50 protein-coding genes and 1 pseudogene (2 of these 51 cut by a window edge) are annotated in these 56,821 nt (G+C 74.7%); 21 read left to right on the forward strand and 30 right to left on the reverse strand.

Translation table 11 applies throughout. The features are described from left to right. The 7 genes from STBA_RS10085 to STBA_RS10115 form a co-directional block, all read right to left on the reverse strand. Nucleotides 1-182 carry the start of a serine hydrolase domain-containing protein gene (locus STBA_RS10085; protein WP_253194617.1) on the reverse strand. 820 nt of this gene lie to the left of the window's left edge, so only the first 182 of its 1,002 coding nucleotides appear in the window; it begins with the start codon at nt 180-182; the stop codon falls past the left edge of the window. Nucleotides 183-187: 5 nt separating this feature from the next. Continuing rightward, the gene (locus STBA_RS10090; protein ID WP_077058922.1) at nt 188-1,126 is read right to left on the reverse strand and encodes a hypothetical protein; all 939 of its coding nucleotides are present in this window, start codon (nt 1,124-1,126) and stop codon (nt 188-190) included. Continuing rightward, a complete protein-coding gene (locus STBA_RS10095) occupies nt 1,123-1,833 on the reverse strand; it encodes a hypothetical protein (RefSeq protein WP_077058923.1) in 711 nt (236 codons plus the stop codon). The genes STBA_RS10090 and STBA_RS10095 overlap by 4 nt, the downstream gene beginning before the upstream one ends. 99 nt (nt 1,834-1,932) lie before the next feature. Then, on the reverse strand, nt 1,933-2,124 hold the full coding sequence (locus STBA_RS10100; RefSeq protein ID WP_077058924.1) for a hypothetical protein: 192 nt from the start codon (nt 2,122-2,124) through the stop codon (nt 1,933-1,935). 194 nt (nt 2,125-2,318) lie between these two features. Then, complete coding sequence (locus tag STBA_RS10105; protein ID WP_077063225.1) at nt 2,319-3,035, reverse strand: SIMPL domain-containing protein; 717 nt, start codon at nt 3,033-3,035, stop codon at nt 2,319-2,321. 151 nt (nt 3,036-3,186) lie between these two features. Further along, on the reverse strand, nt 3,187-4,809 hold the full coding sequence (locus STBA_RS10110; protein ID WP_253194619.1) for an FAD-dependent monooxygenase: 1,623 nt from the start codon (nt 4,807-4,809) through the stop codon (nt 3,187-3,189). 312 nt (nt 4,810-5,121) lie between these two features. Then, a complete protein-coding gene (locus tag STBA_RS10115) occupies nt 5,122-6,267 on the reverse strand; it encodes a S1 family peptidase (protein WP_077058925.1) in 1,146 nt (381 codons plus the stop codon). 211 nt (nt 6,268-6,478) lie between these two features. Between STBA_RS10115 and STBA_RS37705 the strand changes: the two genes are divergently transcribed. The 5 genes from STBA_RS37705 to STBA_RS10140 are packed head-to-tail and all read left to right on the forward strand — an operon-like array spanning nt 6,479 to nt 14,313. Continuing rightward, nucleotides 6,479-8,227: a hypothetical protein gene (locus STBA_RS37705; protein ID WP_077058926.1), complete on the forward strand. Its 1,749-nt coding sequence runs from the start codon at nt 6,479-6,481 to the stop codon at nt 8,225-8,227. After that, nucleotides 8,224-10,545, forward strand: a complete 2,322-nt coding sequence (locus tag STBA_RS36350; protein ID WP_077058927.1) for a serine/threonine-protein kinase — start codon at nt 8,224-8,226, stop codon at nt 10,543-10,545. The genes STBA_RS37705 and STBA_RS36350 overlap by 4 nt, the downstream gene beginning before the upstream one ends. Beyond that, on the forward strand, nt 10,542-12,023 hold the full coding sequence (locus STBA_RS10130) for a VWA domain-containing protein (RefSeq protein ID WP_079251834.1): 1,482 nt from the start codon (nt 10,542-10,544) through the stop codon (nt 12,021-12,023). Before STBA_RS36350 ends, STBA_RS10130 begins: the two co-directional genes overlap by 4 nt. Beyond that, nucleotides 12,020-13,012 carry a hypothetical protein gene (locus STBA_RS10135; protein WP_143659466.1) on the forward strand — a complete coding sequence of 331 codons (993 nt, stop codon included), beginning with the start codon at nt 12,020-12,022 and terminating at the stop codon, nt 13,010-13,012. Before STBA_RS10130 ends, STBA_RS10135 begins: the two co-directional genes overlap by 4 nt. Further along, on the forward strand, nt 13,009-14,313 hold the full coding sequence (locus tag STBA_RS10140; protein ID WP_253194622.1) for an extracellular solute-binding protein: 1,305 nt from the start codon (nt 13,009-13,011) through the stop codon (nt 14,311-14,313). Before STBA_RS10135 ends, STBA_RS10140 begins: the two co-directional genes overlap by 4 nt. A gap of 7 nt (nt 14,314-14,320) precedes the next feature. Here STBA_RS10140 and STBA_RS10145 read toward each other — a convergent pair whose 3' ends face one another. Together STBA_RS10145 and STBA_RS10150 are read right to left on the reverse strand one after the other, a co-directional pair. Continuing rightward, entirely contained in the window at nt 14,321-15,742 is a 1,422-nt protein-coding gene (locus tag STBA_RS10145) for a pectate lyase (RefSeq protein ID WP_253194624.1), read from the reverse strand. A 106-nt stretch (nt 15,743-15,848) separates the two neighbouring features. After that, nucleotides 15,849-17,015 (reverse strand): CapA family protein, encoded by a 1,167-nt coding sequence (locus STBA_RS10150; protein ID WP_077058931.1) that lies wholly within the window; start codon nt 17,013-17,015, stop codon nt 15,849-15,851. A gap of 259 nt (nt 17,016-17,274) precedes the next feature. On the opposite strand from STBA_RS10150, the gene STBA_RS10155 reads away from it, so the two are divergent. After that, nucleotides 17,275-18,423, forward strand: coding sequence for a glutathione-independent formaldehyde dehydrogenase (locus STBA_RS10155; RefSeq protein WP_077058932.1), 1,149 nt, complete (start codon nt 17,275-17,277; stop codon nt 18,421-18,423). Between the two features lie 49 nt (nt 18,424-18,472). Here STBA_RS10155 and STBA_RS10160 read toward each other — a convergent pair whose 3' ends face one another. Continuing rightward, nucleotides 18,473-19,444, reverse strand: a complete 972-nt coding sequence (locus STBA_RS10160; RefSeq protein WP_077058933.1) for a hypothetical protein — start codon at nt 19,442-19,444, stop codon at nt 18,473-18,475. Nucleotides 19,445-19,511: 67 nt separating this feature from the next. Between STBA_RS10160 and STBA_RS10165 the strand changes: the two genes are divergently transcribed. Continuing rightward, entirely contained in the window at nt 19,512-20,288 is a 777-nt protein-coding gene (locus tag STBA_RS10165) for a class I SAM-dependent methyltransferase (protein ID WP_077058934.1), read from the forward strand. 13 nt (nt 20,289-20,301) lie between these two features. Here the strand turns inward: STBA_RS10165 and STBA_RS10170 are convergent, their stop codons facing one another. Then, nucleotides 20,302-20,904, reverse strand: a complete 603-nt coding sequence (locus tag STBA_RS10170) for a TetR/AcrR family transcriptional regulator (protein ID WP_077058935.1) — start codon at nt 20,902-20,904, stop codon at nt 20,302-20,304. Between the two features lie 91 nt (nt 20,905-20,995). Here STBA_RS10170 and STBA_RS10175 point away from each other — a divergent pair, with 91 nt between their 5' ends. The 3 genes from STBA_RS10175 to STBA_RS10185 all read left to right on the forward strand — a co-directional run bounded on the left by STBA_RS10175 (nt 20,996) and on the right by STBA_RS10185 (nt 23,216). Beyond that, complete coding sequence (locus STBA_RS10175) at nt 20,996-21,421, forward strand: nuclear transport factor 2 family protein (RefSeq protein ID WP_077058936.1); 426 nt, start codon at nt 20,996-20,998, stop codon at nt 21,419-21,421. Then, nucleotides 21,418-22,266, forward strand: a complete 849-nt coding sequence (locus STBA_RS10180) for an NAD(P)H-binding protein (RefSeq protein WP_077058937.1) — start codon at nt 21,418-21,420, stop codon at nt 22,264-22,266. The genes STBA_RS10175 and STBA_RS10180 overlap by 4 nt, the downstream gene beginning before the upstream one ends. Before the next feature lie 248 nt (nt 22,267-22,514). Next, entirely contained in the window at nt 22,515-23,216 is a 702-nt protein-coding gene (locus STBA_RS10185; protein ID WP_077058938.1) for an alpha/beta hydrolase, read from the forward strand. Nucleotides 23,217-23,241: 25 nt separating this feature from the next. Here the strand turns inward: STBA_RS10185 and STBA_RS10190 are convergent, their stop codons facing one another. The 8 genes from STBA_RS10190 to STBA_RS10225 form a co-directional block, all read right to left on the reverse strand. Continuing rightward, nucleotides 23,242-24,351: a helix-turn-helix domain-containing protein gene (locus STBA_RS10190; protein WP_253194626.1), complete on the reverse strand. Its 1,110-nt coding sequence runs from the start codon at nt 24,349-24,351 to the stop codon at nt 23,242-23,244. A gap of 80 nt (nt 24,352-24,431) precedes the next feature. Beyond that, nucleotides 24,432-25,217 (reverse strand): DUF427 domain-containing protein, encoded by a 786-nt coding sequence (locus STBA_RS10195; protein ID WP_077058939.1) that lies wholly within the window; start codon nt 25,215-25,217, stop codon nt 24,432-24,434. Between the two features lie 121 nt (nt 25,218-25,338). After that, complete coding sequence (locus STBA_RS10200; protein ID WP_077058940.1) at nt 25,339-25,866, reverse strand: hypothetical protein; 528 nt, start codon at nt 25,864-25,866, stop codon at nt 25,339-25,341. Between the two features lie 43 nt (nt 25,867-25,909). Next, nucleotides 25,910-27,157 carry a wax ester/triacylglycerol synthase domain-containing protein gene (locus STBA_RS10205; RefSeq protein WP_077058941.1) on the reverse strand — a complete coding sequence of 416 codons (1,248 nt, stop codon included), beginning with the start codon at nt 27,155-27,157 and terminating at the stop codon, nt 25,910-25,912. Then, nucleotides 27,154-28,371, reverse strand: a complete 1,218-nt coding sequence (locus STBA_RS10210; RefSeq protein ID WP_077058942.1) for a beta-ketoacyl-[acyl-carrier-protein] synthase family protein — start codon at nt 28,369-28,371, stop codon at nt 27,154-27,156. Before STBA_RS10210 ends, STBA_RS10205 begins: the two co-directional genes overlap by 4 nt. Then, nucleotides 28,368-28,601, reverse strand: a complete 234-nt coding sequence (locus STBA_RS10215; protein ID WP_077058943.1) for an acyl carrier protein — start codon at nt 28,599-28,601, stop codon at nt 28,368-28,370. The genes STBA_RS10210 and STBA_RS10215 overlap by 4 nt, the downstream gene beginning before the upstream one ends. Continuing rightward, a complete protein-coding gene (locus STBA_RS10220; protein ID WP_077058944.1) occupies nt 28,583-30,214 on the reverse strand; it encodes a prenyltransferase/squalene oxidase repeat-containing protein in 1,632 nt (543 codons plus the stop codon). The genes STBA_RS10215 and STBA_RS10220 overlap by 19 nt, the downstream gene beginning before the upstream one ends. Before the next feature lie 193 nt (nt 30,215-30,407). After that, complete coding sequence (locus STBA_RS10225; RefSeq protein WP_077063229.1) at nt 30,408-30,998, reverse strand: DedA family protein; 591 nt, start codon at nt 30,996-30,998, stop codon at nt 30,408-30,410. Nucleotides 30,999-31,190: 192 nt separating this feature from the next. Here STBA_RS10225 and STBA_RS10230 point away from each other — a divergent pair, with 192 nt between their 5' ends. Together STBA_RS10230 and STBA_RS10235 are read left to right on the forward strand one after the other, a co-directional pair. After that, nucleotides 31,191-32,279 (forward strand): histidine kinase, encoded by a 1,089-nt coding sequence (locus STBA_RS10230; RefSeq protein ID WP_253194628.1) that lies wholly within the window; start codon nt 31,191-31,193, stop codon nt 32,277-32,279. Further along, complete coding sequence (locus STBA_RS10235) at nt 32,270-32,914, forward strand: response regulator transcription factor (RefSeq protein ID WP_077058946.1); 645 nt, start codon at nt 32,270-32,272, stop codon at nt 32,912-32,914. The genes STBA_RS10230 and STBA_RS10235 overlap by 10 nt, the downstream gene beginning before the upstream one ends. Here STBA_RS10235 and STBA_RS10240 read toward each other — a convergent pair. From STBA_RS10240 to STBA_RS10285, 10 genes and pseudogenes are all read right to left on the reverse strand, one after another. Continuing rightward, a complete protein-coding gene (locus STBA_RS10240; protein WP_077058947.1) occupies nt 32,899-34,284 on the reverse strand; it encodes a nucleotide pyrophosphatase/phosphodiesterase family protein in 1,386 nt (461 codons plus the stop codon). The two genes, STBA_RS10235 and STBA_RS10240, sit on opposite strands and share 16 nt — an antisense overlap. Further along, a complete protein-coding gene (gene eboE, locus STBA_RS10245) occupies nt 34,281-35,462 on the reverse strand; it encodes a metabolite traffic protein EboE (RefSeq protein WP_077058948.1) in 1,182 nt (393 codons plus the stop codon). The genes STBA_RS10240 and eboE overlap by 4 nt, the downstream gene beginning before the upstream one ends. Nucleotides 35,463-35,468: 6 nt before the next feature. Next, nucleotides 35,469-36,326, reverse strand: a complete 858-nt coding sequence (locus tag STBA_RS10250) for a TatD family hydrolase (protein WP_077058949.1) — start codon at nt 36,324-36,326, stop codon at nt 35,469-35,471. Then, on the reverse strand, nt 36,326-36,883 hold the full coding sequence (locus tag STBA_RS10255; RefSeq protein ID WP_077058950.1) for an EboA domain-containing protein: 558 nt from the start codon (nt 36,881-36,883) through the stop codon (nt 36,326-36,328). Before STBA_RS10255 ends, STBA_RS10250 begins: the two co-directional genes overlap by 1 nt. Then, the gene (locus tag STBA_RS10260; RefSeq protein WP_077058951.1) at nt 36,884-37,735 is read right to left on the reverse strand and encodes a sugar phosphate isomerase/epimerase family protein; all 852 of its coding nucleotides are present in this window, start codon (nt 37,733-37,735) and stop codon (nt 36,884-36,886) included. Beyond that, nucleotides 37,732-38,595 (reverse strand): SCO3242 family prenyltransferase, encoded by an 864-nt coding sequence (locus tag STBA_RS10265; protein ID WP_077058952.1) that lies wholly within the window; start codon nt 38,593-38,595, stop codon nt 37,732-37,734. Before STBA_RS10265 ends, STBA_RS10260 begins: the two co-directional genes overlap by 4 nt. Continuing rightward, on the reverse strand, nt 38,592-39,653 hold the full coding sequence (locus STBA_RS10270; protein ID WP_077058953.1) for an inositol-3-phosphate synthase: 1,062 nt from the start codon (nt 39,651-39,653) through the stop codon (nt 38,592-38,594). The genes STBA_RS10265 and STBA_RS10270 overlap by 4 nt, the downstream gene beginning before the upstream one ends. A gap of 227 nt (nt 39,654-39,880) precedes the next feature. Further along, nucleotides 39,881-41,227: pseudogene (locus tag STBA_RS10275) on the reverse strand (ThuA domain-containing protein); the annotation flags it as partial. Continuing rightward, nucleotides 41,227-43,674: a PQQ-dependent sugar dehydrogenase gene (locus STBA_RS10280; protein ID WP_077058955.1), complete on the reverse strand. Its 2,448-nt coding sequence runs from the start codon at nt 43,672-43,674 to the stop codon at nt 41,227-41,229. The pseudogene STBA_RS10275 and the gene STBA_RS10280, both read right to left, overlap by 1 nt. A gap of 271 nt (nt 43,675-43,945) precedes the next feature. Continuing rightward, a complete protein-coding gene (locus STBA_RS10285) occupies nt 43,946-44,584 on the reverse strand; it encodes a TetR/AcrR family transcriptional regulator (RefSeq protein ID WP_290443780.1) in 639 nt (212 codons plus the stop codon). A gap of 145 nt (nt 44,585-44,729) precedes the next feature. On the opposite strand from STBA_RS10285, the gene STBA_RS10290 reads away from it, so the two are divergent. The 8 genes from STBA_RS10290 (at nt 44,730) to STBA_RS10325 (ending at nt 54,546) form a co-directional block, all read left to right on the forward strand. Further along, complete coding sequence (locus STBA_RS10290) at nt 44,730-47,258, forward strand: glycoside hydrolase family 3 C-terminal domain-containing protein (protein WP_077058957.1); 2,529 nt, start codon at nt 44,730-44,732, stop codon at nt 47,256-47,258. 81 nt (nt 47,259-47,339) lie between these two features. Further along, complete coding sequence (locus STBA_RS10295) at nt 47,340-47,744, forward strand: ChaB family protein (protein ID WP_077063230.1); 405 nt, start codon at nt 47,340-47,342, stop codon at nt 47,742-47,744. A 10-nt stretch (nt 47,745-47,754) separates the two neighbouring features. Beyond that, complete coding sequence (locus tag STBA_RS10300) at nt 47,755-48,093, forward strand: DUF6766 family protein (protein ID WP_077058958.1); 339 nt, start codon at nt 47,755-47,757, stop codon at nt 48,091-48,093. A 61-nt stretch (nt 48,094-48,154) separates the two neighbouring features. Continuing rightward, complete coding sequence (locus STBA_RS10305; RefSeq protein ID WP_077058959.1) at nt 48,155-50,563, forward strand: phosphoketolase; 2,409 nt, start codon at nt 48,155-48,157, stop codon at nt 50,561-50,563. A gap of 59 nt (nt 50,564-50,622) precedes the next feature. Next, entirely contained in the window at nt 50,623-50,982 is a 360-nt protein-coding gene (locus STBA_RS10310; protein WP_077058960.1) for a hypothetical protein, read from the forward strand. Nucleotides 50,983-51,051: 69 nt separating this feature from the next. Further along, on the forward strand, nt 51,052-52,323 hold the full coding sequence (locus STBA_RS10315; protein ID WP_077058961.1) for a glycosyltransferase family 4 protein: 1,272 nt from the start codon (nt 51,052-51,054) through the stop codon (nt 52,321-52,323). Further along, a complete protein-coding gene (locus STBA_RS10320) occupies nt 52,320-53,183 on the forward strand; it encodes a hypothetical protein (RefSeq protein ID WP_077058962.1) in 864 nt (287 codons plus the stop codon). Before STBA_RS10315 ends, STBA_RS10320 begins: the two co-directional genes overlap by 4 nt. 91 nt (nt 53,184-53,274) lie before the next feature. Further along, nucleotides 53,275-54,546, forward strand: coding sequence for a phosphoribosyltransferase family protein (locus STBA_RS10325; RefSeq protein ID WP_077058963.1), 1,272 nt, complete (start codon nt 53,275-53,277; stop codon nt 54,544-54,546). Nucleotides 54,547-54,582: 36 nt separating this feature from the next. Here the strand turns inward: STBA_RS10325 and polX are convergent, their stop codons facing one another. After that, nucleotides 54,583-56,331, reverse strand: coding sequence for a DNA polymerase/3'-5' exonuclease PolX (polX, locus tag STBA_RS10330; protein WP_077058964.1), 1,749 nt, complete (start codon nt 56,329-56,331; stop codon nt 54,583-54,585). Nucleotides 56,332-56,471: 140 nt separating this feature from the next. Here polX and STBA_RS10335 point away from each other — a divergent pair, with 140 nt between their 5' ends. After that, on the forward strand, nt 56,472-56,821 hold the 5' end (the start) of the coding sequence (locus STBA_RS10335) for a site-2 protease family protein (RefSeq protein ID WP_077063231.1). 805 nt of this gene lie beyond the right edge of the window; the window shows 350 of its 1,155 coding nt (coding positions 1-350); the start codon lies at nt 56,472-56,474; its stop codon lies beyond the right edge, outside the window.

The raw sequence follows: 56,821 nt of genomic DNA on the forward strand, positions 1-56,821 counted from the left end.
GTCTTGGTGACGGAACCGATCTCGAACCGCGTGCGGTCGGTCACCGGCGTGGCACCGGCGCGGTCGGCGGTGCCACGGCACAGGGCCGCGGCACCGCCCGGCGTCTCCGCGGCCACGACGAGGCCGGTGCGGGGCCCCACGGTGTCCGCGACGGCGGCCAGCCGCCGCCCCAGTCCGTCCACCGGCGTCACACGAGGGCGGGGGCGCCGCGGTGGCGCGAGAGGGCCAGGGTGCCCGCGACGGCGGCGACCACCGTGGTGTGGTGATGCTCGCGGAACGCCTGCTCCGGGTCGTCCGATACGGGCTCACCGTTCCGCGGCACGAGACCGTCGGGGCGCTGCGCCCCGGCCAGCACCTCCCACACCTCGGGGGCGGAACGCGGCTCGGCGAGGCAGGAGTCGACGATCAGCAGCTCGGCCAGCAGGTCCCACTCCTGGATCTCCTGCCACACGTCCATCCAGACCGGCAGCCACCGCGCCAGGTAGTCCTGGATCTCCGGGGAGAGCCCCTGGGGCCTGCCGCCCCAGTCGGTGACGTGGAAGACCGTGTGGGTCACGCAGTAGGCGGTCATCCAGTCGATCGCCCAGGGCTCGGGGGTGTGCCCGAGCCACGTGGCGTCCGTGAGGACTTGCCAGTCCGGCTCCCGGTCCAGGCCCGCCACGCGCGCCGCGTTGGCCACGGCGAGGCGGCGGTTGGGCAGTTGCTCGGCGCCGTCGCGCGAGACCAGGCGTCCCAGGTGGTTGAACAGGGCGTGCAGCCGCTCGTGCCGGTAGCCGGCGCGCGCGAAGTGCGTGTACAGCTCCAGCGGGTCGGTCATCATCATGTACCGCAGCTGCCGCTCGTACAGCAGGTCGCCCTCGCGCAACTGCGCCCAGGCGAAGTCCAGGATCTCCTCGGCGGCCCGCCGGTCGGCCGGGGAGGCGATGCCCTCGCGCAGCACGAGGGAGGCGGCGAGCGCCGACTCGCCCAGTGGCTTGTACACGCTGTCCGGGTCGGTCAGCTCGCCTGAGGTGTCGGGCGGCAGCGAGCCCAGCTCGCGGTGCCGGTGGAGCCAGCCGACGGCACCGGTGGCCAGCGTGTGCGCGGTCCTGCGCACGGCCGCGGGCGAAGGGGACGGCGCGGTCATGCGGTCCGCCTTTCTGATCCGGCCGCCAGCCGGCGGGCGATCGCGGTGTCGAGCGCGGTGCGCGCGGTGCCGCTGCCGCACAGCTCGATGTGGTCGAGCACGGCGCCGAGGTCGAGGGTGCACGGCGCGCCCCGGCCGTCGGCGTACGCGGCCCAGCGCGCGAGGCGGGCCGCCGTCGGGTGGTCGCGGCGCAGCAGCGCGCGGGTGGTGCCCATGGCGAGGGCCTGGGCGGCGCGGGCGTCCGGCTCGGGCAGCGGGCCCGTCACGCCGGGCAGCGCCAGCGGGGACAGCCGGGCCATCCACCCGGCCCAGATCCGCCAGCGGTGGCGGGGGGTGCGGCTGACGGGCTGGGCGCCGGGGGCCACCGGGTCGCCGCCGTGCCGGGTGAGGAGCGCGGCGGTGGCGCGGTCGCGCCACACCGTCTCGGGCGGGTCGTCGGGGCCGGGCGGGAAGACGCGGAACGCCTCGGTCACCGCCTCGCAGTCGGCCGGGCCGAAGGCCGCCCCGGCCAGCAGGGCCGGGGCGAAGACATCGGGGCCGAGGACCCGCACGGCGGCCAGCGCCGCCTTCGGGTCCCCGGCTTCCTCGACGTGGCGCGCGGGCCCCGCCGGACCCCGGGTGCCCGTGAGGGCACCCAGGACGCGCCCGGCCAGACTCTCCACCGCGGCGGCATAGACCGCATGCGGCGACGGGTCCGGATACGACATCGGTGACTCACCTTCTGTCAGCTTCTGTCGGCTTGCGTCTGCTTCTCTCAGCAGTGACGAGCGCTGGTGTGCGGCGGGGCAACGCCCCCGGACCGAGGGTTACTTGCGCGGCTCCGAGGGCTGCTTCGGGGACAGCAGGATCAGGAGCAGGAGAACGCCGACCGCCTCGGGTGAGTAGACGGGAGCGCCGCTGACGGGGGCCTCGGGCTCGGAGATCAGCGAGGTCATGGCGGAACGCTCCGCCGACCCGGCGAGGACTGGGGAGATGCGGGTGCTGGCCTGAACGGACATCGTGCCTCCATATGGGCATCTCTGGCGCGCACTTGACGCGCCGCGTCGAATCAGACGCTGCCCGGGGCCCTGCCGATTCATCACCGATCAGATGAAGTGCCACACGTACGGATGAATTGGGTCAACAGGGCAATGAACGCATTCACCCGTGAGGGGATTTGCAGGCGACGCGCCGATGTGCTCGGCGATGCGGCTCAGAGGACGGGCGGGGTGATGGTGAACCGCGCGTTGATGTGCGCGTGTACCGTCTGGCGGCGCGGTTCGAGGTCGAGCGATGGCACCCCCGATTCCGCCGCGCCGCCCGGCGCCGCGCCGCGGGCCGCCGCGCCCGCGTAGATGGCGTGCGGCTCGGAGTCGACGCCGATGTCGGCGAGTTCGACCAGTGCGGCCAGGTCGGACCCGAGGGCGGCGGCGTACTCCCGGGCGCGGGTGACGGCCTCCCGCACGGCCTGCCTGCGGGCCTCGCGGTGGACGGGCGAGGAGGGGCGCAGCGCCCACCACGGCCCGTCGACGCGGGTCAGTTCGAGATCGGCCAGGCGCGTGGTCAGCTCGCCCAGCACGGTGAAGTCGCCCACGGTCGCCTGGATGTGGACGTGCCCGTGGTAGGTGCGGACGTGCTCGCCGCGCCCGCGGCGAGTCAGTTCCGGGGTGATCGAGAAGCTGCCCGTCGCGGTGTCCTCTATCGCCCCGCCATACGACGAGAGCAGCCCGAGCGCGGCGCCGTTGCGCCGGGTCAGGTCGGTCAGCGCGGCGGCGCGGTCGGCGCCGCGGGCGGTCACGACCACGCCGATGCGGGCGATCTCCGGGTCGACTTCGAGCCGGGCCGAGCCGCGCACGGACACGCGCGGCGCGTCGGGCGTCGCCACCAGGGGGGCGGGAGCGGGCGGGGGAACGGAGGCGGAGTGCGTCATGGGGACACCCTCGCATTCCACGGCCGGCAGCCGCGTGTTGCCGCCCGCCCGGCGAACGCGCACGCGTTCCGGCGTCGCCGCCGGACCCGGCGGATCGGAACGACGAGCGGACGGACCCCGCGTCCCCGCTCCCGCACCCGCACCCGCACCCTCAGTCGGCGGCGGCGCCGAACCACGTGGGCAGCCGGTCGAGCAGCTCCTGCTGGCCCTCACCTACCCACGCCACGTGGCCGTCCGGCCGCAGCAGCACCGCGGGCACGTCCAGTTCCTCGCTGACGTCGACGACGTGGTCGACCCGGTCCGCCCAGCCCGCCACCGTCAGCCGGCCGGTCTGGTCGAGCAGCAGCCCGCGGCCGCCGTGCATCAGCTCGTAGAGGCGCCCCCGCTTCAGCCGCACGTCCCGCAGCCGCCGGCCCAGCAACTCGTGGCCCCCACCGAAGTCGTAGCGGACCCCGACCGCGGTGATCATCCCGGTCACGTACCGGTTCACCTCCTCGAAGTCCATCAGCTTGGAGAACAGCTCCCGCAGCGCGGTCGCGCCCGGATCGGTGCCCAGCAGCGTGATCTGCGCGCGGGTGTTGTCCAGCACGTCGGCGGCCACCGGGCGCCGTTCGGCGTGGTAGCTGTCCAGCAGCCCCTCCGGCGCCCAACCGCCCACCTCGGCGGCCAGTTTCCAGCCGAGGTTGAACGCGTCCTGGACGCCGAGGTTGAGGCCCTGCCCGCCGGTCGGCGGGTGGATGTGCGCCGCGTCACCGGCCAGCAGCACCCGGCCGGTCCGGTAGCGCTCGGCCAGCCGGGTGGCGTCGCCGAACCGGGACAGCCAGCGCGGCGAGTGCACGCCGAAGTCGGTGCCGGCGACCGCCCGCAGCTGCCGCGCGAACTCCTCGAGGGCCGGCGCGGCCGTACGGTCCTCCGCCACGCCTTCGGCGGGCACGATGATGCGGTGCAGCCCCTCGTTCCCGTCCACGTCGTGCATGACGCCGAACCGCAGCTGGGTCTTGCGGACTTCCGCGACGACGGCGGCAACCGTCGCCCGGTCCTCGGTCATCTCCATGTCCCCCAGCAGCGTTTCGACCCTGGCGGGCTCGCCGGGGAACGCGACGCCGAGCAGCTTGCGCACCGTGCTGCGACCACCGTCGCAGCCGACGAGGTAACGCGAGCGCAGCCGCATGCTTCCCCCAGTCCCACCGGCTACTCCCCCGCCGGCTACTCCCCCGCCGGCTACGCCCTCACTGGCGGGGGGACCCCCAGACCCGCCGGCTACTCCCCCGCCGGCTACGCCCTCATTGGCGGGGGGACCCCCATCCTCACTGGCGGGGGGACCCCCATCCTCATTGGCGGGGGGAGACCCAGGCCCGCCGGCGGCCAGTTCGGCGGTCACGCCGTTCTCGTCCTGGCTCAGTCCGACCAGTTCGCAGCCGCGCCGGATCTCGGCGCCGAGTTCGAGGGCACGCTCTTCGAGCAGCCGCTCGGTGACCGGCTGGGGGGTGGCGAGGCCGTATGCGTGGGCCGTGTCCAGCCGGTCGGGCCACGGCTTCGGGATGCCGCCGAAGAGACCGCCGACCTGGAACTTCTCGCTGACCGCGAGGAACCGGTCCAGCAGACCGCGCTGGTCCATCATCTCGACGCTGCGCGCGTGCAGGCCGCGACCGCGGGACTGCCCGGTCGGCTCGGTCAGCTTCTCCAGCACGACCACATGCACGCCGTGCAGCCGCAACTCGCAGGCCAGCATCAAGCCGGTCGGTCCGCCGCCGACCACGATCACGTCAATCATCAGTAAGCCCATTCAACGAGTCGGATGCCGGCCGGCCGACCCGCGCGGCGCGCCGGGCCCCACCCGCGGTGCGACGTTCCGGGCGAATGTGCCATATCCGCAGGTTCCGGCCGTGGCCGATCATTCTGCGGCACGACCCGGGTCTTGCGGCAAGCCCCCCGGTGCGCTATACGTTGAGAGTGGCAAGGAGCGGGCAAGCTCCTTGCCTTTGCTTTTGCCTCCGCTTTGACGCCGCCGGGCCGTCGCCACACGAACAACGTGTGGCGACGGCCCGGCGGAAAGGTCATGCGGGGTACGTCATGCGGGGTGGCGTCATGCGGTGTGCAGCGTCAGCCCGTACGCCGACAGGATCTCGTTCACCGGCTGGTGCCAGGTCTCGCCGCCGCTGTTGCAGTCGCCCCAGCCGCCGGAGGTCACGCCCTGGGCCTGGTCGCCGCTGATGTAGGAGCCGCCGGAGTCGCCCGGCTGCGCGCACACGCTGGTCCTGGTCAGCCCGTTAACGACCTCGCCGTCGACGTACCGGACGGTCTCGTTCTTGCCGAGCACCGTGCCGCAGTGCCAGCCCGTGGTGGAGCCGGAGCGGCAGACGGAGGCGCCGATGGGCGCCTCGGCCGAGCCGCGGACCAGCGCGTCGGAGACCGTGCCCCAGCCGAGCACGACGGGCTCGGTCCACCAGCCGTGGCCGACGCTGACCCAGCCGTAGTCGTTACCGGGCCACGAGGCGGCCTGGAAGGTGCCCAGCCGGGAACGGTCCCAGCCGAAGACGTCCGCGCCCGGCTGCCCGCAGTGGCCGGCGGTGACGAAGCCGCCGTGCACGGAGAAGCCGATGGAACAGCGGACGTTGCCCGTGTAGTAGGGGTCACCGCCGACGGTGCCCGCGGCGAACGGGGCGGGCGCCTCGTCCGCGACCGCGCGGACGGCGACCGGGCCCGTGGCGCGCGCCTCGTCCAGGAACGCGGCGACGGCGGGCTCGTCCGCGGCACCGCGGACCACCTCCACCACGACGGTGTTGGCTTGCGCGTCGGCGTGCCAGCCGACGACGCCCTCGGGCGCGTCGGCCGCGCCGAGTCCGGTGACGACGGCGTCGAGTTCGGCGGCGGAGTGCTCGACGACCAAGGCCTCGGCGCCCGCGTCGCGCACGGCGTCCGCCGCACCCGGGTCGGCCACGGCGACGACGAGCGCGCCGGCGGCCGGGTCGAACCAGGCACCGGCGAACGCGTCGCCCGCGGCGCTCGTGGCCGCCGGCTGCGCCTCGGCGGCGGCGGCCTCGTCGGCAATCCGGTCGAGGGCCTGGTCTTCCGTCAGGCCCAGGTCGCGCTGCATCGCCTCGACGAGGCCCGGCGCGGCGGGCGGCTCGGCGGGGGCGGGCGCCGCGGCGGCTTCCGTGGCGCCGAGCGCGCCGACGAGGAGCAGGGCCGAGGCCCATACGCGCAGGCGCAGGCGGGAGGTGCGTCTCATGGGGGGTTCTCCTTCTGTCGCTCAACCGGAACGGGGGCGGAACGGAGTAGACGGAGCGTAAGTCGGCTGCCATGAGCATGTCTAGACCCATGTCTAGACCAAAGTACGGATCAAGTCGCTTCCCGTGCATTTCTGTTGGGAACGTCAGGACGCTACAGAGCGAGACCGGCCGTGCGTATCCTGCTGACGCATGGGGAGGGGCGTCACACCGATGAAACACGGCAGTGAGGTGCGCGCCGACGGGGACTCCTGGCTGCTGCGGATACGCGCCCGGGACACGCGGCGGGTCGTCGGCACCGGCGTGCTGCTCGGCGACCGCCTGGCCCTGACCTGCGCCACCGTCCTGCCGCACCCCGAGGCGCAGGTCACCGTCGACTTCCCCGGCGTACGCGGCGCCGCCCCCGCCACCGGCCGCGCCCACCCCCGCCACGGAACGCCAGGCTCCGGCGCCGCGGGCCTCGCCGTACTCGCCCTGGACCGCGCACCGCCCGGCGCCGCCCCCGCCGCGCTGCGGCGCGCCGCGCCCCCGCTCGGCACCCCCGTCGTCATCCGCGGCTGGGCCGAGACCCACGACGGCGGGCCGCTGACCATCGCGGCGGACGTGGACCACACCTGGGGCGAGGACATCCGGCTCGCCCCCGCCGCGCACCAGGACCTGCCGGAACACGGCTGCCACGGCGCCCCGGTCCTCGACCACCACGACCCGCCCCGCGTCCTCGGCGTCGTCCTCGGCATCCGCCCCGCCGCGGCCGGGGCGGGAGCCGGGGCCGGGGCGGGAGCCGGGACTCCGTTCGCCCGCATGATCCCCGTCGACACCCTCCTGCGGCACCTGCCCGTCGCCGAGAAGTGGGCGGCAGGACGCCGCGGCGTCGAACCCGCCCTCACCTCCCGCACCTCCCCCGGCAGCACCCTGCTCGCCGACTACGCGGAACGGCTCGCGCGGTGGCTGACCGACCGCGGCGGCCCGCCCGTTCGCACCACCGAGGTCGAGGAAGGCAGCCCGCGCGACCACACGCTGCGCCGCGCCCTCGCCCTCGCCGACCGCGAACTGGTGCACCCGCGGCCCGACGCGCTGTCCGCCTCCCCCGCCGCCACCGTGCCGCCCATCGGCTCCCTCGACCTCGCCATCGACGTCACCGGCAGAACGGCGGAACAGATCGCCGCCGGAATCGCCGACCGCATGAACCTCACCGTCCCCGGGCACGGCAGCGCCCGCGCGCTCCTGCGGCGCGCCCGCCTCGCGCGCACCATCGCGCTCCTCGGCCTCAACCGCGCCGCCGAGCCCGCCGACGTCGCCGAACTCTGCGGCGAATTGGCCGAGAACGGCTGCCGCCTGCTGCTCGTCCACTACGGCCGCCGCACCCGCGCGGAGCGGGACGCGGGCGCCATGATCGCGCTGCGGCAGCGCATCGCCCGCCTCGCCGCCGACCTCGACGCGCTCGACGTGCGCGCCGCCCAGCTGAACGAGGCCGCGCAGCGCCTCGCCGGGGTCGTTCCGCAGGACGACGCCCTGACCGGGCTGCACCTCGACTACGCCGTCATCGGCCGCATGCGCGCCGCCGCGGGCCCCGGCGCGGCCCCGGACGGGCTGACCGCCGCGGTCGACCGGCTCGACTCCGGCATCCGCCGCGCCGCGCGGGCCGTCGCGGCCGGGGAGGCCGAGGCGGAACGGCGGCGGCGCCGACGCGACGCCCTGCGGGAGGAGTTCGACACCTACCGCAGCCTCCTCGCGTTCGCCGCCGCCACCGGAGCACGCGGCGGCGACGGGCACGACGGCCACGACGGCGAGGACTTGGAGGAGCAGGTCACCGCGGAACACGACGCCGCGTTCGGTGCGCTGTGGGGGTACTTCGACCCCGGAACGGCCGGCCCCGCGCTGACCGCCTACGTGGCGGCCGTGCGGCGGCTGCTCGGCCTGCCGCCGGCCGACGGCGAGCGGAAGGAGGACCGGAAGCCGTGAGCGAACCCCTGCCCGACCACCTCGGCGCGTACCCGCTGCCCACCCTGCCCGCGCTGTCCGTGCCCGACCCGCGTTCCCTGCTCGACCCCGACCCGCAGCCGCCGCGGAACGGCCTGCGCTGCGGCAACCCGCAGTGCGGCTGGCAGGTCGGCGCGCCGTTCCCGGGCGCCCCGACCCGGCTCACGGGCTACTGCCGCAACTGCGGGACCCGCTACTCGCTGCGGCCCCAGCTGAAGGTCGACGAGCAGTTGGACAACGGCCGTTACCGCGTGCTCGGCTGCGTCGCGCACGGCGGCCTCGGCTGGGTCTACCTCGCCGAGGACACCCGGCTGAAAAACCGGCTGATCGCGCTCAAGGGCGTGCTCAACCCGCACGACCCCCGGGCCAGGGCGGCGATGCTGGAGGAACGTGACCGGATGATCGCCGTCACGCACGACTCGGTCGTCCGCATCCTCGACTACGTCACGCACCCCGGCGAACAGCCCGTCGACTACATCGTCATGGAGTTCGTCGGCGGCCGGTCCCTGCGCGAGGTCATCGCCGAAAGCGGGCCGGGCGGGCGGCCGTTCGGCCCGCGAGGACCCGCCCTCACCCTCGACCACGTCGCGCTGTACGGCGGGCAGGTGCTGTCCGCGCTCCAGGCGCTGCACGACCGCGGCCTGGTCTACTCCGACATGAAGCCGGACAACGTCATCCACCACGGCAGCCGCGTCGTGCTGATCGACCTCGGCGGGGTGCAGCGGGCCGGCGACACGGCGCGGCCGCCGGTCATCACGCACGGGTACGCCAGTCCCGAGGTCGCCGAGGGCGGCGGCCCGCCGACCGTCGCGCACGACGTGTTCACCGTCGGCAGGACCCTCGCCGAGCTGGTCGACGCCGTCGCCGAGCCGCCCGCCGCGGGACTCGGCCCGACCTCCCTGCGGCGGCTGCTGGAACGCGCCACCGCGGACCAGCCCCGCGACCGGTTCACCAGCGCCGCCGAGATGGCCGGGCAACTCGACGGCGTGCTGCGGGAGCTGGCCGCCGCCGGCACCGGCCACCGCCACCCCGCGCCCTCCCGCGTGTTCACCCCGACCCCGGTGCTCCTCGACGACGGGCTCGGGGCCGTGCCGGGGCTCGCCCACTGGCAGCACAGGGAACGCGCGCAGTACCGCGACCCAGGACCCGTCAGCCCCGTGCTCCGGCACGGCCGCCCGGAGCCGTTCCGTGTCGCCGTCGGCCTCCCCGTGCCCGTGCCGCACCGCGCCGACCCGGCCGCCGCCGCCCTGCGGACCCTCACCCCGCGCGACGCGCGCGGCGCGGTGCGGCAGTTGGAGAGCCTGCTCGGACCCGCCGAGGAGTCCGGCTACGGGAGCGTCGAGGTCCTGCTGCACCTGTGCCGCGCGCACCTGAGGACGGGCGACAGCCTGCCGGCCGGGGACGCCGCCCGCGCCGTCGAACGGGAGCGCGCCGCCGCCCGGCTGGCGCGGGCCGCCGAGGCGCTGGACGCCCGCGTGCCCGGCGGCGCCGCCCACGACTGGCGCATCGCCTGGCACACCGGCCTGTGCCACCTGGCCGCGCACGACACGGCCGCGGCGGAACGCGAGTTCCGCCGCGTCCACGCCGCGCTGCCCGGCGAGTACGCGCCGAAGCTGGCCCTCGGCTACTGCGCAGAGCAGCGCGACGCCCTCGCCGATTCGGAACGCCTCTACCGGGCGGTGTGGGCCTGCGACCCGCAGCCGGACAGCGCCGCCTTCGGCCTGGCGCGCATCCATCTGGCCCGCGGCAACCGCGACGAGGCGGCCCGCGTGCTCGGCCTGGTGCCCGCCATGTCGCTGCACAGCGACGCCGCCCGCATCGCGGCGCTCCGCATCCGCGCCGCCCGCCTGTCGCCGGGGCCCGAGGGGCTGCCGGACGCGGACAGCCTGCTCACGGTGCTGCGCGACCTGCCGCAGGCCGCACCCGCCCTCGACGCCGGAGCCGGGGCCGGGGCCGGGGACGGGCAGGAACATGCCCGGCTCACCGCCGAGTTACGGGAATGGGCGCTCGACTGGCTGCGGTGCGTACGGCGCGACCCGGCGCGCGCGGCCGACCGGGAACGGCTGCCCGAGCTGGCGAGCGAGCTGTTCTGCGGGCGCGGCACCGGCGGTCCCGGCCCGCAGGAGCCGCCCACGGAGCAGGCGCTGCGCACGGCACTCGCCCAGTCGTTCCGCGACCTCGCGCCCCAGAGCACCGACCGGGCGCTGCACGCGCGGCTGCTCGACCTGTCGCACGCGGTCGCCCCCCGCGTGTGGTTCCGCAACGGCGGGCCCGGCCGGGCGGCCGGGAGGCGGCGATGACCACGCCGGGCGGCGGGCCGCGCGCCGAACTGACCACCGCGTACGAGCGCGACCAGTACGCGCACGCCGACGACCGCGCCGTTGGCGTGCTGGTGGGCGTCACCGTCAGCGGCCTCGCCGCGGTCGCGGGCCCGCCCCCCGAGCACCGTTCGGAAGTCATCATCATCGACTGTTCCGGCTCCATGGCCCGCCCTTCCCTGCACAAGATCGCCGTCGCCCGCCGGGCCGCCGCCGCGGCCGTGGCCGCGCTGCCCGAGGGCGTGCACTTCGCGCTGGTGAAGGGAACGGGCACCGCGCAGGTCGTCTACCCCTGGCACGAGCCGCGCGGCACCGTCCCGGTCACCCCGCGGACCCGCGAGGAGGCGATCCGCACCGCGCTCGGTCTCACCGCGCACGGCGGCACCCGCATCGACGCCTGGCTCGACACCGCCCACGACCTGCTCGCCGCCCGCCCGGACGCGGCGTTCCGCCACGCGCTGTTCCTCACCGACGGCCGGAACCGGCCGGGTGCGGAAGCCGAGTTGAGCCGCGTCCTGCACGCATGCGCCGGGCAGTTCCGCGGCGACGCGCTGGGCATCGGCGACCTGTGGGACGCCGACGAGCTGACCCGTATCACCGGGCGGTTGAACGGCCTGGCGTACGGCGTCGCCCGGCCCGGCGCGGACGGCGGCGCCCCGCCGCTGCGCGAGCAGGTCACCGAACTGTTCGAGGGCTTCGTGCACGCCTCCGCCGCGCGCAAGCTGCGCGAACTCACCGTGTGCGTCCGCCCGGAGCCCTGGCTGTCCTTCGGCGGCTTCAGGCAGCTGTCCCCCGTCGACCTCGACCTGACCGCGCGTGCCCGCGACCGCGGGGGCGAGGTCGCCATCCCCACCGGCGCCTGGGCCGACGAGACCCGCTGGTACCGGCTGCGGCTGCACGCCGACGCCACCGACCCGCGGTTCGCGGCGGCCCGCCGCGCCGCCGCGCATGTCGCCACCGTCGGGCTCGCCGCCGACGGCCTCGCGCTGCCCCCCGCCCTGGACATCGTCGTGCGCTGGACGGACGAGGACCCGCCCCTGACCAACCCCGGCGGCGTCGCCGAACACTTCGCCCGCCAGGCCGAGATGAACGAGGCTGCCCGCCGCGGCGCCAGGGCCGTCGAGGAAGGCGACACCGCCGCGGCCGAACGGCACTTCGGGCGGGCCGTCCGCATCGCCCACGAGGACGGCAACGAGGTGCGCCTGGCCCAACTGCGGGACCTGGTGCTCATCGACGCCCCGGACACCGGCCGGGTCCGGCTGCGTCCTGATCTCAGCCGCGGCGACATCCAGACCGAAGGGTCGCGCCGCAGCCACGTGCGCAACCCCGCGCCCGGCGTCGCCGCCGACAGCGCCGCACAGAGCGGCGGCCTGGCGCGGCACTGCCCTGTTTGCAGCGCGCCGGTGCCGCCCGGCCGGTTCTGCAACGCCTGCGGAACGGCCTGGGAGGGCGGCGCATGAGCGGGACCAGGGGACTGCTGTGGCGGCGGCTCGCCGCGCTGCTCGTGCTGACCGCCACCGCTACCGCGCTGCTGTTCGCCGCCTACGCCGACCAGCAGCGCAGGCCCGGCGCGGTACGCGACCGGATCGCGCCCGCGATCCTGGAGGTGACCGCCGCCCGCACCGCGCTCATGACCGGCCACCTGGCCGCGGACCGCGAGCTCAGCCGCGGCATCAGCGGCGTCGTCGGCTCCGGCGAGGAGTACCGCGCGCAGCTCGCCGCGGCCACCCAGAGCCTCGCCCAGTCCGCCGACCCGGCGGGGCTCGTCGGCGCCGGGGAATTGCGGGACACCGTCAACGCGCTGCTCATGGCGTACGACAGGGCCATGGGCCTGGCCGTCGCGCACGAGGACAACGAGCCGGTGCGCGGTGCCTGGTTCCTCAGCGCCGACGCCCTCCTCAACCGGGAGGACAGCGGAATCCTGGCCAGGCTCCAGGAGTTGCAGGACCGCCAGCTGGCGCGCCTCGCGCAGGAGACCGAGCTCTCCACCGGGCGGCGCGCCGTGTGGCTGCTGGCCGCGGCGGCGGCCCTGGCGCTCGCGGCGCTGCTCGCCGTGACGCTGCGCCAGCTGGCGCGGCGTTTCCCCGCCCGCCTTGACCCGTTCCTCCTCGCCGCCTGCCTGATCGTGCTCGCCGCCTGGCTGCCCCTGCTGCCCGCGCGGGCCGCGCACGACCGGCTCGACGCGGCGGCCGACGGGCTGACCGGGCTGGTCGCCATGCAGCGCGACGCCACGACCGACGACCGGGACTCGGCGGAGTGGACCGACTGGCTCGCGGCCGTACAGACGCGGACCACCGCCGCGTCCGACGGCGTGGAGTCGGGCACGGACCGCCCCGCGCCCGCCGCGGCGACGCTGCCCGCCATCGCCGCCGGCGGTGCCGCGGTCGCCGCGCTGTGCACCGGCGGCCTGTTCCTGCGCCTGCGCGACTACGAGAGGTTCCAGTCGTGACGTCCTCCCCGCGGCCCGCGCGCCGCCTCATGACCGCTCTGGCGCTGCTGCTGCCCGCGACGGCCTGCGGCCTCGGCGGCGGCACCCAGGACCCGCCGCTGGCGGTCCTCGGCCCGTGGACCGGTGCGGAGGAACGCGACTTCGAACGGCAACTGGCGTCGTTCGAGGAGACCTATGGCATCGACGTCGCCTACGAGGGGACCACCGCGACCCGCGATGTGCTGCTGTCGGGCGTGCAGTCCGGCGATCCGCCCGATATCGCGATCCTGCCCGGCCTCGGCGACCTGGCCGACTACGCGGCCCGCGGCCTGCTGTACCCGCTGCCCGGGGACGCCGTTCCGTCCGGCGCGTTCGACGCCCCGTGGCTGGCGCGGCCCGCGGGTCCTGAGGAGGAGCGGTACTGGGTGCCGGTCAAGGTGGACCTGAAGAGCATGGTGTGGCACGAGGCGGGCCTCGACCCGGCGCGCGGCGGGCCGCCCGGGGTGGCGCAGTGGTGCCTCGGCATGCTGTCCGACGCCACCTCGGGCTGGCCCGGCACCGACTGGATCGAGGACATCCTGCTCCAGCAGTCGGGCGCGGACGTCTACAACGCGTGGGCCACCGGCCAACTCCCGTGGACCGACGAGGCGGTGGTGGCCGCCTGGGAGACGTGGGGCACGTTCATGGCCGGGGACGAGGAGGCGGCGCCCGCGGCGCTGCGCACCGACCACCGCGGCCGGGACGGCCGCGGCGGCCTGCTGCTCGACGGCGGGAGCGGGCCGGACGGCTGCACGCTCGAACACCAGGGCAGCTTCGCGCGGAGCCTGTACGACGCCGAGGACGCGCGGCGGCTGGACTTCACGCCCTCCGCGCGGCTGCTGCCGGGCGCCGCCCCCGACGCGGGCCGCGACGTGGAGGTGTCGGCGGACTTCGCCGCGCTGTTCCGGGAGAACGAGGACGCCGAGACGCTGCTCGCCTTCCTCGCCGACGTGGAGACCCAGACGGCCCGGGCGGGCGCCGCCGAGGACCCGGGGCCGGGGCAGGCCGCGGAGTGGCCGCTGTTCTCCGCGCACAACGAGGTGCTGCCCGCGCACTACCCGGCCGGCGTCAGCCGCCGCATCGCCGAGCAGCTGCACGGCGCGGAACGGCTGTGCCTGGACGCCTCCGACGTGATGTCACCGACCGTCGGCCGCCTCTTCTACGAGAAGGTGCTCGAATTCCTGGCCGACCCGCTCCAGGACCCCGAGGGCCTGCTGGCGGAGATCCAGCTGATCCAGGACCAGCCCCCGCACGTTCCGGCACTGGAGCAGGTCTGCGGCTGACGCGCGTTCAGGCCGTGGGCGCGCGCCCCGCGCCGGCCTGGGCCAGGACGGTGTCCCGTACCTCGGCCGGGTCCCGCAGCGGCGTGTAGGAGTAGGCGTCCGCCGGGTCCCAGCCGACGTCGGTGGTGAAGGTGAGCAGCGCCCAGGCCGGGGGCTCCGTACCGGCCTCCTCGGCCTCGGCACGTGCCTCGGCCGCCGCGGCGTCGAACTTGCGCTCGGCCAGGGCGTTCAGGTCCACGGGCCGCCCGGCGAACCAGGAGCCGCGGTCGAGGAACTGGTGCCCGCCGTAGTTGGCGACCAGCAGGTCCGCGGACGCGCCCGGCCCGGTGACGTCGAAGGCGTTGTACTCCGACATCATCAGGGACTCCACCCCCACGCCGAGGAAGTAGTCCGAGCCGCCCGCGTTCTCGCCCGTCATCGGGTAGTCGGGGTCGTCGGTGCTGCCGGTGAAGTAGTTGTTGAACGTGTGGACCCGGCCGAAGCGGACGCGGGGGCTGCGCTGCTGGGAGTCCTCGAAGAGGTTGCCGTGCAGGGTGATGCGCAGCCGGCCGCGGTCGCTGTCGCCCTGGCCGTCGCCGGAGCTGATGAGCAGCGTCTTGGCGTGGTCGGCGAAGTGGCTGCCGGAGATGGTGACGAAATCGGTGCCGTCCTCCAGATCCAGGAGCCCGTCGTGGTGCTCGACGGGCTCGCCGTGGAAGCCCTCCTGCGCACCGCTGTTGGGGTAGCGGCCGTCCGTGAAGGTGCAGTGGTCGATCCAGATGCGGGAGCCCGTCACGACGGACATGGCGTCGAACCTGGCGTTCCAGGAGCCGTTGTCGCCGTCCCAGGGGTCCCAGGAGGGGAAGTGGTCGACGGGCGCCTCCAGGTGGAGGTTGCGCACCACGATGTTCTCGCCGAGCCGCACCGACAGGTAGATGCCGCGCAGCCAGGCGTCGGCGCCCCGGCCCACCAGGGTGGTGTTCGAGGGCACGGTCAGCTGGATCTGCTGCTTCTGCGCACCCGAGCCTGTGGTGCGCAGGCGGGACTGCGCGTCGCACCACGGGTGGTGGTCGTCGCTCCACTCGGTGCCGTCCGGACCGAAGCAGGCCATGTAGCGGTCCAGATCCCAGCCGGGCGCGTAGTCCTGGTCGTCGAGCAGCCGCCCGTCGGGCGCCTCGTTGCCGTCGATCGCGCCGACGACGTGGATGATCTTCGGTTCGTCCGGGTTGCCGCCGTTGTCCAGCGCGGCGGCCAGTTCGGCCCGGGTCGCCACGACGTAGGTACTGTCCTCGTCGGCGCCCGCGCCCCCGGTGGTGCCCTCCCCGACCGCCGCCCATCCCACGGGCCCGGCGGCGGGAGCGGCGGGCACGGCGGCAGGCTCGGCGGTGGCGTTCGGCTGGGCCAGGGCGAGGGCGAGCAGCACGGCGGCGGGCAGCGTGAGGATGCGCACGGCGGACGGCCTTCCTGATGGGCTGCGGCAAACGGCAGGGTGCACCCGGTGGTTGCCGCCGCGGGCCTCCGGGGTTGCCGCGCCGCGCGCACTGTTTCCGGCCCTGCTACCGGCCGCGCGTCAGGCCGTCCGCGTCCGCGCCGCGGCTGAGGACCGCGCCGTCGATGGCCGTCATGGCCGCCCGGTGCGCGGCGTGGTCCGGGTCCTCGGCGAGGGCGCGCGGCAGGTTGACCAGGGTGATCGGGTCGTTGTCGACGGAGTGCGGCACGTACTCGGCCTTCTCCACCGTCCAGTCACCGCCGTCCGCCCCGGGCGGGACGAAGGTGAAGCGGGCGGCCGAACCCAGCTGTCCGCGCGGGTCGTTCATCACGCCCGCGATCTGGTCGCCCATGCCGTAGACGACCCAGGTGCCGTTCACCTTCTCGTACGCCTGCGGGACGTGGGCGTGCGTGCCGAGGATGAGGTCGATGTCCTTGCGGCCGCCGGTCGCCGACGCGGTCAGCTCCTCCGCCAGCTTCAGCTGCGCGGTGTCCGGCTCCTCCTGCCACTCGGTGCCCCAGTGCATGCTGACGACGACCACGTCCGCCCCGGCGCCGCGGGCCGTGCGCGCGTCCTCGACGATCTGCCGCGGGTCGATGAGGTTGACGAGCCAGGGTTCGCCCTCGGGCACCGGGATGCCGTTGGTGCCGTAGGTGTAGGCGAGGTGGGCGACCTTCGCGCCGCCGGCGTCGAGGATCGCCGGGGTGTCGCGTTCCTCCGCGGTGCGGGCGGACCCGGCGTGCCGCAGCCCGGCGCGGTCCATGGCGTCGAGGGTGCGGACGACGCCCTCGGCCCCCGCGTCGAGGGTGTGGTTGGAGGCGGTGGAGCAGGAGTCGTAGCCGAGCGAGGCCACCGCCTCGGCGAGCTGCGGCGGGGTCTTGAACGCGGGGTAGCCGGTGAACGGCCCGCCGTCGGCGCCGTAGACGGTCTCCATGTGGCACAGCGCGAGGTCGGCGCCCGCCACCGTGGGCTCCGCGGCGGCGAGCATGCGCCGGAAGTCGTGGCCGGTGCCGCCGGCGTCCGCACTGGCCTGGCGGATGACGGAGTCGTGCACGAGGAGGTCGCCGGTGGCGACGAGGGTGAAGCCCTCCGCGGCGCGGTCCGGCGCGGCGGCGGGCTCCTTCGCCGTCTCGGGCGCGGACGGCGTGCCGCCGCCGCAGGCGGTGAGGAGCGCGCCGAGCAGCAGCGCGGTGACGGCGGGGCGGGCGGGTAGGCGGGGCGAGGAAGGGGGCACGGGATTCTCCGCAGGACGCAGGGGACATAAGTGAGGGATCAGACACAGAAAGTGCATAAGATCCGATAGTCATACTTATGCCGAGCGAGCAGACCGGCCCGGCCATGCCCCCGGCCACCACCGGAACGGCCCACCAGATGCACCCGGGAAGCCGACCGTTCCGCCCGGTCGCGACCCGCCACCCCCGCCACTAAAGTGGGCTGAAGCAGCCATTCCTCGGCAATCCGGCGATACCAGGACCAGAGCACGGGAGGCAGCCATGCGGGCGGTCGTTTACCAGGAGCCCTACTCGGTGGCGGTGCAGGACGTGTCCGATCCCCGCATCGAGGACCCCACGGATGTCGTCGTGCGGATCACCACCTCGGCCATCTGCGGCTCGGACCTGCACATGTACGAGGGCAGGACCGGCGCCGAGCCCGGCATCGTCTTCGGCCACGAGAACATGGGCGTCGTCGAGGAGACCGGCCGCGGCGTCGCGAGCGTCAAGCCCGGCGACCGGGTCGTCATGCCGTTCAACGTGGCCTGCGGCTTCTGCAAGAACTGCCTGGCCGGCCGCACCGGCTTCTGCCTCACCGTCAACCACGGCTTCGCCGGCGGCGCCTACGGCTACGTCTCCATGGGCCCCTACCGCGGCGGGCAGGCCGAGTACCTGCGGGTGCCGTTCGCCGACTTCAACTGCCTCCAGCTGCCCAAGGGCGAGGAGCACGAGGACGACTTCGCGCTGCTCGCCGACATCTTCCCCACCGGCTACCACGCCACCGAGCTGGCCGGCGTCGGCCCCGGCGAGACCGTGTGCGTCTTCGGCGCCGGGCCCGTCGGACTGATGGCCGCCTACTCCGCGTTCATCAGGGGCGCCGCACGCGTCTTCGTCGTCGACCGCCAGCCCGACCGGCTCCAGCTTGCGACACGTATCGGTGCCACGCCGATCGACTACTCCAAGGGCGACGCGGCCGAGCAGATCAAGGACCTCACCGGCGGCGAGGGCACCGACAAGGGCATCGACGCCGTCGGCTACCAGGCCACCGTCAAGGAAGGCGACGAGCAGCCCGCCATCGTGCTCAACTCACTCGTCGAATCCGTCCGCCCCACCGGCGCGCTCGGCGTCGTCGGCCTCTACGTGCCGGGCGACCCCGGCGGCCCGAGCGAGGCCGCGCGGCAGGGCGAACTGCTGTTCAAAATGGGCCGGTTCTTCGAGAAGGGCCAGCGCATGGGCACCGGCCAGGCCAACGTCAAGGCGTACAACCGCTACCTGCGCGACCTGATCATCGCCGGCCGCGCCCAGCCCGGCTTCGTCGTCTCCCACCGCCTCCCCCTCGAAGAGGCCCCCGAGGCGTACGACCGCTTCGACAAGCGCGTGGACGGCTGGACGAAGGTGCTGCTCAAGCCGGAGATGACCAGGGCCGCCTGAGCCCGGCGGCGGAACGCGACGGGACGCGGCGGAACGCGACGGGGCGCCCTCACGCGTACCGGCGGGCCACCTCGGCGAACGCCTCCTTCGGCCGCCACTCCGACAGGTCGTCGTGGGGCACCTTCACCACCCCGAAGCCGGCCATGTCCAGGTCCAGGGACGGGTCGTCGTGGTGCGGGAAGTCCCGCATGGCGAAGGTGTAAGCGAAGCAGCCGTGCACGTCGCGGGCCGCGTAAAGACCGATCAGCTCCCCGAGGTAGGCCGCCTGGGTGCCCTCGTCCCGCTCGTGCCCCGGCTTGATGCGGGGCGGATCGGCGAACCACCGCACGATGCGGAACGAGCCGGGCCCTCGGCGTTCCGCCCCGCGGAAGGCGCCGCAGCCGAACTCCGTGATGACCACGGGCTTCCCCGCCGCCTCCGCCCGCCGCAGCAGGGCATCGAGACCCCGCTCGTAGGCCGCCGGGTCGTCGCCGAACCGGTAGAGGTTGACGCCGACGATGTCGAAGTCCGACCAGTCGACCTGCTCCCAGTAACCGGCGGCGTAGGTGACCGGGCCGTGGAAGACGCCGCGGGCGGTCGCCAGGGTCTCGGCGAGCAGGCGGCGCAGCTTGCGGGTGATGCGGCGGTCGAACAACCGCCGCCAGCGCAGGAGGAACTGGAGCCGGACGAAGACCTTGGGGCCCGGCAGCATGCCGCCCTGCGTCAGCGAGAACTCGCTGCCGACCAGCAGCGTCACCCGGCCCGGGTACCGCGCGCGCAGCTCCTCGGCACCGGCGGCCATCTCCGTCAGGTGGGCCAGCAGTTCGGCGCGCGGCCGGTCGGCCAGGTACGGCCGCACGTAGACGTCGAGCCCCTCGTCCAGGGCGGCACGGGCGGCCCGGAGCTGCGACCCGATGTCGGTGCCGATCAGTTGCACGGCCGTGCAGTGCAAGTCCGCGCGGATCGCGCGCAGGTCGCGGGCCAGCGCCTCGTCCTCCGTCTCGCCGGTGACATAGGAAATACCCCTGACAGTCAGGCTCATGGGACATGCATAACACGGGCCGGTTATTGCGTTGCGGCCCCGGGCGGGGCTCCGGTCGAATGCGGGCATGACCGGAGCCGGAGCGGAAGCCCCCGACGCGCACCTCGAACGGAACCGGCGCTACTGGGACGGCCAGGGGAACGCGGCGCACGGGCCGCTCGCCCGCGCCCAGTGGTCGCGGCCGGAACCGCACTGGGGACTGTGGGCCACCCCGGAGTCGCGGGTCCGGGTGCTGCCCGAGGACCTGACGGGGGTCCGGGCGATCGAACTGGGCTGCGGCACCGCCTACGTCTCCGCGTGGCTCGCGCGGGCGGGCGCCCGCCCGGTCGGCATCGATCTGTCGGAGCAGCAGCTCGCCACCGCCCGCGCGATGCAGGGCGAGTTCGGCCTCGACTTCCCGCTCGTCCTGGGGAACGCGGAGCAGGTCCCGTACGAGGACGGGTCGTTCGACCTGGCCATCAGCGAGTTCGGGGCGTCACTGTGGTGCGACCCCCACCGGTGGATTCCCGAGGCCGCGCGGCTGCTCGTGCCCGGCGGGCGGCTGGTGTTCATGCGTTACTCGCCGCTGTTCGCGCTGTGCGCGCCGCCCGAGGGGCAGGCGTCCGCGGCGCTGGTGCGCGACCAGTTCGGCCTCGGCCGGCTGGACTGGGGGCAGCGGGTGGAGTTCGTCCTGCCGCACGGCGAGATGATCCGGCTGCTGCGCGCCGCCGGATTCGTGGTCGAGGACCTGATCGAGATACAGGCCCCGCGCCCCGCGGACCGCGAGTACGGGGAGGTCTCCTCGGACTGGGCACACCGATGGCCGAGCGAGGAGATCTGGACGGCGCGCCGGTCCTGCGGCTGACCGCGGCGCCCGGTCAGTCCATGGTGGCCGGCGCCCGAGCGGCGGCCAGGATGGTGGCGGTGAAGCCGGCCAGCTGTCGCCGCAGGTCTTCGCGCGGCACACCCTTGTGCCCGGCCAGGTGTTCGACGAGATCGGCGCGGGTGGCGGCGAGCAGCGCGTGGGCGGTGAAGTCGCTGCCGGTGAGGCCGGGAATCCGCGCCAGCAGGTCCCGGAGCAGGGCGTGCCATCGCTCGTAGTGCTCCGCCCGGTAGGGGCTGTCGTCGCCGGTCCCCTCCAGGGCAAGCGCGAGGTGGCGGTTGTCGAGCTTGAAGGTCAGTACGGCGTCGAGCAGGGCGGGTACGCGCTGAAGCGGTGGGGTGGCGGGCCCGAGCGGTGGTGGTCCCGCTTCGACGGCTTTCCTGATCGGTTCGAGCCGTGCTTCGTAGAGCGCGCGGATCAGCCCGGTGCGGTCACCGAAGGCGCGGAAGAGCGTTCCCTTGCCGACGCCGGCCGCCGCCGCGATATCGGCCATGGTGACCTCCTCGGGGCTCCGGCAGCCGGCGAAGAGCGCGTCGGCGGCCGCGAGGGTGGCCGCCCGGTTGCGGACGGCGTCCTTGCGTGGTTTGCGCTCGGTCATGCGCGCCTCCTCCACTTGCAATGCGGACCCGGGGTCCGTATCGTCCAGCAAAGCGGACCTCGGGTCCACATCTTACGGGACGGAGAAGTTCATGCCCGAAACCACCTCACCGGCAGACCTCTATCACCACAGTCTTCGACTCCTGCTGGCCAAGGACATACCCGCCTGGGTCGGCCTGTGGGCCGACGACGGCGTCCTGGAATTCCCCTTCGCGCCCCGGGACTGGCCCCGGCGGCTGGCGGGCAAGGAAGCCATCGCCGCCTACATGCGCCACTACCCCGACCACATCGACCTGCACGAGTTCACGGACGTGCGGGTCCACCGGACCGCCGAGCCCGGGACCATCGTCGTCGAAATGCGCGGCGTGGGCCGCCTGGTGGAGACCGGCAGCCCCTTCGATGCGAACTACATCGCGGTCGTGGCCGTTCGGGACGGGCTCATCACCTCCTGCCGCGACTACTGGAACCCGCTCGTCGCCCAGGAGCCGGGCGCCGACTTCACCAGGAGCGGCCGATGACCGCCGCCGGCACCACCCTGGTCATCGGCGCCAACGGCACCACCGGCAGCCGTACCACCGCGCGGCTGGTCGGCGCCGGCCACCGCGTCAAGGCCGCAGGACGCCGCGCCGCCCGGGTCCCCGGCGCGGAAGCGGTCCGCTTCGACTGGTACGACCCCGGCACCTTCGGCGAGGCCCTCGCCGGAACCGACCGCGTCTACCTCGTCCCGCCGCCGGGCGACCTGGACCCGGCCGCCGTCATGCTGCCCTTCCTCCGGCAGGCCCGCGGCACCGGCGTGCACCGCGCGGTGCTGCTCAGCTCCTCGGCCGTGCCGGCAGGGGGCCCGGCGGTGGGCGCGGTGCACCGCGCCCTGCCCGGCCTGTTCGACGCGTGGGCGGTCCTGCGGCCCTCCTGGTTCATGCAGAACTTCACCGGCACGCACCTCCACGCCCACAGCATCAGGGACGACGGCGTCATCCTGACCGCGGCCGGGACCGGCCGCGTCGGCTTCGTCGACGCCGACGACATCGCCGCCGTCGCCGTGCACGCCCTGACCGATGACCGCGCGCCCTGCACCGATCTGGTCCTGACCGGCCCGGAGACGCTCAGTCACGACGACGTCGCCACGATCGTCACGGAGGTCACCGGCCGGCCCGTGACCCACCGCCACCTCTCCGCCGAACAGCTGCGCGACCGCCTCGCGGCGACCATACCGCGGGACTTCGCCGCGCTGCTGGCCGACCTGGACCTGGCCATCGCCGGCGGAGCCGAGGACCGCACCACCGACACCGTCCGGCGCCTCACCGGCCGCCCGCCGCGCAGCTTCCTGGCAGTCGCCGAACGGGAGTTGACGCGGAGCGGGTGATCCGCCCGAGACAGGCATCAAGAACGCGTCAAGACTGCCGGAATCCGGCAATGCGGGAGCCCCGTTCCGGATGGGAACATGTCATCACCAGCGAGGGAGCGGCCACGGGGGACGAGCACGGTGGACTGGTTTCCCGTTCTCGGCATGCTGCGCGCGGCGGCCGCCGGCTGAGCCCCGGGGCGGGGGCCCGTGCGAGCCCCGCCCCGGCCGCGCCGGACACGACGCGACGCGAAAGGACGGAGACGACCGTGCAGTTGCATACCCGCACGTGGGGCGAGGGCGACCGGGTGGCGCTCCTCGTCCACGGCATCATGGCCGACCACCGCACCTGGCGGCGGGTCGGCCCGGCGCTCGCGGACCGCGGTTTCCGCACCATCGCCGTCGACCTGCGCGGCCACGGACTCAGCGGGCGCGGCACGTACGCCCCGGCGGACTTCGCCGACGACCTCGCCGAAACCCTGCCCACCGGGGCCGCCCTCGCCCTCGGGCACTCGCTCGGCGGCCTCGCCCTGGCGCTGGCCGCGGAACGGCTGCGCCCGGCCCGCGCCGTGTACGCCGACCCGGCCTGGCGCCTCTTCGACGGCCGCCGCCACGACCCGGTGGCGCTGATCTCCGCCAAGGACGCCACGCGCGAGGCCATCGCCGCGGGGAACCCCCGGTGGGAGCCCGCCGACGTCGACACCGAGGTGGCGACGCTCGCCCGGTGGGACTCACGCACCGCGTTCGGCCTGAGCCGGCTGGCGCACGAGGACTTCACCCCGGACGACCCCCGCGTCCCGTCCCTGGTACAGATACCGGGCGACGGCGGCCTGGTCACCGCCGACCACGCGGCCCGCCTGCGGAAACGCGGCTTCACCACCGCCACCCTGCCCGATACCGGCCACACAATGCACCGCGACGACTTCGACGCCTTCATGACCGCCCTCGACCACTGGCTCGCCGGAAACTGAGCCCCGGCCGCCGGGCAGGGAGCGTTCAGATCTCCTGCTCGGGCCAGCCGAGCAGGCGGGCGCCGATCACCGCCGTCTGCAAGGTGTAGCGCTGGAGGGGGTCGGCCGGGTCCGCGCCGGTCAGGCGCTGGATGCGGGCCAGCCGGTAGGTCAGTGCCCGCACGCTCAGCGACATGCGGCGCGCCGCCTCCGCCGCGACGCAGCCGGCGTCGAAGTACGCGTCCAGCGTGTCCACCAGCGGCGCGGCGCCGCCGCGCGCCGCGGCGAGCGGGCCGAGCACGGAACGCACCAGGTCCGCCATGGCCTGCCGGTCGCGGGTCAGCACCGGGAACACCAGCAGCTCGGCCGCGCGCAGCACCGGCGTGGACAGCCGCATGCGCGCGGCGAGTTCGAGCGCGGCGCGCGCCTCCTCGTAGGATTCGACGATCCCGCCGGGGCCGGGGCGCGGGCGGCCGAGCGCGACCCGCCACTGTCCGGGGGTGCCGTCCGAGGCCCTGGCCGTCGTGGCGAAGTATTCGCCGATTTCCGGCCTGCTGCCCGGCGCGATGCACACCAGCCGCCCGTCCTTCGTGGCCAGCAGGATCAGCTGTTCCCCGAACCGCCCCTCCAGCGTGTCCGCCGCCCGCCGCGTCACCGCGTGCGTGTCGTCGTACGGCTGCGGGCCGCAGGCCACCGCCACCGAATGGCTGTGCGCCAGATGCAGGCCGAAGCGCAGCGCGCGGGCCGACAGGTCGCCAGGGTCGCTGCGGCCGTGCAGCAGGTCGTCGATGAACTCGCGCCTGGCCGCCTCGTCGCGCCGCACCGCCAGCAGCTGGGCCCGCCCGTACCCCTCGGCCAGCGCGTCGACCGCCTGCTCCGCCGCGGCCAGCACGCTCTCCGCGGCGGAGCGGACCTGCCGCGCCCCCGGCGCGGCGGCCACGCCCGGCAGGTCGCGGAACGCGGCCCGCGTGGCGGCCAGATGGCCGCGGACCAGCTCGCGCAGGCCGATCCCCTCGCGCGCGGCCCGCTCCCCCAGCTCGCGGCGGCCGCGGATCTCGTCGCGGTCGAGGCGGCGGCCGGTCCGCGAGACCTCGGCCAGGATGGCCGCCCAGCCGGCCAGATAACGGGCCCGCACCGGGTCCTCGTCAGCGGACACCTCGCGCCTCCTCCCCCGCCCGTCCCCCCGCGCCCGGCCCGGCGCGCGTGCCGGGACAGGATACGCAGCCGCCGCCGCGGCTACCCGACCTCGGTGGTGATCCGTTCGTGGTCGAAGCACAGGAACCCGCCCGCGCGGGTGGCCTCCTCCAGGGGCTCGGGGTACGACCACGCCACGTCCGCGACCGGCTCGCCGCCGCCGGTGAACGACCAGTAGTGCGCGGTGCCCTTGTACGGGCAGACCGTGCGGGTGGCGCTCTCCGCCAGCAGGTCGCGGCGCACGTCCTCCGGCGGGACGTACCAGCGGTTGGGCAGGCCGGTCTCCGACAGCAGCACCGGCCGCGCCGTCTCGGCCAGCGTCGTGCCGTCCAGCAGCACCCGCACGGTGCTGCCGCTGCGCCGCGCGTCGACGCGGTGGTACGGGTCGCGCAGGTGGCCGTGGACCTCCTCCTCCTCGTCGAACCACGCGTCGGCAGCGGCCCAGTACAGCGCGTACCAGCCGGCCAGCCACTCGGCGCCCGCGATGGGCTCCGGGTAGGCCCACACGCCGTTCGGCACCCGCCGCCCGCCCGCGTCGACCGACCAGTACGCGGCCTGGCCCTTGAACGGGCATTCGGTGGTGTGGTCGCTCGGCCGGAGCAGCTGGGTCCTGACGTCGTCCGCCGGGACGTACAGCTGCGGCAGCAGGCCGGTTTCGTGCAGCAGCCGCCCGTTGCGGGTGTCCAGCAGCGTCTCGCCGCCGACGAGCGCGCGGACGCGCCGCGGGAACGGGTGCCAGAACAGCCGGTGGGCCGGGCCGGTCAGCCGGTAGTTGACGGTCGGCGGCGGCGCCGCGGACAGGGGGCCGTGGGACAGGGTCAGGGTCATCGGAACGCCTTTCGCACCGGGAAACGGTCTGCCATGACTGTCGCTCCCCCGTTCCCGGCCCGCCGAGTCCTCCCACGCGGTGACAGCGGCCGACCGGGTGAGCCCGGCCGCCCGGATGCCCTCACCCGACGTCGAGTGCCGCCCTGGCCAGTTCGAGGAAGGTCAGGTGCTCCTCGCGGAAGTCCCGGTACGCGGCGTCGAACCGGGCGCGCTCCGCATCCTCGTCGCCCGTCGTGAGCCGGGTGAGCAGGCGGCTCGTCGTGATCGCCCGGAGGCGCAGCGTCTGCGCGGCCCCGGCGACCGGCGCCGGCCCTTCGAGCACGACCTCCCGGCTGGCTCTGGTCACCTCGTTGAGCGCCGCGCGGCCGTCGGCCCGCAGCTGCGCGAGGACGGCGGCCCGCGGCTCGCCCGGCGGGGCGGCGTCCGCCTCCTCGATGCGCCAGAAGACCTCCGACAGCCCGTGCGCGGCCGCGCTCATCTCCCGGTAGGCGTCGCGCCGCCGGCTGCGGGCCTCCGCGACCTGGGCCGCGTGCGCGGTGACCTCGGCCTGCACCCGCGCGGACCTGGTGGCCCCCCGGCCGGCGACCCAGCTCGCGACCACCGCCGTCGCGCCGGTGATGAGGCCGATCCACCAATTGCTGTCCCCCACAGGGCAACTATGCCAGCCGCCCCCGCATGCCCCGAACGGCCCGTCACGGAACGGCGCGTGCCAGTGCGTCGACGGCCCGGTGCCAGCGGTCCGGCAGGTCCGCCAGGCCCGGCAGCGCCGCGTCGCCGAGGAACGTCACGTGCAGCCGGCCGCGGTACGCCGTCCACGCGATGAACAGCCGGGTGCGCGGCGAGCCGATCGGCAGCGGGTGCAGCGCCGCCGCCGGGGTGCCGCGGAACGCGAGCGGCCCGCGGGTGCGCACGTCCGCCACCGCCAGCGGCACGAACCGCGCGTCCAGCCAGCGGTCCATGCCGCGCTGCGCCAGCCGGTGCGGCAGCCGCAGCAGCGCCCCGTCCTCCTGCGCCATCTCCGCCAGCCGCGCGAACGCCGTGTTCTGCGCGACCAGTTGGAGCCGACGCGCCGCCGAGGGCTCGCCGCAGGGCAGCGGCAGCGTCGCGCCCGCGGCCCGGTTCCCCAGGCGCGGGAACGGCTCGGCCGGCCGGCGCGCGGTGATCCCGAGCGACGCGTACACCCCGTCCTCCGGGCCGGGGAAGTCCGCCGCGTACGCCTCCCGCAGCACGGCCGTCGCCGCCGCGAGGCACACCTGCGTGACGCCCGCCCCGGTCGCGCGGCCGATCGCGTACAGCCGCGGCAGCTCCGTCTCGGCGGTGCTCGCCGCCCGCCGGTCCGAGCGCGGCACGTCGAGCGCGGACCAGCGGGCCCTGCGGCGCGGCAGCGGCAGCACGTGCCGCAGGGCGGCCAGGCGGCGGGCCGCCCCGGGCCCTGGCAGCGGGTCAGCGGGCGCGGTCGGTGCGGGCCTTGGCTGCCTGCCGAAGAGCAGCTCGACGGTGCGGGCCACGGCCAGACCGTCCTGGAACGCGTGGTGCGCCCGGTAGCACAGGCCGAAGCCGCGGCCGTCGCGGATCACCCACACGTCCCACAGCGGGCGGTCCGCGGCCGGGGGCCGGGCGAGCAGCGCGGTGAGCATCCGGTCGGCGAGCGGCCCCTCGCCCGGCGGCAGGTCGAACGCCTGCACGTGGCGTGCGGCGTCGAAGTCCGGGTCGGCCGCCCAGTGCGCCCGCCGTCCGGCACCCGCCGGACGGTACGTCAGCTCCGGCGCGTGCGGCAGGCGCCCGGCGAGGTGCGCCGCCACCTCGGCCACCATGGGGGCGGGGCCCGGGAACGTCAGCAGCGCGCCGATCTGCCAGTCCCGTTCCCCCTCGCGGCGCGCGAAGTCCATGAAGATGCGGTCCAGCGTGGTCTGCGCGACCGTTGCGGCCGGGGTGCTCATGATGCCTCCGCGAAAGCCAGTGCCACGTTGTGCCCGCCGAAGCCGGTGGACACCGACAGGGCGAGCGGCAGCCGCCGCGGGCGCGGCGTGGTGACCAGGTCCAGATCGATGCCGGGCGAGGGCGCGGCCAGGTTGGCGGTCGGCGGGATCAGCCGCCGTTCCACCGCGAGCACCGTCAGCGCGGCCTCCACCGCGCCCGCCGCGCCCAGCAGATGCCCCGTCACGGCCTTGGTCGAGGTGACCGGCGGCCGGTGCGGCAGTACCTCGGCGAGCACCCCGGCCTCCACCCGGTCGCCCAGCGGGGTGCCCGTGCCGTGCGCGTTGACGTGGGCCACGTCGGCCGGCGCGGCGCCCGCCGCGGCCAGCGCCTGCCGCAGGGCCGCGGCGAGACCGCGCCCGCCCGGGTCCGGCTTGACGATGTGGTGCGCGTCCGAGGTGGCGCCCTGACCCGCGACGCGCGCCCTGGGGCGCGCGCCGCGCGCGCGGGCGTCGCGCTCCCGTTCCAGCACGAGCATGCCCGCGCCCTCCCCCATCACGAAGCCGTCCCGGTCCGCGTCGAACGGCCGCAGCGCGCCCGCCGGATCGCCGAACCGGCTGGACAGGGCGTGCATCCGGTCGAAGCCCGCCTGGAAGAACGGCGTGAGCGGCGCCTCCGCGCCGCCCGCCACCGCGATGTCGCACCGGTCGAGGGCCAGCAGGTCGAGCGCGGTGCAGATCGCCGTCGCGCCCGAGGCGCACGCGGTGTTGACCGTCAGTCCTGGACCGGTCGCGTGCAGGTCCATCGCCAGCTGCGCCGCGAGCGCGTTGCCCAGCGCGCCGGGCACGGAGAACGCGGACATGCCGTGCTGCCCGGCGTCAAGCAGCACCCGGTGCTGCGCCTCGTAGGTCTGGGCGCCGCAGCAGCCCGCCCCCGCGACGACCGCGACCCGTGCGCCGTCCCAGCCGCCGGGGTCGAGCCCGGCGTCGGCCACGGCCTCCCGGGCGGCGAGCAGCGCCAGTTGCACGCAGCGGTCCGGCTTGCGCGCCAGCAGGCCGTTCAGCCGGCCGGGGCCGAACGGCGGCACCCGGCAGGCCAGGCGCGGCGGCTGCCCCTCGTCGTCGAGGGCCGCGGTCGGCAGTCCCTGGCAGACGCGTTTCCACGTGGCGTCCCGGCCGTCGCCCGCGGGCGTCACCGTGCCGACTCCGGTGACGCACACGGCGCCGCGTCCGCTCATGCGCCGGCCGCGGCGTGCCCGGCGATGATGCCGAGCACGTCGCCCACGGTGCCGGCCTCGTGCAGCTCCTCCTCGGTGATGGTCAGCCCGTGCCGCTGCTTGAGGATCAGCACCAGCTCGGCGATGCCGAGGGAGTCCAGTCCCGCCTCCTCCCGGCCCGCCTGCTCGGTGATCTCCTCCTCGGGCACCCCCATGGAGACGAGAGCGGCCTTCAGATCGTCGAATGACATGGCTTCCTCCTGTTCCTCGGGCTGTTCCGCAAGCTGTTCCTGGGGCCGTTCCGCGGGCTGCCGGCGGCGGACCCGTGGCGCGCCGCGGCCAGATCGCGGGCCGCGGCGAGGCCGCCGAGCCGGTAGACCGGGTACAGCAGCGGGACGTCGTAGACGAACGGGCGCGGGCCGAGCGCGTCCGGCGGCACCGCGGCCTCGGGGCCCGTCGCCGTCAGCAGCCGCACGCCCGCGGCCAGGGCCGCCGCCTCCCGGCCCGCCGCGGCCAGCGCGCCGACGGCGTAGGCGGTGCCCAGCGGGCCGGCCGCGCCCTGCCGCAGGCACGCCGCGGCGCGGGCCATGACGCGCCCGGTGCCGCCCAGCTCGTGGGCGGCGACGGCGCGCGCGGCACGCATCACGTGCAGCAGGGGGAAGGCCGCGGAACGCGTCCACTCGTACGGGTAGCCGCCGTCGAGGCGCTGCCGCGCGGCGAGCCAGCTCCAGCCGCGGGCCGCGGCGGCGCGCTCGGCCGGGCCCGGCTGCCCGGCCAGCAGCGCGAGCACCGCCTTGGCCGTGATCTCCGCCTCCGAACGGGAGCCGCCCGTATAGGTGTTGAAGCCGCCGTCCGCATTCTGCGCGCGGCGCAGCCAGGCGGCGCCCGCCGCGGCGGCGTCCCGGGCCTGGGGCGCGGCGCAGCGCCGGAGAAACGTCACGGCCACGGCGGTGTCGTCGGCGTCGGCGTGCGTCACGCCCGGCGCGTAGCCCCAGCCGCCGTCCGGCAGCTGGGCGTGGCACAGGTAGTCGGCCGAGGCGGCCAGCCGGTCCTCGCCCACGCCGCTCTCCGCGAGCGTCAGCGAGGCCAGGCAGGTCAGCCAGACGTCCTGGCTGCTGATGAACGGCACCCCGCCGTCCGCCCTGATCTGCGCCACCACGAAGTCGACGCCGCGCGCCACCACGTCGGGCGCCAGGCGCCGTTCGCGCAGCACGAGCAGAATCGTCACGGTGCCCAGCACGTACTGGTCCCAGCTGCCGTCGCAGGACTGGCTCTCCCGCAGCAGCGCGAGGTCCGCCCGCGCCGCCCCGCAGCCGTGCCGCCCGGTCAGCAGCCGCACCGCGGCCAGGGTCGGCCGCAGCCAGCCGCCGCCGCCCGCCGCCAGCGGGTCGGGCGGCACGTCCGGCACGTCCCACGCCTCGCCGGGGCGCAGCAGGGTCAGCAGCGCGCCGAGCAGGGCCCGCTTGCGCAGGCTCGCGACGGCGCGGTGGCCGGCCAGCGCGGCGCGCAGCCGCGCCGCGCCGCCCGACGGCTCGGGGCGGCCGAGTGCGGCGGCGGCGAGGTAGCGGGAGAGCAGGCGGTCGAACGGGTCGGTGTGCGCGGCGGGCGGCGCGGCCAGTTCGCGGGCGCAGAACCGCTCGACGGCCCGCCGCGCGTGGGGCGCGGCGCCCGTGTCGCGCAGCAGCCGCACGGCGAGCGCGGCTTCGAGCAGGCGGCCGCGGCAGCCGCCGCGCCAGTGTCCTTCCGGCGCGCGGCGGGCGAGGAGGTCCGCCGCGGCGGCTTCGACGACGGTGGTGAGGGCCGGCCCCCGGGGTCCGGGGGGGCGCGGATCACGCCGGGGGGCGGGGCAACGGGTCGCGGGCACGGGTGACTCCACGGAACGGCGCGGCCCGATGGACCGCGCAGAAGGAACAACTGGCTTGGCATTCCGAGGAGTTGAGGATGATCACCCGGGCTGCGCATCCATGAGAGCACAGCCGTGGACACCGGATGGCCGACGGCCGACTATTCCACTCCATAGGGTGAACAGACCGTCACACAGCGCACGCGGGGATCGTTCAGGAGGCGCGGCGCTTGCCCCCTCCGGCGCGGGTGACGCGAAAGACGACGAACGCCAGCACCGCGAGGACGACCACCACGAGCACGACTTTGGAGTAGACGGAGACCAGGTCCGTCACCCGCTCCCAGTCCTCGCCCAGGCGGTAGCCGGCCAGCACGAAGAGTGTGTTCCAGATGGCGCTGCCCAGCGTCGTGAGCAGCAGGAACGTGCCCACCGGCATGCGTTCCACGCCCGCCGGAATCGAAATCAGACTTCGGAAAATGGGAATCATCCGGCCGAAGAACACCGCTTTCGCACCGTGTTTGCTGAACCACGCCTCCGTCTTCTCGATATCCGCCACTTTCACCAGCGGAAGCTTCGCCGCGATCGCGATCAGCCGCTCCCGGCCCAGCAGCGCACCCACCCAGTACAGCGCCATCGCGCCGACGACCGACCCGATGGTGGTCCACAGCAGCGCGGCCCACAGGCTCATGTCGCCGCGGCTCGCGGTGAAGCCGGCCAGCGGCAGGATCACCTCGCTGGGCAGCGGCGGGAACAGGTTTTCCAGAGCGATGGCCGCACCGGCGCCTGGCGCGCCGAGGGCCTCCATGAGGTCGGTGGCCCACCCGGCGATGCCGCCGGGATCTTCGGAGGACTCGGCCAGGTGAACGGGAACGGAGGATGAGGTCACACCCCGAACGCTACAAAGTCCCTCCGCGCCGGAACGATGGGGGATGCCTCACGGGAACCCTGCGGAAAACCGCAGTCCGCCGCCGCGCCCCGTTCGGATAGCGTCGGCGGCGTGAAGAAAGCCCTGCACCGCTGGCTGCGGATGGCCACCGGGCTCGCCATGGGCGCCGCGACCGTGCTGCCGGACCTCCTCGTCCTGTACGCCGCGCTGCTGCTGCGGCGGCGGGGCGATCCGGCCGCGGTGCGGCTGGCCGGGTGGGAACGCGCCAGGGTGACGCGCCTGCACGGCGACGTCCCGGAAGCCACCGCACCACCCGAGCCGCGCGCCGCCCTGGCCTACCTGGCGGCGCGCCTGCCGGTCGGACTGCTGGCCGGTCTCGTGCTGCTCTCGGCGCTGGTCGGAGCCGCCTACGCCTCGACGCTCGGGTGGCTGTGGTTCTGGGCCGACCACTTCTGGGCCAACGTTTTCTCCGGCGTCGGCGGCCTGTTCCTGCTCTTCCTCGCCGCCTACGCCGTGCAGGCCGTCGCCGCCCTGGAGGCCGCCCTCGTGCGGCGCTTCCTCGGCCCCACCCGGCAGGAGGCGCTCGAGCGGCGCATCGAGGAGCTGGCGGAGAGCCGGGCCGGCGTGGTGGCCGCCGTGCACGAGGAGCGCCGCCGGATCGAACGCGATCTGCACGACGGCGTGCAGCAGCGCCTGGTGGCGCTCGGCATGCTGCTGGGCCGCGCCCGGCGCAGGGGCGACACCGACGACCTGCTGGCGCAGGCCCACCAGCAGGCGCGGCAGGCGCTCGCGGAGCTGCGGGAGGTGGCCTGGCGGGTGTACCCGACGGTGCTGGACGAGGCCGGGCTGCGGGCGGCCCTCGAAGCGGTCGCCGAACGTTCCCCGCTGCCGGTGCGCCTGGACTACCGGCTGGCGGCCGAGCCGGACCGGCCGGTGGCGGCCGTCGCCTACTTCGTGGTGTCCGAGGCCGTCACCAACGCCGTGAAGCACTCGGGCGCCGCCGCCGTCGCCGTCCGCCTGGCAGGCGAGGGGCCCGCGCTGACCGTGCGCGTCACGGACGACGGCCGGGGCGGCGCCGACCCGGCGGGCGGCGGGCTGCTCGGGCTGGCCAGGCGCGCCGCCGCGCTCGACGGGCGGCTGTCCGTGGCCAGCCCGGCCGGCGGGCCCACCGTGATCACCGCGGAGCTGCCGTGCGCGTGATCCTGGCGGACGATTCGACGCTGCTGCGCGAGGGCCTGGTGCGGCTGCTCACCGAGGAGGGCCACGAGGTGACCGCGGCGGTCGGCGACGCCGCGGCGCTGCTGGCCGCGGTGGACCGCGATCCGCCGGACGTCACCGTGATCGACGTGCGGATGCCGCCGACGCACAGCGACGAAGGGCTGCGCGCGGCCCTCGACATCCGCCGCCGGTGGCCGGCGGTGGGGGTGCTGGTGCTGTCGCAGTACGTCGAGGGCCGCTACGCGACGGAGTTGCTGACCGGGGAGCCGGCGGGCGTCGGCTACCTGCTGAAGGACCGCGTGGTGGAGATCGACGAGTTTCTCGACGCGCTGGAGCGCGTCGCGGCCGGCCGTACCGCGTTCGACCCCGAGGTGGTGCGGCGGCTGCTGGCGCGCAGTTCGCACACCGATCCCCTCGCCCGCCTCACGCCGCGCGAACGCGAGGTGCTGCACGAGATGGCGCAGGGCCACACGAACGCGACGATCGCCGAACACCTGTGGGTCTCGCGCAGCGCGGTGGAGAAGCACGTCAACGCGATCTTCGACAAGCTTCAGCTGCCAGGACCCGGCGGCTACAGCCGCCGGGTCCTGGCCGTGCTGCGCTACCTGGGCTCCTGAAGGCCCTGGAGCCCGAGCAGGAACGACTTGACTGCCGTGGCCGCGACCTCCCCGCCGTCCAGCGCGTCGGGGTCGGAACACAGCAGGACCGGCCGGTCCTTCTCGTCCTCGGGCAGGCGACCGTGGCTGCCGCGGACGCACGACGGGTCGAGCGGCACCACGTTCATCCGGTAGCGCAGGCCCAGCTTCTTGCGGGCCAGGGCCGCGGCGGCCCTGGCCTTGGCGAACCGGTCCGCCGGGTCGAAGAACAGCTCCGCCGGGTCGTAGCCCGGCTTGCGGTGGATGTCGACGATGGCCGCCCAGTCCGGCGCGGCCGCGTCGTCCAGCCAGTAGTAGTACGTGAACCACGCGCCGGGGTCGGCCACCGCGACCAGCTCGCCGGCGCGCCCGTGGTCGAGGCCGTGCCGCTTCTTGCCCGACTCGTCCAGCACCTCGGCGACACCGGGCAGCCCGGCCAGCACCTCACGCGTGCGCTCCAGGTCCTCGGGGCGCCGCACGTACACGTGCGCCACCTGGTGGTCGGCGACGGCGAAGGCGCGGGACACCCACGGGTCCAGGTACTCCATCCCGGCCTGCGTGTACACGTCGAGCAGCCCGGCGCGGCGCAGCGCGCGGTTGATGTCGACGGGCCGGTCCACGGGCGTGATGCCGTACTCGGACAGCACCACGACCGTGGCGTCCGCGGCCTGCGCCGCGTCCAGCAGCGGCCCGATCTCGGCGTCCAGCTCGCCCGCGGCGGCCCGCGCCTGCGGGCTGTCGGGGCCGAAGCGCTGGAGATCGTAGTCCAGGTGCGGCAGGTAGACCAGCGTCAGGTCGGGCCGCTGCGTGCGCAGCAGGTGCCTGGCCGCGGCGGCGATCCAGCGGGAGGAGGCGATGGACGCGGTGGGCCCCCAGTAGTTGAACAGGGGGAACGGGCCGTAGCGGCTGGTCAGTTCGTCGTGCAGCTCGGACGGCCTGGTGTAGCAGTCGGGGTCCTTGCGGCCGTCGGCGTAGTAGATGGGCCGCGGGGTGATGGTGAAGTCGGTGTCCGCGCCCATCGCGTACCACCAGCAGACGTTCGCGACGGTGTAGCCGGGCCGCACGCGGCGCGCGGCGTCCCAGATCTTCTCGCCGCCGACGAGCGCGTTGTGCTGCCGCCACAGCAGCACGTCGCCGACGCCGCGGAAGTACCAGCCGTTGCCGACGATGCCGTGCTCGGCGGGCGGCGCGCCGGTGAGGAACGTGGCCTGCGCGGAGCAGGTCACGGCGGGCAGCACCGTGCCGAGCGGCGCGCGCGAGCCGCCGCGGGCGAGCGCGGCGAGGCGTGGCAGGTGATCGAGCAGGGCCGGGGTGAGGCCGACCACGTTCAGCACGACGACCGGGCGGGTCATGACAGCTCCTTGAGTCCGAGTCCGGTCAGCAGGTCGCGCGCGAGGGACAGTTCGGCGGCGATGCCGTCCGCGAGTCCCTCGGGCGTGCGGGGCCGCAGGGCCGGCGGCAGTACCTGCCAGGTGTAGGTCTCCACCTCCAGGTGGCGGGTGAGGGCCCGTTCGCCGCCGACCAGGCGGGTGAGGGCCTGCGTGAGGTGCGGCAGCGTCGAGGTCAGCGGCGGGTGCGGGCGGGCGTGCAGCGGGATGTGCAGGTGAACGCGCCAGGGGTCGCGTCCCGGCAGCGGCTCGGGCCCGAACAGGGCGATGTCCAGGTCGTCGTGGCCCAGGACGCCGCCCGGCGCCCGCTCCCGCGTCTGGTGCAGGAAGCGGGGCTCGGCGAAGTCGGCGAGCGCCGCGCGCACCGCGGGCTCCCCCGGGTGCTCGGCGTGCAGGGCCGCCGACAGCTGCGCCTTCACGACGGGCACGCCGCGCGCGGTCAGACCGGCGATGGCGCGGTCCGGGTCCTCGAAGGCGGTGGCCAGGTGGCAGGTGTCCAGGCAGACCCCGACCCGGCTGCTCGGCGGCGCCCCGGGCGCCGTCAGCACCTCGGCGGCCTGCCCCGTGGTCTCCACGATGCAGCCGGGCTCGGGCTCCAGGGCGAGCCTGATGGAGCGGCCGGTGCGCTCCGCGAGTGCGTCGAGCCGTCCGGCCAGCTCGGTGAGGTGCGCCAGCGCCCGTTCCTGGTCCTGCGGTGTGAACGGGGTGCGCCAGGCCAGCGGCAGCGTCGAGATGGTGCCCTCCGGCTCGTCCCCGGGCAGCAGCTCGGCGAGGAGGCCGGCCAGGTCGGCGGTGTGGTCCAGGCGTTCGCGGCTGGTCCAGTCGGGCGTGTAGACGGCGTACTTGACGCGTTCGCCGCCGAACCCGCGGTAGGGGAAGCCGTTCAGCGTGACGACTTCGAGGCCGTGGCGCTCCAGGGCCTCGCGCAGGGTGCGGCGGGCGCCCGCGTCCGCCACCAGGGTGCGGGCCGCGTCACGGGCCAGCCACAGGCCGATGCCCAGGCGCGCGCGGTCGAGGCGCCGCCTGACCGGCTCGCAGTAGTCGCGCAGCTGCGCGAGGACGCCGTCGAGCGTCTCCGCGGGGTGGACGTTCGTGCAGTAGGCGAGGTGGACGACCGAGCCGTCGGGGTGCTGGAAGCGCACGGCGCCTCACCGCCCGGCCGGGGCGCCGCGCAGGATCGAGTTGCCCTCGAAACTCTCCGGCTGCTCGCGTCCGTCCAGCTCAAGACGGCCGCTCTGGCCGTAGAACTCCACCGGGTTGCGCCACAGCACCCGGTCCACGTCGTCGTCGGTGAACCCGGCGGCCAGCATGGCGTCGGCGACGCGGCGCGTCTTCAGCGGGTCGCTGCGGCCCCAGTCCGCGGCCGAGTTGACCAGCATCCGGTCGAGGCCGAGGCGGCGGAGCACCTCGACGGTGCGCCGCTCGTCCATCTTGGTGTCCGGGTAGACGGAGAACGCCATCCAGCAGCCGCTGTCCGCGGCGCGGTCGACGGTCGTCTCGTTCAGGTGGTCGAGCACGACGCGCTCGGGCGGCAGTTCGGACTCGGCGAGCACGGACAGGGTGCGTTCCAGGCCCGCGGCCTTGTCGCGGTGCGGCGTGTGGACGAGGGCGGGCAGGCCGTGGCGCGCGGCCAGTTCGAGCTGGGCGGCCAGCGCGTCGTCCTCGGCCGGGGTCAGCGAGTCGTAGCCGATCTCGCCGACGGCCACCACGTTGTCCTTCTCCAGGTAGCGCGGCAGCTCCTGGAGCACGGGCGTGCAGCGCGGGTCGTTCGCCTCCTTGGGGTTGAGGGCGAGCGTGCAGTGGTGGGCGATGCCGTACTGGGCGGCCCGGTAGGGCTCCCAGCCGAGCAGCGAGTCGAAGTAGTCCAGGAAGCTGGCGGTCGAGGTGCGGGGCTGGCCCAGCCAGAACGAGGGCTCCACGACGGCCGCCACCCCGGCCGCGCGCATCCGCTCGTAGTCGTCGGTCGTGCGGGAGGTCATGTGGATGTGGGGATCGAAAATGCGCATCATGCCTCCGGGGCGGGCGCGGGCGGCGGGGAGAGGGCCAGGGCGTGCCGCACGTCGGCGGGCACGGGCCGTCCGGCGGCCGTGCGTTCCGCGGCGAAGTCGGTGAGCATCCTGGCGAGTTCGGGGTCGGCACGGTCGGCGAGGCCGGCGACCTCGGTCACGGGGACGTCGGTGAAGACGCACTTGAGGACGGCGTGCCGCCACAGGTGCTGGTCGAGGTGGCGGGCGGCGTAGGGGCCGACGGCGGCGGCGATCAGCCGCGGGTCGTTGGTGCGCAGCGCGTCCTCGACGAGCGGCAGGGCGTCGGCGCCGACCGGCAGGTGCGGCAGGGCGCGCAGCACGGCGCGGCGCTCCGCCGCGTCGCCGTGCCGGTAGAGGCGGGCGGCGGTGGCGGCGTCGGCGCCCGCGGCGCGCAGCAGCGCCACCCGGACGGCGTCCGCGGCGGCGCGGCCGACGTGGCGGCCCGCGGAGGTGAACGCGGCCTCCCAGGCGTCGGTGCCCAGCACGCCGTCCAGCCAGGCGCGAGCGGCGGGGGTGAGGCTGGTCTCGGTCAGCACTTAGCCGGCCTCCCGGTGCGCGGTGGTCAGGAAGTCGAGGGATCTGCGGGCGAGTTCGGGTCCGGCGTGGGAGTGGCGCGGCAGCTCGACGGAGACCAGGCCGCCGTATCCGGTGGCGGCGAGGGCGGCGAGCACGGGCGGGAAGTTGATCTCGCCCTCGCCCAGCGGCAGATGCTCGTGAACGCCGCGCCGCATGTCCTCGATCTGCACGTGGGCGGTCCAGGGCGCGGCGGCGGTGACGCAGTCCGGGACGGGCACGGGTTCGAGGCAGTGGCAGTGCCCGAGGTCGAGGGTGAGGCGGACGCCGTCGAGGTCGCGGCGCAGCCGGTGGAACGCGGCGATGGTGTCGAGCAGCATGCCGGGCTCCGGCTCGACGGCCAGCGGCACCCCGGCCGCGGTGGCGAGGTCGAGCACCGGGGCGAGGGCTCCGGCGAGCCGCTTCCACGCCTCGGCCTCCGGAGTGTCGCGCGGCACCCGGCCGCTGAAGCAGTGCACCGCGGTCGCGCCGAGGTCGCGGCCGACGCGCACCGCGTCGAGGAGCAGCCCGGTGCGGCGCTCGCGGGCGGCCGGGTCGGGGTCGAGGAGGCTGGGGCCGTGCTTGGCGGTGGGGTCGAGTACGTACCTGGCGCCGGTCTCGACCGCGACGGCGAGGCCGAGGCGGTCGAGCCGGCGCGCGACCTGCGCGGTGCGGCGCCCGAGATCGGGGGCGCAGGGGTCGAGGTGCATGTGGTCGAGCGTCAGCGCCACGCCCTGGTAGCCGAGGTCGGCCAGCAGGGCGAGGGCGTCGGACAGGCGCAGGTCGGTCAGGCCGTTGGTGCCGTAGGCGAAGCGGGGCCGGCGTGGACCGGTCATGTGGGGGTGACCTTCCTGGACAGGCGCCGGGCGGCGGCCAGCGCCCCGAGCAGCACGGGCACGGCCTGCGGGCGGCCCGCGCGGGCGGCCAGTGCCGCCTGGAGCGGCATCAGGGCGGTCAGCCCGCCGACGACGCCCTGCCGCACCCGGGCGCCGGTCGGCTCGCGGGCGGCGCGCAGCAGCGGGGGCGCGGCGGTCAGCAGGTAGGCGACCGAACCGGCGACCGAACCGGCGCGTTCCGCCCGGGGCGCGGGCGTGCGCCCGGGGGCGGCGACGGCCGCGGCGGTGCCGAGGGCGGCGGCCAGCGTGACCAGCGGCGCGGACCGCGGCCCGCCGAACGCCTCGTGCCGGGAGAGCGCCGTGACGGCGGCGGTGTGGGCGCCGACGACGCCCGCCGCGGGCAGCGCGCGGTGGGGCGCGCGGCCCGCGCACGCGCCGAGGACGACGTTGAGGGAACGGGCCGCGCCCATCGCGGCGGGCCCGGCAGTGGTGTGCTTGACGCCCAGGTCGTAGGCCCAGGCGGTGGCGGCCAGCGCCCCGGCCGCGGCGAGGGCGGGCCGGGAGTGGACGGCGGCGAGGGTGAGCCCGGCGGCGGTGAGCCCGGCCGCCGCCGCGAGGGCCGCGGCCGGGCGGATGCGGCCGGAGGGGAGGGGGCGCGCGGGCCGTTCGCGCGCGTCGGTGTCGCGGTCGGCCCAGTCGTTGAGCGCCATCCCCGACCAGTACAGGCACAGGGAGGAACCGGCGGCCAGGGCCGTCCGCCGGAGCGGCGCGCCGCCCGCGGCGGCGGCACCGGCCACGATGTCGCCGGGGACGGTCAGCGCGGCCGGGCCGCGGACCAGCTCGATCCAGGCGCGGTTCACGGCCTGGCCCGCAGCGTCTGCGCGAGGGTCAGCAGCTCCTCGTACTGCTCGCCGAGCGCGGCCGGGCCGGTGTCGGGGTCCTTGAAGAAGAAGCCGAGCCCCGGCACGGGCCCGGACATGCCGGTGGCGTGGGCGCGCGCGACCAGGCGGGCCAGGTCGAGCACCAGCGGTGCGGCGAGCGCGGAGTCGCAGCCCTGCCAGATGGTCTGGAGCACCATGCGGGCGCCGAGGAAGCCGTCGAACGCGACGTGGTCCCAAGCGGTCTTCCAGTCGCCGAGCGCGGGCACGTTGTCGATGTGCACGGTGCCCTCGGGCAGGTCCCCGAGGGTGTCGGCGAGGACGCGTTCCTTCCCCGCGTTCTTGGCCGCGGCGGCGGCCGGGTCGGCGAGGGCGGCGCCGTCGCCGCCGCCGAGCAGGTTGGTGCCGGACCAGGACCGCACGTCCAGGGCGCGCTGGGCGAACATCGGGGCCAGGGCGGCGCGCAGCAGCGTCTGGCCGGTCTTGCCGTCCCGCCCGGCGTGCGGCAGACCGGCGGCGAGGGCCCGTTCGGCGAGGCCGGGGCCGCGCATGCCGGTCGCGGGCGTGAAGTTGATGTAGGAGCAGCCGGCGGCGATGGCCGCGGCGGCGTAGCCGGTGCTGATCGCGGGGTCGGTCTCGGTGCTCGCCACGTTGACGACCACCGTGCGTTCCAGGCCGTGGCGGTGGGTGAAGTCGGCGATGTCGGCGGCCGGGTCGGCGCCCGGGTGCCTGATCTCGGCGTCGGCGGCGGCCAGTTCCGCGGCGATGGCGGCGGGCAGCCCGTGCGGCAGGACGCCCGCGGCGACGAGCTGTTCCGCGCGTTTGGGGACGGGGATGTCGACGATGTCGTGGCCGCCGACGACCAGCCGGTCGAGGTCGGGCAGCGCGCTGTCGGCGAACGGTGGCAGGGCGGTGACCATGCCGGTGGGCGGGGTGAGTCCGGCCGCAAGGGCGGCCCGCCCGGCGATGGTCGTGGTGGCGACGGAGCCGCGCGCGCCGATGAGCCAGAGGCCGACGCGCGCGGTGGATGCGGTTGTCACGGGGGTGGCCCTCCTCCTTCGTTTTCGGGTGCCACGAAAGGGGGCCCCGGTGCCCGGCCGGGTTCGGCGCGGTCGGGCACCGGGGGGTTGCGACGGCGGGGTGGGGTTCGGCGTCACCACCGCGCCACCGTCACCGGCCGTGGGGGCCGGGTCCGTCGCCGCCGCCCCTCGCGGCGGAGACGGGTCTAGGGGACGGTTCTAGGGGAAACTCGCACTGCTCAGGGCAGTTCCTGTATGCGGACGTTGCGGAAGCTAACGGTGTCTTCCTCACCGTGGTTCTGGAGGCCGACGTGGCCCTGCGTCAGGCTACGTGCGGGATCGGTATTGGTGAAGTCGTTGATCAGGGTGCCGTTGAGGAAGATCTGAAGTCGCTCACCTTCGACCCGCAGTTCGTAGGTGTTCCACTCCCCCGGCGGGTTGAGGGCCGCGTCGCGGGCCTCGATGTCGGCGGACTGGAAGGTGTAGACGGACCCGGTGGTGCGTTCGGGCGCGTCCGTGGCGTCGATCTGGATCTCGTAGCCGTTGTCCACGGCGGACCACGGGTCGTCGGAGGGCGGGAAGCCGATGAAGATGCCGGAGTTGTCGTCACCCTCCAGGCGCCAGTCCAGCTTCAGCGAGTAGGAGGCGAACTCCTGGGCCTCATACCACAGCATGCCCATGCCGCCCTCGGTGGTGAGGGTGCCGTCGTCGGCCAGCGCGAACTGGCCCGGGCCCGCCTGCGACCAGCCGTCGGTGCCGGTGCCGTCGAACAGCGAGGTGTAGCCGGTCTCCGGGCGGCAGTCGGCCTCGGTGACGCCGGCCGCCCAGCGGATGCCGCCGAGCAGGTGGCGCACGAACTCCGGCTCCGTGAAGGACTCCGCGGTGTGGCCGCCGCCGGTGTAGAACGCCCGGCCGCCCTCGTACTCCTTGCACCAGGCGATCGGGTGGTCGCCGTCCATCTCGCCGCCGGTGTAGCTGGACTCGTCGAGCGAGGCCAGCACGCGCGCGGACTCCCGCGGGTTGGTGCGGTAGTTGTACCACTCGTCGGTGCGCTGCCAGGTCTCGCCCAGGTGGGCGGTGGCGTCGTGCGCACGGTCCTCGACGTGCACCGTGGCTTCCTGAATGTGCGGATGCGACTGGAACAGCGCGCCCGCGAGCCCGTTGTACCACTCCCAGTCGTACTCGGTGTCGGCGGCGGCGTGGACGCCCACGTAGGCGCCGCCGTCGTTGATGTAGCCCTCGAACGCGGTCTGCTGGGCCTCGTCGAGCACGTCGCCCGTGGTGGAGAGGAAGACCACCGCCTCGTACTGGGCGAGGTTGTCGGCGGTGAACGCGGTCGAGTCCTCGGTCGCGGTGACCGAGAAGTTGTTCTCCGCGCCCAGGCCGGTGATCGCGGCGATGCCGTCCTCGATCGAGTCGTGCCGGAACCCGGCCGTCTTGGAGAAGACCAGCACGTCGTAGGCGGGGTCGTCGGGCGAGGCCACCGGATCGTCCGGGGCCGCCGCCGCGGCGGCGGTGGGCAGGGCCGCGGCGCAGATCACGCCGCAGACGGCCAGGCGGGCCAGCCGTTTGGGTTGCTTGGTCCGTTGGTGCATCACTGACTCCCGGTGCCGAAGGTGAAGTCGTCGATGTCGAACAGTCCGCCGCCGCCGGTGGGACCGGTGAAGACCAGGTGGAGCGTGGTCGTCCCGGCGGGAAGATCGGTCAGGGACGTCGTGACGTCCTGGTAGACGTCCCAGCCGCCGGTGGGGGCCACGTCCACGGAGCCGAGCACGGTTCCGGTGGGCGAGTCGGCGCGTACCTCTATGGTGCCGCCTGCCCCGCCGGATGCGACGCGTGCGGTGAACTCGGTTGCGTCGGCCAGCAGGTAGGGCGTGAACGAGATCCAGTCGCCGTTGTCGACGAACCCGACCGCCCGGCCGCCGTGCGCCGTCGCGTATTCGGTGATCTCGACGCCGCTGCTGTCGCCGAAGTGCTCGGCCTGGCGGGTGCGGGTCTGCGTGGTGACCTGGTCGTGCGTGGTCAGGCCGCCCGCGTCGGTGTACTCGGCGTCGAAGATCCCGAAGATGTTGGCGTTCGGGTCGTGTTCGCCGTCCGCCAGGGTCTGGATGGTGCCGGAGCAGCCGGTGGTGTCGGTCAGCTTGTGACCGTGGCTGTCGTGGCCGAGGACGAAGCTGAGGGTGACCTGCGAGCAGTCGATCTCGCCGTCCTCGGGGTCGGACACCTCGATCTCGAACGGCACCGCGTCGCCGAAGTCGACGAGCTGTCCATCGGCCGGGAGGATCAGCTCCACGGTGGGCGCGGTGTTGCCGACGTTGATCGGCACCGAGGCCGAGCCGGTGAGTCCGCCCGCGTCGGTCACCGTCAGTTCCGCGGTGTAGGTGCCGTCCTCCTCGTAGGTGTGCGACGGGTTCGGCTCGGTGGAGGTGTTGCCGTCGCCGAAGTCCCAGCTGTAGCTGATCTCGTCGCCGTCGGGGTCGTTGCTGCCCTCGGCGGAGAACGTCACGGCCAGCGGCGCGGGTCCCGAGGTAGGGGTGCCGGACGCCTCGGCGATGGGGGAACGGCCGCCGGTCACGTTCTCGATGCGGTACAGCGCGCTGTTCTCGTCGCCGTTGAAGTAGCCGGTGCCGTAGTCCAGCACGTACAGGGCGCCGTCGGGGCCGAAGGCGCTGTCCATGACCTGGGTGCCGCTCCAGGGGAACTCGCTGATCGAGTTGACTGTGCCGTCGGCCTGGAGGTCGATGGCCCTGATCCAGCGCCTGCCGTACTCGGTGGCGAAGAAGTTCCCGTCGTACTCCTCGGGGAACTTCACGGACGATTCGAGGTCCGGATCGTAGTGGTAGACCGGCCCGGCCATCGGGGACTCCGAGCCGTTGCCGAACTCGGGCACCGAATCGCCGTCGTAGGGAATCCACGCGGGCTGCGCGGGCGGCAGCTCGGTCAGCCCGGTGTTGTGGGGGGACTCGTTCACCGGGGCGTTGCAGTCGAACGTGGCGCCGGAGGCCCCGCTGCCGAAGTCGTAGTCGACGTAGGCGTCGTTGTCCCCGGTGCAGTAGGGCCAGCCGAAGTTGCCCGGGGCCGTGATGCGGTTGAACTCGACCTGCCCGCCGGGGCCGCGGCTGTCGGAGGCGGTGCCGGCGTCGGGGCCGTAGTCGCCGACGTAGACGATGCCGGTCTCCTGGTCGACGCTCATCCGGAAGGGGTTGCGGAAGCCCATGGCGTAGATCTCGGGGCGCGTGCCCTCGGTGCCCTCGGCGAAGAGGTTGCCCTCGGGGACGGAGTAGCTGCCGTCGTCGTTGACGGTGATCCGCAGTACCTTGCCGCGCAGGTCGTTGGTGTTGGCCGAGGACCGCTGCGCGTCGAAGGCCGGGTTGCGGTCGGCCCGTTCGTCGATCGGGGTGTATCCGTCGGAGGCGAACGGGTTGGTGTCGTCGCCGGTGGACAGGTACAGGTTGCCCTCGGCGTCGAAGTCGATGTCGCCGCCCACGTGGCAGCACTGGCCGCGGCTGGCGGGCACGTCGAGGATCCGCGTCTCGGTGCCGAGGTCGAGCTGGTTGCTCTCGTTCAGCACGAAGCGCGAGAGCCGGTTGACGCCGTCGAACGGCGCGAAGTCGCCCGCCGCGCCCTCGCCGGGCGCGTCCCCGCCCGGGGTGTCGAGCGGCGGGGCGTAGTAGAGGTAGACGAACCGGTTGTTCTCGAAGTCCGGGTCGACGCCGACGCCCTGGAGGCCCTCCTCGTCGTGGGCGTACACGTCCAGCGTGCCCGCGACGCTCGTGGTGCCGTTCGCGTCGGTGATCCTGACCGTGCCGTCCCTGGCGGTGTGCAGTACGGAACGGTCAGGCAGCACGGCCAGCGACATCGGCTCGCCCATCTCGGGCTCGCCCTTGGCGAGGGTCACCTGCTGGAACTCGGCCGTGGGGGCCGGGTCTTCGCCCGGGGCCGCGGCCGCGGTCGACTGGGTGGTGGCCAGCGTGATCGTGCCTGCGATGGCGAGCACGCTGCCTGTCAGGGCGGCGAAAACTTTTCTTGTTCTCCTGTGCACGCGCGTCCTCCGTTGAGCACGGGGTGGGGGGTTCAAGTCCTTCGCACAGGCGCGCGCCGCCGCGCCGGGGAACTACGCGACCGAGGGACGAGGGGAGGTCACGTGATCCGGAAGTGACCGGTACACAACAGGGACGGTAACGACTTTCTCCCTCAGTGGAAACCCCTTTGAAACAAGAAGCGCGAACTTCTTCCTCCGAAGGGACAAAGTTCAGTCACGTGCGGTCGCGTGCAGTCGCGTTCGGTCACGTGGGAATCCGGGACGGCGGCGGTCAGCCGCCCCCCGGTACCGGCCTCCCGAGCAGCGCGCCGATGACCAGGTCGGTCGTGGCCGCCATGTCGACCGCCTCCGGCGCCAGCAGCCACTGCACCTGCAACCCGTCCATCACCGCCATCACGGCGCTGGCCGCGGCCCGCGGGTCGAGCCCCGCCGGGACCTCCCCCGCGTCCGCGGCCTCGCCGATCGCCTCCACCACCATCGCCCGCAAACCCGCGTACCGGGCGCGGAAGTACTCCTGCGCCGGGTGACCCGACGTCACGCTCTCCGCCGACAGCACCGCGTAGAGCCGCACGATGCCCTCCCGCTCGGCGTTCCGCCGCGCCGTGTCCACCAGGTGCGCGAGGAACGCGAGCCCGCGCGGGCGCTCCTCGCCCAGCTGCGCCAGGTCCGACTGGTCGCGCAGGTCGAGCACGCCGGTCAGCAGCCCCGCCTTCGACCTGAAGTGGTGCAGGACGCCCGCTTGCGTCAGGCCGGAGCGCTCCGCGATCTCCGCCAGCGAGGCGTTGTGGTAGCCGCGGGTCGCGAAGGTCTCCATCGCGATGCGCAGGATCTCCTCGCGCCGCCCCGCCGCGGACGGACGGCCGCCGTCCGATCTGCTCTTTTCCGGTCTGCTCGTTCCCGGTCTGGTCATACCGCTTCGCTTTCGCTGGCTCCGGCGGCGGACGTCCACGCCTCGTTCCGGATCGGGTTCCGGATCAGGTTCCGGAACCGGGGACACCTTACTGAGCACTCAGTAGGTCTGCTTTCATCTGAGCGTACCGGGCGAAAGGAATTAGATGACCTCCCTCTCCACCCCTGCCGCCGCCTCCGCGGCGGCACCGGACGACGCCGAACTGGCCCGCCGGGTCAGCGGCATCGACCTGGAGTCGAAGGTGCGGCTGCTGACCGGCGCGACGCTGTGGGCCATGCCCGCGGAGCCCCGGCTCGGCCTGCACCCCGTCGTCATGTCCGACGGGCCCCAGGGCGTTCGCGGCACAGGGGACGTGCCCGGCGCCACCGGACTGCTCGCCCCCGCGCCCAGCGCGCTCGGCGCCACCTGGGACACCCACCTCGCCGAACGACTCGGCGCGCTCTTCGCCACCGAGGCGCGGCGCCGCGCGGCCGACGTCGTGCTCGCCCCCGCCATCAACCTCCAGCGCACCCCGGTCGCGGGCCGCCATTTCGAATACTTCGCCGAGGACCCGCTGCTCACCGGGCGGCTCGCGGCCGGCCTCGTACGCGGCCTCCAGGACGGCGGCGTGGCCGCCTGCCCCAAGCACTTCGTCGCCAACGACTCCGAGACGGAACGCACCCGGTACGTGTCCCGCGTGGACGCACGCACCCTGCGCGAGGTCTACCTCGCCCCGTTCCGCACCGTCCTGGAAGAGGCCGGTGCCTGGAGCGTCATGGCCGCCTACTCCGGCGTGGACGACGGCACCGCGACCGCGCCGATGAGCGAGCACGCCGGGCTGCTGCGGGGCGTGCTCAAGGGCGAATGGCATTTCACAGGACCCGTCGTCAGCGACTGGGCGGCCGCCCGCACCACCGCCGCCTCCGCCGTCGGCGGCCTCGACCTCGTGATGCCGGGACCCGACGGGCCGTGGGGGGCAGCGCTCGTCGCCGCCGTACGGTCAGGGGACGTGCCCGAATCCGTCGTCGACGACAAGGTGCTGCGGCTGCTGCGGCTCGCCCGGCACGTCGGCCGGCTCACCGAGCCCTGGGCCGACTGCGCACGGCCGCCCGCCCCCGCCGGACCTACCGAGGCCGAGTTCACGCTGCTGCGGCAGGTCGCCGCCCGCTCCACCGTCCTGCTGCGCGACCGCGACCACCTGCTGCCGCTCGCCCGGGGCGGCCTGCGCCGCGTCGCACTCATCGGCCCCAACGCGGTCGCACCCTACTTCCAGGGCGGCGGCAGCGCGTTCGTCCCCGCCGTGCGCACCATCGGCTTCGAGGAGGGCCTGCGCGCCGCGCTGCCCGCCGGGACCGAATTCACCGTGCGCCGCGGCGGCGACGCCCGCCGCCACCCCCCGTTCATCGACCCGGCGCTGCTCGGCGGCGGCGTCCGCGCCGACTACCTGGACGCCGCCGGCACCCGCCTCGGCGGCGATCTGCGGCCCACCGGCGACTGGGGCGACCACCACGACTTCCCCGCCGGCACCCACCGCGTCGTGCTGAGCACCGAACTCACCCTCGCCGAACCGGGCACGCACCGGCTGGAGATCGGCGCCGTGGGCCGCTACGAGATCCGGGTCGACGGCGAGGTGACCGCCTCGGGCGACGACGACCGCGGCGTCGGCCTCGTCCTCGACTCCAGCCACCACCACCCGGCGGGCAACCGCGTCGAGCTGGCCGTCGGGGACACCCCGCGCCGCGTCGGCCTCGTCATCGACCTGACCGTGGTCGACGCCGAGGGCTACGGCCGCCTGGTCACCGCCCACCTGCGGCACCGGCCGCCGGGGCCAGGACCCGAGGAGGAGATCGAGGAGGCGGTGGCCGCCGCCCGGCGGGCCGACGTCGCCGTCGTCGTCGTCGGCACCAACGAGGAAGTCGAATCCGAGGGCTGGGACCGCACCGGCCTCGCCCTGCCGGGCCACCAGGAGGAACTGGTGCGCCGCGTCGCCGCCGCCAACCCCAGGACGGTCGTCGCCGTCAACGCGGGCGCGCCGGTCCTGCTGCCGTGGTCCGAGGCCGAAGTGCCCGCGCTGCTGTGGCTGTGGCTGCCAGGCCAGGAGGCCGGACACGCCCTGGCCGACGTGCTGTTCGGCCGCGCCGAGCCCGCCGGCCGCCTGCCCTGCACCCTGCCCGCCCGCGCCGCCGACGTGCCGGTGCCGCACGCCAGGCCGGAGAACGGCGTCGTCACCTACACCGAGGGCCTGGACGTCGGCTACCGCGGCTGGGAACGGACGGGCGCCACCCCGGCGTTCCCCTTCGGCCACGGCCTCGGCTGGACCACCTGGGCCTACGAGTCCTTCACCGGCCCGGCGGCCCCCGGGGCCGGCGACGACGGACTGCGACTGACCGTCCGCGTCACCAACACCGGCCCGCGGCCCGGCCGCGAAGTCGTGCAGGTCTACCTCCGGGCGCCGCAGGACGGACCGCCCCGGCCGCGGCTCGCACTCGCCGGGTTCGCCACCGCGCAGGTGCCCGCGGGCGGCACCGCCGAGGTGACGGTCACCGTTCCGGCCCGCGCCTTCCAGGTGTGGAACCCGGCGACCGGCACCTGGCACACCCCACCCGGCACCTACCACCTGCACGCAGGCCGTTCGAGCCGCGACCTGCGGCTCACCATGGAAGTGGTCGAGGGGCGGCCGGAGCGGGTGCGGTGATTCGGGGCGGTTTTCCCGGTCTCCGGGCGGGTACTCGCCGCAGTCCGGCCATGGAGCTTGTGCGACATGGAGGTGAGAACCATGCCCGGACGCCAGGAACTGCCCTCCACGCTGGAACGTTCGCCGCGCGACGCGCAGCGCACCTGGATCAAGGCGCACGACTCCGCCGTTCAGGAGTACGGCGAGGGCCAGCGCGCCCACCGCGTGGCCTACGGGGCACTGAAGCACACCCACGAGAAGGTCGGCGACCACTGGGAGCGCAAGGAGAGCCGGCGCAAGGGGCCCTCCGATCCGCAGTCGGCCAGGCCGCGCCAGAAGGGCGGGCGCAGCGGTGAGGGCGTGGACGAGCAGGCCACGAAGGAGCACCTGTACCAGGTCGCGAAGCGGCTCGATGTCGACGGCCGCTCCCGGATGAACCGCTCGGAGCTGCTGTCGGCCGTTCGCAAGGCGAACCGTGCGCAGACACGCGAGGCGCGCAAGGGATAAGGGCCCCACGGTGCAGCGGGGTTCGCCCGAGTCCAAGCCCGCCCGCGACATCGGCACCGAGTCGGACGAGGCGCAGCGCGCCGGGCGGCATGCCCGGGCCGACTCGCCCGCCCCGGCCGGGGCGGGCGGGGTGCGGCAGGCGCTGTTCTCGCGTTCTCTCGGGCTCGCGATGGGCGGCGTGTTCGTGCTGATCTCGCCCGAGTTCTGGAGCCGGACGTTCCAGAACTGGCTGTCGGAGTTCCTCGCCATCGCCTCGATGGCGATTCTGTCCGTCTGGCTGCGGCAGCGCGGTTCGCCGGAGTCGAAGCCCGTCGGTGCGGCGCACTCGACCACGCAGGTGGGGGGCTGAGCGCCCGCCGTCCGGTGGGCAGCACGGAGAAACAGCGAGAACAGAGAAGGGGCCGTCGCCGATGTCGCGGGACCACAACCACCAGCACCATCAGCACGACCGTTCCTTCAGCCTCGGGGACCAGGAGGCCGCGGCGCTCGACGCCCAGTGGCGGGCGGCGAACTACCTGTCCGCGGGCCAGATCTACCTGCTGGACAACCCGCTGCTGACCGAGCCGCTGCGCCCGCAGCACGTGAAGCCGCGGCTCCTGGGCCACTGGGGCACCTCGCCCGGCCTCAACCTGGTGCACGCGCACCTGAACCGGCTGATCGCCGCGCACGACCTGGACGCGATGTGCGTGTGGGGGCCGGGGCACGGCGGTCCTGCGGTGGTGGCGAACGCCTGGCTGGACGGCAGCTACACCGACACCTACCCGGACGTCACCCGGGACGCGGCCGGCATGGCGCGGCTGTTCCGGCAGTTCTCGTTCCCCGGCGGGATTCCCAGCCACGTCGCCCCGGAGACGCCGGGCTCGATCCACGAGGGCGGCGAGCTCGGCTACTCGCTCGCGCACGCCTACGGCGCCGCGTTCGACAATCCGGACCTGCTGGTGGCCTGCGTGATCGGCGACGGCGAGGCGGAGACAGGTCCGCTGGCCGGGTCCTGGCACGCGAACAAGTTTGTCGACCCGGTGCACGACGGGGCGGTTCTGCCGATCCTGCACCTCAACGGCTACAAGATCGCCAATCCGGCGGTGCTGGCCCGGCTGCCCGAGTCGGAGCTCGACGACCTGCTGCGCGGCTACGGCCACCACCCGCTGCACGTGTCGGGCGAGAAGCCCGCGGAGGTGCATCGGGAGCTGGCCTGGGCGATGGAGACGGCGCTGGCGCGCATCGGCGCGATCCAGCAGGCGGCCAGGCGCGAGGGCGCGACGCACCGGCCGCGGTGGCCGGTGATCGTGCTGCGCACCCCGAAGGGGTGGACGGGGCCCGCGGAGGTGGACGGGCTGCCGGTGGCGGGCACCTGGCGTTCGCACCAGATCCCGCTGAGCGCCGCCCGCACCAACCCCGATCACCTGCACCAGCTGGAGCGGTGGCTGCGTTCGTACCGGCCCGAGGAGCTGTTCGACGCCGACGGCCGCCCGGCCGCCCGCGTGTTGGCCCACATGCCGTCGGGGCCGCGGCGGCTCGGCGCCAACCCCCACGCCAACGGCGGGCTGCTGCTGCGCGAGCTGCCGGTGCCGCCGCTCGCCGACTGCGCGGTGCAGGTCGACGCGCCGGGCGCGACGCAGCACGAACCGACGCAGGTGCTGGGCGAGTTGCTGCGGAAGCTGATGGCCGCGACGGCGGACCGCCGCGATTTCCGGCTGGTGGGCCCCGACGAGACGGCGTCCAACCGGCTCCAGGCCGTGTACGAGGCGACCGACAAGGCGTGGGACGCGGAGACGCTGCCCGTCGACGAGCATCTCGGGCGCGGCGGCCGGGTGATGGAGGTGCTGTCGGAGCACCTGTGCCAGGGCTGGCTGGAGGGGTATCTCCTCACCGGCAGGCACGGGCTGTTCTCCAGCTACGAGGCGTTCGTGCACATCGTCGACTCGATGGCCAACCAGCACATCAAATGGCTGCGCACCTCGCGCCGGCTGCCGTGGCGGCGGCCGGTCGCGTCGCTGACGTACCTGCTGACGTCGCACGTGTGGCGGCAGGACCACAACGGGTTCTCGCACCAGGACCCGGGCTTCGTCGACCACGTGCTGAACAAGAGCCCCGAGGTGGTGCGCGTCTACCTGCCGCCGGACGCGAACACGCTGCTCGCGGTCGCGGACCACACGCTGCGCAGCCGGGACTACGTGAACGTGATCGTCGCGGGCAAGCAGCCGTGCTTCGACTGGCTGGGCCTCGCCGACGCGCAGGCGCACTGCGCCCGCGGCGCCGGGATCTGGGAGTGGGCGGGCACGGAGGCCGACAACCGGGAGCCGGACGTGGTCCTGGCCTGCGCGGGTGACGTGCCGACGCAGGAGGTGCTCGCGGCGGCCGACCTGATGCGGCGTCACCTGCCGGAGCTGGCCGTCCGCATCGTCAACGTCGTGGACATCGCCCGGCTGATGCCCATCGAGGAACACCCGCACGGCCTGTCGGACCGCGACTACGACGCCCTGTTCACCCGCGACCGGCCGGTGATTTTCGCCTATCACGGGTACCCGTGGCTGATTCACCGCCTGACCTACCGCCGGGCCAACCACGCGGACCTGCACGTGCGCGGCTACGTGGAGGAAGGCACCACCACCACGCCCTTCGACATGGTGGTGCGCAACAACCTGGACCGCTACCGGCTCGTCATGGACGTCATCGACCGCGTCCCCGGCCTCGCCGTCCGTGCCGCGCACGTGCGTCAGCACATGTCCGACACCCGCTACCGGCACGACGGGTGGATTCGCGAGCACGGGACCGACCTGCCGGAGGTGGCGGACTGGAGCTGGGGCGCACGCAACTGACCCTTCCGCCGGGGCCGGGAGGGGTCCCCGAGGGGCACGCAGAGAAAGGACCGTCTCTCATGCTCGTCTTGGGCCTGCTGGCAGGCTCGCTCGGCTATCTGCTCATCACGCTGCTGACGGCACGCGCCGCCTACGGGGCGCAGCGGGCGCGGCTGATCCGGCAGGAGGAACTGTGGCACGTGGGTGACCCGGTGGACAGCTTCGAGCACCACGACCGTTCCTCCGCCGCGGTGACCGCGCTGCTCTTCGGACTTGCCTGGCCAGTGACCGTTCCGGGATACTTCCTGCTCCGCTGCGCTACCTTCGTGATCACGGCACGCCCCCCGGCCACCGTCGAGGACAGGGAGCGGCGTTCCGCACACCTCAAGCAGCAGATCCGCACCCTGGAAGAGGCGCTGGAGCGGCCGCTCGAAGAGTGAACAACCCGAGTGAACAACCCCACCCGCCGCCGGGCAACCGTGCGCTCGTCACATGAGGTCTATGTCCGCATGAAGATTTCCTTCCTCCTCCACAACGGGTACGGGATCGGGGGGACGATCAAAACCACCTTCAATCTCGCGCAGGCCCTGGCCGAGCGGCACGAGGTGGAAATCGTCTCCGTGCACCGGCACCGGGAGGAACCGAATTTCCTCCTGGGCACGAAGGTGCGACTGCGGCATCTGGTGGACCTCCGGACCGAAAAGGACCACCCGGCGCACCAGCGCCCCGCCCGGGTCTTCCCCGCCTCCGAGTACCGCTACGGCCAGTACAGCGAGCTGACGGACGAACGGATCGCGGAGTGCCTCGCCGGACTCGACTCCGACGTCGTCGTCGGCACGCGCCCCGGGCTGAACGTGCACCTCGCGCGCCAGGGGCCGCACCACGCCGTGCTCGTCGGCCAGGAACACCTGACGCTGGACAACCACCCGCCCGCGCTGCGCGGCGAACTGCGCCGCGTCTACCCGCGCCTGGACGCGCTGACCACCGTCACCCACGCCGACGCCGAGGCGTACCGGCGCAAGATGCGGCTGCCGGGCGTGCGAATCGCCGCGCTGCCCAACAGCGTTCCGGAGCCCGCGCTCCCGCCGGCCGACGGCAGCGGGCGGATCGTGGTGGCCGCCGGTCGTCTCGTCCGGTCCAAGCGCCACGACCTGCTGATCCGCGCGTTCGCCGGCGTCGCGGCGGAACGGCCCGACTGGCGGCTGCGCATCTACGGCAAGGGCGAGGAACAGGACCGGCTGCGCCGCCTGATCGACGATCTCGGCCTGTACAACAACGTGTTCCTGATGGGCGCCGCCTCCCCCATCGAGGCGGAGTGGGTCAAGGGCTCCATCGCCGCGGTCACCTCCAGCTTCGAGCCGTTCGGCATGACGATCGTGGAGGCGATGCGCTGCGGCCTGCCCGTGGTGTCCACCAACTGCCCGTACGGACCCGCGGAGATCATCGACGACGGCGTGGACGGCCGGCTGGTGCCGGTCGGCGACCGGGACGCCCTGACCGCGGCGCTGCTCGACCTGATCCGCGACGACGAGCTGCGGCTGCGCATGAGCCGCGCCGCGCTCGCGGGCGGGCGCCGCTACGATCCGGTGCCCGTCGTCGAGCAGGCGGAGGCGCTGTTCGCCGGCCTGGCCGAGGCCAAGCGCACCCGGCGCGGCCGGTCCGGTGCGGCGGCGGGGCGGCGGCTGGCCGCCGCGGTCGTCAGCAGCGGGCACGCCGTGAAGGACGCCGCGCTGGCGCTGGGCGTCACCACGCTGCGGAGCATGAGGAAGGGCAAGCGATGAGCACCGGCACCATCCCCAAGGACAAGCTGCCGCGCGCGGACTGCACGATGGACGCCGACGGCCGCCTCACGGTCGAGCTCGGCGGGCTGCGGGAGGCGCGGGAGCCCGTGCTGTGTCTGGTCCTGCGCCCCAAGAAGGGCGAGGAGGAGACCACCGCGCGCACCGTTCCGCTGGAGCCGGCGGAGACCGCGCCGGATGCGCCGGGCGCGCCGGGGCGCTGGCGCGCCGAGCTGCCCGCGGAGCCGCCGCTCGAAGAGGGCCGCTGGGACGTGTTCGTGCTGAACGGGCCCGACGCGGCGCGCCAGCGCGTCGTGCCCGGGCTGCGGGACCTGCGCGCCCTTGCGCCCGGGGAGCGCACGCCCGCGGCCGACCCGCTGGCCGTGCGCCTGCCCTACGCCACCAAGGACGGCTACTTCGCCATCCGCGCCTGGCTGCGCCCCGCGCACGCCGAGGCGGGCGATCTGAAGGTGGCCGCCCGCGGCCTGACCGTGCGCGGCCGGCTGCTCGGCGCGCGCCCCGGCCTCGGCGGCACCGCGGTGTTCCGGCTGCGCGGCTCGGGCGGCACCACCGTCAAGGCGCCGCTGCACGACGAGGGCGACGGCACGTTCTCGTTCACCGCCGAGTACGCCGAGCTGCCGCCCGGGCAGGACCCGGCGAAGCCCGCGGTGTGGGACGTCTTCGTGAAGCCCTCGGTGAAGTCCCGCCGCGTCCGCGTCGCCCGGCTGCTGGACGACGTGGCGGACCGGAAACCGGTGTTCGTCTACCCCGCCACCACGGTGGAGGGCGCCACCTACCGGCCGTACTACACGGTCGACAACGACCTGGCGCTCGAAGTCGCCGCGCCGCCGTCCGCGGGATGAGGGCCGCCGCCCGCGCGCGGCGGCGGGCGGATCGCGGTTCGATGGAGGAGGGGCGGAGACCGGAAGGGGGGCGCACGAGACGGAGGTGCCCATGATCTACGCCGACCGTGCCGACGCGGGGCGGCGCCTCGCGCACGAGCTGCGGGACCTGCGCGGCCGGGACGCGGTGGTGCTCGGCCTGCCCAGGGGCGGCGTTCCGGTGGCCGCCGAGGTGGCCTCGGCGCTGCGGGCGCCGCTGGACGTGGAGGTCGTCAGGAAGCTGGGCGCGCCGTTCCAGCCCGAGGTGGCGATGGGCGCCATCGCGGAGGACGAAGGCGCCCGCGTGCTCAACGAACGGGTGCTGCGCGCGACGCGGACCGGCGAGGACGACCTGGCCGCCGTGGAGGCCGCGGAGCGCGCGGAGCTGACGCGCCGGGCCAGGGAGTACCGCGGCGGCCGGCCGCCGCTGTCGGTGGCGGGCCGTACGGTGGTGATCGTGGACGACGGCATCGCCACCGGCGCCACGGCGCGAGCCGCGTGCCGTTCGGCGCGGCGGCGGCACGCCGAGCGGGTGATCCTGGCGGTGCCGGTGGCCCCGGGCGAGGGGATGGAGGAGGTGGCCGCGGAGGCGGACGCGTTCGTATGCCCGGAGCGGCCCGCGGAGTTCATGGCGGTCGGCCAGTTCTACCGCGACTTCGGGCAGACCACGGACGAGGAGGTCGTGGCCTGTCTGCGCCGGGGGAACAGCAGGGAGGTGACGGTCGAGGCCGGTCAGGTGCGGCTCGGCGGGGAGCTGACGCTGCCGGCGGACGCGGCGGGCGTGGTGGTGTTCGCGCACGGCAGCGGCAGCAGCAGGCACAGCCCGCGGAACCGGTTCGTGGCCGACGCGCTGAACGGGGCGGGCCTCGGCACCCTGCTGTTCGACCTGCTGACGGACGAGGAGGAGGCCGACCGGGCCAACGTGTTCGACGTGGGGCTGCTGGCCGGGCGGCTCGCCGCGGCCACGGAGTGGCTCGGCACCCGACTGGACGCGCCGCTGCCCGTGGGCTGGTTCGGCGCGAGCACCGGCTCGGCAGCCGCGCTGTGGGCGGCGGCCGAGCCGGGCTCGGGGATCGCCGCGGTGGTGTCGCGCGGCGGACGGCCGGACCTGGCGGGCGAGCGGCTGGCCGCGGTGCGGGCTCCGACACTGCTGATCGTCGGCGGGAACGACCCGCAGGTCATCGAGCTGAACCACAGCGCCCTGCGGTCCTTCGGCGCGGCGGAGCACGACCTGGCCGTGGTACCGGGCGCCACCCACCTGTTCGAGGAGCCGGGCGCACTGTCGGAAGTGGCGGAGCTGGCCCGCGACTGGTTCCTCCGACACCTGACACGCCGCCCCGCCTGATGCCCCGGGCACGGGCCGGGGGCAGGACGATGCCGGTCAGGGGCGCGTGCCGGGCGGGGTGGCGCGGCCGGGGGCGTGCAGGAAGCGGGCCAGCCGGGTGGCCGGCCAGGTGTTGATCACGTCGTCCGCGGTCAGCCACCCGCGCTGCGCCGTGCCGACCCCGTACCGCATGTTGCCCAGCTCGCCGGTGGAGTGGGCGTCGCTGTCCACGGCGAACTTCACCCCGTGGCGCCTGGCCCGCAGGATGTCCTCGTCCCGCAGGTCGAGCCGGTTGGGATGCCCGTTGACCTCGACCGCGGTACCGGTGCGCGCGCACGCCGCGAACACCGCGTCCAGATCCGCGTCGATGCCCGCCCTGGAGCCGATCTTGCGCGTCGTCAGATGCCCGATCACGTTCACGTACGGGTTCTCGCAGGCCGCGACGAGGCGGCGGGTCTGCGCGTCCCGGTCGAGCCGGAAGTGGGAGTGCACGGAAGCCACGCACAGGTCGAACCCGGCGAGGAAGGCGCCGGGCCAGTCCACGCCGCCGTCCGGGCCGATGTTCAACTCCGTGCCGTGCAGCAGCCGCAGCCCCGGATGCCGTCCGGCCAGCGCGCGCACCTCCGCGCGCTGCGCGAGGATCTTCTCCTTCGTCATCCGCTGCATCCGCAGGTCGGGCGCGTGGTCGGTCACCGCGTAGTACGCGTAGCCGCGGGCCGCGGCGGCGCCGACCATGTCGGGCAGCGACGCGAGGCCGTCCGTGAGGTCGGTGTGCGTGTGCAGGTCGCCGCGGATGGCGTCGAGGGCCACCGGCTCGGGCAATTCGCCGCGCCGCGCGGCGGCGACCTCGCCGCGGTCCTCGCGCAGCGCGGGCGGAATCCACGGCAGCCCGAGCCCGGCGTACACCTCCTCCTCGGTCACGGCCGCCCGCCGGTCGCCCGTTCCCGCGTCGAAGAGGCCGTACTCGGACAGCTTCAGCTTCGCCTGCACGGCGATCTCGCGGATGCGGACGTTGTGCTGCCGCGAGCCGGTGAAGTAGATCAGTCCGGCGCCCCACGCCTCGGGCGGCAGCACCCGCAGGTCGAGCCGGACACCCGCGGCGGTGCGGACGGACGTCTTCTTCCGGCCGCGCACGACGATTTCGGCGACCAGCGGCAGCGCGGTGAACGCGGCCATCAGCGGCTCCGGGTCCCGCGCCGCGGCCAGAATGTCGATGTCGCCGATCGTCTCGCGCATGCGCCGCAGCGACCCGGCGGCGGTGCAGCGTTCGCAGCCGGGGGCGGCGGCCACGCCCGCGACGGCCTCCTCGGCCAGGGCGGTGGCCGCGTCCAGGAGGATGCGCCCGCCGGAGCCGCGGGCCACCTCGATGCCGCGCAGGATGTTCTCCTGCGTCTTCGGCCCGAAGCCCGCCAGGCCCTTCAGCCGGTTCCCGCGGATGGCATCGGCCAGTTCACCGACGGACGCGATACCGCGTTCCCGGTAGAGGGTCATCGCCTTCTTCGGCCCCAGGGAGGGCACGGACATCAGCTGCCGCACCCCGGGCGGCACGGCGGCGCGGGTCTCGTCGAGCGCGGCGAGGCGGCCGGTGCGCAGATACTCGTCGATCTTGTCCGCGATGGACTTACCCACGCCCGGGATCTCGCGCAGATCCTTCGCACCCAGACCGGAAACATCCCCGGCGTGACCGCGGACCGCGCGCGCCGCCCGTTCGTAGGCACGCTGCTTGAACGCGTCGCCGCCGGTGATCGCGATGAGGTCGGCGTACTCGAGCAGCAGCGCCTCGACCTCTTCGTTCCGCCGGGCCATGTCTCCACCGTAGGAAGCGGGCGGTACTCCGGCGAGCCGGCGCCCGCGGCATGAGGCCCGCGGCATGAGGCCCGCGTCCCCGGGTACCCGGGGGCGTCCGGAAGACGGAAGCGGGGGCCGAGCTGAACGGGGTGAGCGCCGTGCGGGCGACCTTCACGCTGGGGCGGATCGCGGGGGTCAGGATCGGGGTCAACTGGAGCGTGGCCCTCGTCTTCGCGCTGATCGCGTCCGGCCTGGCCGCCGGGCGGCTGCCCGAGGCGTACCCGGACCGGGCGTGGCCGCTGTACCTCCTGGTGGGCCTGGGCGCGGCCCTCGTGTTCTTCGCGTCCCTGCTGGCCCACGAGCTTGCGCACGCGGTGGTGGCTCGGCGGCACGGGGTGGGCGTGGACGACATCGTGCTGTGGCTGCTCGGCGGCGCGACCCGCATGCGCACGGAGGCCCCCGACCCGCGGGCCGAGCTGCGGATCGCGGGGTCCGGGCCGCTGGTGAG

Origin of the sequence: Streptomyces sp. MP131-18 (genome assembly GCF_001984575.1) — a bacterium.
Lineage (GTDB): Bacteria > Actinomycetota > Actinomycetes > Streptomycetales > Streptomycetaceae > Streptomyces > Streptomyces johnsoniae.

Coding starts and splice junctions, on each gene's coding strand:
- STBA_RS10225 (WP_077063229.1), bottom strand. CDS start 30,998: ATGGAGGCCCTCGGCGCGCCAGGCGCCGGTGCGGCCATCGCTCTGGAA.
- STBA_RS10210 (WP_077058942.1), bottom strand. CDS start 28,371: ATGAGCGGACGCGGCGCCGTGTGCGTCACCGGAGTCGGCACGGTGACG.
- STBA_RS10175 (WP_077058936.1), top strand. CDS start 20,996: ATGCCCGAAACCACCTCACCGGCAGACCTCTATCACCACAGTCTTCGA.
- STBA_RS10160 (WP_077058933.1), bottom strand. CDS start 19,444: ATGAGCCTGACTGTCAGGGGTATTTCCTATGTCACCGGCGAGACGGAG.
- STBA_RS10295 (WP_077063230.1), top strand. CDS start 47,340: ATGCCCGGACGCCAGGAACTGCCCTCCACGCTGGAACGTTCGCCGCGC.
- STBA_RS10240 (WP_077058947.1), bottom strand. CDS start 34,284: ATGACCCGCCCGGTCGTCGTGCTGAACGTGGTCGGCCTCACCCCGGCC.
- STBA_RS10090 (WP_077058922.1), bottom strand. CDS start 1,126: ATGACCGCGCCGTCCCCTTCGCCCGCGGCCGTGCGCAGGACCGCGCAC.
- STBA_RS10130 (WP_079251834.1), top strand. CDS start 10,542: ATGACCACGCCGGGCGGCGGGCCGCGCGCCGAACTGACCACCGCGTAC.
- STBA_RS10165 (WP_077058934.1), top strand. CDS start 19,512: ATGACCGGAGCCGGAGCGGAAGCCCCCGACGCGCACCTCGAACGGAAC.
- polX (WP_077058964.1), bottom strand. CDS start 56,331: ATGGCCCGGCGGAACGAAGAGGTCGAGGCGCTGCTGCTCGAGTACGCC.
- STBA_RS10290 (WP_077058957.1), top strand. CDS start 44,730: ATGACCTCCCTCTCCACCCCTGCCGCCGCCTCCGCGGCGGCACCGGAC.
- STBA_RS10105 (WP_077063225.1), bottom strand. CDS start 3,035: ATGACGCACTCCGCCTCCGTTCCCCCGCCCGCTCCCGCCCCCCTGGTG.
- STBA_RS10260 (WP_077058951.1), bottom strand. CDS start 37,735: ATGACCGGTCCACGCCGGCCCCGCTTCGCCTACGGCACCAACGGCCTG.
- STBA_RS10325 (WP_077058963.1), top strand. CDS start 53,275: ATGATCTACGCCGACCGTGCCGACGCGGGGCGGCGCCTCGCGCACGAG.
- STBA_RS10110 (WP_253194619.1), bottom strand. CDS start 4,809: ATGATTGACGTGATCGTGGTCGGCGGCGGACCGACCGGCTTGATGCTG.
- STBA_RS10180 (WP_077058937.1), top strand. CDS start 21,418: ATGACCGCCGCCGGCACCACCCTGGTCATCGGCGCCAACGGCACCACC.
- STBA_RS37705 (WP_077058926.1), top strand. CDS start 6,479: ATGAAACACGGCAGTGAGGTGCGCGCCGACGGGGACTCCTGGCTGCTG.
- STBA_RS10305 (WP_077058959.1), top strand. CDS start 48,155: ATGTCGCGGGACCACAACCACCAGCACCATCAGCACGACCGTTCCTTC.
- STBA_RS10285 (WP_290443780.1), bottom strand. CDS start 44,584: ATGACCAGACCGGGAACGAGCAGACCGGAAAAGAGCAGATCGGACGGC.
- STBA_RS10320 (WP_077058962.1), top strand. CDS start 52,320: ATGAGCACCGGCACCATCCCCAAGGACAAGCTGCCGCGCGCGGACTGC.
- STBA_RS10135 (WP_143659466.1), top strand. CDS start 12,020: ATGAGCGGGACCAGGGGACTGCTGTGGCGGCGGCTCGCCGCGCTGCTC.
- STBA_RS10250 (WP_077058949.1), bottom strand. CDS start 36,326: ATGCGCATTTTCGATCCCCACATCCACATGACCTCCCGCACGACCGAC.
- STBA_RS10170 (WP_077058935.1), bottom strand. CDS start 20,904: ATGACCGAGCGCAAACCACGCAAGGACGCCGTCCGCAACCGGGCGGCC.
- STBA_RS10310 (WP_077058960.1), top strand. CDS start 50,623: ATGCTCGTCTTGGGCCTGCTGGCAGGCTCGCTCGGCTATCTGCTCATC.
- STBA_RS10100 (WP_077058924.1), bottom strand. CDS start 2,124: ATGTCCGTTCAGGCCAGCACCCGCATCTCCCCAGTCCTCGCCGGGTCG.
- STBA_RS10195 (WP_077058939.1), bottom strand. CDS start 25,217: ATGACCCTGACCCTGTCCCACGGCCCCCTGTCCGCGGCGCCGCCGCCG.
- STBA_RS10215 (WP_077058943.1), bottom strand. CDS start 28,601: ATGTCATTCGACGATCTGAAGGCCGCTCTCGTCTCCATGGGGGTGCCC.
- STBA_RS10315 (WP_077058961.1), top strand. CDS start 51,052: ATGAAGATTTCCTTCCTCCTCCACAACGGGTACGGGATCGGGGGGACG.
- STBA_RS10205 (WP_077058941.1), bottom strand. CDS start 27,157: ATGAGCACCCCGGCCGCAACGGTCGCGCAGACCACGCTGGACCGCATC.
- STBA_RS10095 (WP_077058923.1), bottom strand. CDS start 1,833: ATGTCGTATCCGGACCCGTCGCCGCATGCGGTCTATGCCGCCGCGGTG.
- STBA_RS10155 (WP_077058932.1), top strand. CDS start 17,275: ATGCGGGCGGTCGTTTACCAGGAGCCCTACTCGGTGGCGGTGCAGGAC.
- STBA_RS10115 (WP_077058925.1), bottom strand. CDS start 6,267: ATGAGACGCACCTCCCGCCTGCGCCTGCGCGTATGGGCCTCGGCCCTG.